At 51.1% G+C, this 57671-nt stretch carries 63 protein-coding genes and 1 other annotated feature; of the genes, 15 read left to right on the plus strand and 48 right to left on the minus strand.

Features of this window, described 5'->3' with window-relative positions; all coding sequences use genetic code 11:
• The first annotated feature begins 583 nt into the window (after window positions 1-583).
• The 5 genes from NWF35_RS08125 (at window position 584) to NWF35_RS08145 (ending at window position 4350) form a co-directional block, all read left to right on the plus strand.
• Window positions 584-1819, plus strand: coding sequence for an ABC transporter substrate-binding protein (locus NWF35_RS08125; protein ID WP_301238625.1), 1236 nt, complete (start codon window positions 584-586; stop codon window positions 1817-1819).
• Between the two features lie 65 nt (window positions 1820-1884).
• Window positions 1885-2856 carry a carbohydrate ABC transporter permease gene (locus tag NWF35_RS08130; RefSeq protein WP_301238556.1) on the plus strand — a complete coding sequence of 324 codons (972 nt, stop codon included), beginning with the start codon at window positions 1885-1887 and terminating at the stop codon, window positions 2854-2856.
• The gene (locus NWF35_RS08135; protein WP_301238557.1) at window positions 2853-3674 is read left to right on the plus strand and encodes a carbohydrate ABC transporter permease; all 822 of its coding nucleotides are present in this window, start codon (window positions 2853-2855) and stop codon (window positions 3672-3674) included. The genes NWF35_RS08130 and NWF35_RS08135 overlap by 4 nt, the downstream gene beginning before the upstream one ends.
• A gap of 152 nt (window positions 3675-3826) precedes the next feature.
• Entirely contained in the window at window positions 3827-4057 is a 231-nt protein-coding gene (locus NWF35_RS08140; RefSeq protein ID WP_301238558.1) for a hypothetical protein, read from the plus strand.
• A 95-nt stretch (window positions 4058-4152) separates the two neighbouring features.
• A complete protein-coding gene (locus tag NWF35_RS08145) occupies window positions 4153-4350 on the plus strand; it encodes a hypothetical protein (RefSeq protein WP_301238559.1) in 198 nt (65 codons plus the stop codon).
• 1295 nt (window positions 4351-5645) lie between these two features.
• On the opposite strand, the gene NWF35_RS08150 is transcribed toward NWF35_RS08145, so the two are convergent.
• Window positions 5646-6353, minus strand: a complete 708-nt coding sequence (locus NWF35_RS08150; RefSeq protein ID WP_301238560.1) for a DUF975 family protein — start codon at window positions 6351-6353, stop codon at window positions 5646-5648.
• A 285-nt stretch (window positions 6354-6638) separates the two neighbouring features.
• Between NWF35_RS08150 and NWF35_RS08155 the strand changes: the two genes are divergently transcribed.
• Entirely contained in the window at window positions 6639-7427 is a 789-nt protein-coding gene (locus NWF35_RS08155) for a right-handed parallel beta-helix repeat-containing protein (protein ID WP_301238561.1), read from the plus strand.
• A gap of 212 nt (window positions 7428-7639) precedes the next feature.
• Here the strand turns inward: NWF35_RS08155 and NWF35_RS08160 are convergent, their stop codons facing one another.
• The 15 genes from NWF35_RS08160 to ruvC form a co-directional block, all read right to left on the minus strand.
• Window positions 7640-8251, minus strand: coding sequence for a histidine phosphatase family protein (locus NWF35_RS08160; protein WP_301238562.1), 612 nt, complete (start codon window positions 8249-8251; stop codon window positions 7640-7642).
• Window positions 8244-9713, minus strand: a complete 1470-nt coding sequence (locus tag NWF35_RS08165) for an FGGY-family carbohydrate kinase (RefSeq protein ID WP_301238563.1) — start codon at window positions 9711-9713, stop codon at window positions 8244-8246. The genes NWF35_RS08160 and NWF35_RS08165 overlap by 8 nt, the downstream gene beginning before the upstream one ends.
• Before the next feature lie 335 nt (window positions 9714-10048).
• Window positions 10049-10699, minus strand: a complete 651-nt coding sequence (locus NWF35_RS08170; protein ID WP_301238564.1) for a class II aldolase/adducin family protein — start codon at window positions 10697-10699, stop codon at window positions 10049-10051.
• Entirely contained in the window at window positions 10651-11640 is a 990-nt protein-coding gene (locus NWF35_RS08175) for a 1-phosphofructokinase family hexose kinase (RefSeq protein WP_301238565.1), read from the minus strand. The genes NWF35_RS08170 and NWF35_RS08175 overlap by 49 nt, the downstream gene beginning before the upstream one ends.
• Window positions 11641-11683: 43 nt before the next feature.
• Window positions 11684-13066, minus strand: coding sequence for a PTS galactitol transporter subunit IIC (locus NWF35_RS08180; RefSeq protein WP_301238566.1), 1383 nt, complete (start codon window positions 13064-13066; stop codon window positions 11684-11686).
• Window positions 13067-13093: 27 nt separating this feature from the next.
• Window positions 13094-13369 (minus strand): PTS sugar transporter subunit IIB, encoded by a 276-nt coding sequence (locus tag NWF35_RS08185; RefSeq protein WP_212774580.1) that lies wholly within the window; start codon window positions 13367-13369, stop codon window positions 13094-13096.
• Window positions 13366-13854, minus strand: a complete 489-nt coding sequence (locus NWF35_RS08190; RefSeq protein WP_301238567.1) for a PTS sugar transporter subunit IIA — start codon at window positions 13852-13854, stop codon at window positions 13366-13368. The genes NWF35_RS08185 and NWF35_RS08190 overlap by 4 nt, the downstream gene beginning before the upstream one ends.
• 50 nt (window positions 13855-13904) lie before the next feature.
• Window positions 13905-15971 (minus strand): BglG family transcription antiterminator, encoded by a 2067-nt coding sequence (locus NWF35_RS08195; RefSeq protein WP_301238568.1) that lies wholly within the window; start codon window positions 15969-15971, stop codon window positions 13905-13907.
• 231 nt (window positions 15972-16202) lie between these two features.
• Window positions 16203-16565, minus strand: coding sequence for a preprotein translocase subunit YajC (gene yajC / locus NWF35_RS08200; protein ID WP_435873864.1), 363 nt, complete (start codon window positions 16563-16565; stop codon window positions 16203-16205).
• Between the two features lie 42 nt (window positions 16566-16607).
• A complete protein-coding gene (gene tgt, locus NWF35_RS08205; RefSeq protein WP_301238570.1) occupies window positions 16608-17741 on the minus strand; it encodes a tRNA guanosine(34) transglycosylase Tgt in 1134 nt (377 codons plus the stop codon).
• A 130-nt stretch (window positions 17742-17871) separates the two neighbouring features.
• Window positions 17872-18903, minus strand: coding sequence for a tRNA preQ1(34) S-adenosylmethionine ribosyltransferase-isomerase QueA (gene queA / locus NWF35_RS08210; protein ID WP_301238571.1), 1032 nt, complete (start codon window positions 18901-18903; stop codon window positions 17872-17874).
• Between the two features lie 61 nt (window positions 18904-18964).
• Complete coding sequence (locus NWF35_RS08215; RefSeq protein WP_301238572.1) at window positions 18965-19183, minus strand: DUF2905 domain-containing protein; 219 nt, start codon at window positions 19181-19183, stop codon at window positions 18965-18967.
• Window positions 19180-20178: a Holliday junction branch migration DNA helicase RuvB gene (gene ruvB / locus NWF35_RS08220; RefSeq protein ID WP_301238573.1), complete on the minus strand. Its 999-nt coding sequence runs from the start codon at window positions 20176-20178 to the stop codon at window positions 19180-19182. The genes NWF35_RS08215 and ruvB overlap by 4 nt, the downstream gene beginning before the upstream one ends.
• Before the next feature lie 12 nt (window positions 20179-20190).
• The gene (gene ruvA, locus NWF35_RS08225) at window positions 20191-20817 is read right to left on the minus strand and encodes a Holliday junction branch migration protein RuvA (protein ID WP_301238574.1); all 627 of its coding nucleotides are present in this window, start codon (window positions 20815-20817) and stop codon (window positions 20191-20193) included.
• Window positions 20814-21320, minus strand: a complete 507-nt coding sequence (ruvC, locus tag NWF35_RS08230; protein ID WP_301238575.1) for a crossover junction endodeoxyribonuclease RuvC — start codon at window positions 21318-21320, stop codon at window positions 20814-20816. Before ruvC ends, ruvA begins: the two co-directional genes overlap by 4 nt.
• A gap of 415 nt (window positions 21321-21735) precedes the next feature.
• On the opposite strand from ruvC, the gene NWF35_RS08235 reads away from it, so the two are divergent.
• Entirely contained in the window at window positions 21736-23145 is a 1410-nt protein-coding gene (locus NWF35_RS08235; RefSeq protein WP_301238626.1) for an MATE family efflux transporter, read from the plus strand.
• Window positions 23146-23305: 160 nt separating this feature from the next.
• Here the strand turns inward: NWF35_RS08235 and NWF35_RS08240 are convergent, their stop codons facing one another.
• Window positions 23306-24040, minus strand: coding sequence for an MBL fold metallo-hydrolase (locus tag NWF35_RS08240; RefSeq protein ID WP_301238576.1), 735 nt, complete (start codon window positions 24038-24040; stop codon window positions 23306-23308).
• A gap of 175 nt (window positions 24041-24215) precedes the next feature.
• Window positions 24216-25253, minus strand: a complete 1038-nt coding sequence (locus tag NWF35_RS08245; RefSeq protein WP_301238577.1) for a threonine ammonia-lyase — start codon at window positions 25251-25253, stop codon at window positions 24216-24218.
• 163 nt (window positions 25254-25416) lie between these two features.
• Here NWF35_RS08245 and NWF35_RS08250 point away from each other — a divergent pair, with 163 nt between their 5' ends.
• Window positions 25417-26199 (plus strand): class I SAM-dependent methyltransferase, encoded by a 783-nt coding sequence (locus tag NWF35_RS08250; RefSeq protein WP_301238578.1) that lies wholly within the window; start codon window positions 25417-25419, stop codon window positions 26197-26199.
• A 170-nt stretch (window positions 26200-26369) separates the two neighbouring features.
• Here NWF35_RS08250 and qoxD read toward each other — a convergent pair whose 3' ends face one another.
• The 12 genes from qoxD to NWF35_RS08310 all read right to left on the minus strand — a co-directional run bounded on the left by qoxD (window position 26370) and on the right by NWF35_RS08310 (window position 37342).
• Window positions 26370-26693 carry a cytochrome aa3 quinol oxidase subunit IV gene (qoxD, locus tag NWF35_RS08255; protein WP_301238579.1) on the minus strand — a complete coding sequence of 108 codons (324 nt, stop codon included), beginning with the start codon at window positions 26691-26693 and terminating at the stop codon, window positions 26370-26372.
• On the minus strand, window positions 26693-27325 hold the full coding sequence (gene qoxC / locus NWF35_RS08260; RefSeq protein ID WP_301238580.1) for a cytochrome aa3 quinol oxidase subunit III: 633 nt from the start codon (window positions 27323-27325) through the stop codon (window positions 26693-26695). Before qoxC ends, qoxD begins: the two co-directional genes overlap by 1 nt.
• 2 nt (window positions 27326-27327) lie before the next feature.
• The gene (gene qoxB / locus NWF35_RS08265; protein WP_301238581.1) at window positions 27328-29280 is read right to left on the minus strand and encodes a cytochrome aa3 quinol oxidase subunit I; all 1953 of its coding nucleotides are present in this window, start codon (window positions 29278-29280) and stop codon (window positions 27328-27330) included.
• Between the two features lie 22 nt (window positions 29281-29302).
• Window positions 29303-30220 carry a cytochrome aa3 quinol oxidase subunit II gene (gene qoxA / locus NWF35_RS08270; protein WP_301238582.1) on the minus strand — a complete coding sequence of 306 codons (918 nt, stop codon included), beginning with the start codon at window positions 30218-30220 and terminating at the stop codon, window positions 29303-29305.
• 421 nt (window positions 30221-30641) lie between these two features.
• Complete coding sequence (locus NWF35_RS08275) at window positions 30642-31244, minus strand: nitroreductase family protein (RefSeq protein ID WP_301238583.1); 603 nt, start codon at window positions 31242-31244, stop codon at window positions 30642-30644.
• A gap of 225 nt (window positions 31245-31469) precedes the next feature.
• Window positions 31470-32402: a polysaccharide deacetylase family protein gene (locus NWF35_RS08280; protein ID WP_301238584.1), complete on the minus strand. Its 933-nt coding sequence runs from the start codon at window positions 32400-32402 to the stop codon at window positions 31470-31472.
• 286 nt (window positions 32403-32688) lie between these two features.
• On the minus strand, window positions 32689-33243 hold the full coding sequence (locus NWF35_RS08285; protein WP_301238585.1) for a GNAT family N-acetyltransferase: 555 nt from the start codon (window positions 33241-33243) through the stop codon (window positions 32689-32691).
• Window positions 33236-33991 carry a YebC/PmpR family DNA-binding transcriptional regulator gene (locus tag NWF35_RS08290; protein ID WP_301238586.1) on the minus strand — a complete coding sequence of 252 codons (756 nt, stop codon included), beginning with the start codon at window positions 33989-33991 and terminating at the stop codon, window positions 33236-33238. The genes NWF35_RS08285 and NWF35_RS08290 overlap by 8 nt, the downstream gene beginning before the upstream one ends.
• Window positions 33992-34028: 37 nt before the next feature.
• A complete protein-coding gene (locus tag NWF35_RS08295) occupies window positions 34029-34880 on the minus strand; it encodes an NAD+ synthase (RefSeq protein WP_301238587.1) in 852 nt (283 codons plus the stop codon).
• Window positions 34877-35734: a nitrilase-related carbon-nitrogen hydrolase gene (locus tag NWF35_RS08300; RefSeq protein ID WP_301238588.1), complete on the minus strand. Its 858-nt coding sequence runs from the start codon at window positions 35732-35734 to the stop codon at window positions 34877-34879. Before NWF35_RS08300 ends, NWF35_RS08295 begins: the two co-directional genes overlap by 4 nt.
• A gap of 71 nt (window positions 35735-35805) precedes the next feature.
• Complete coding sequence (locus NWF35_RS08305) at window positions 35806-36753, minus strand: protein kinase family protein (protein WP_301238589.1); 948 nt, start codon at window positions 36751-36753, stop codon at window positions 35806-35808.
• A gap of 13 nt (window positions 36754-36766) precedes the next feature.
• Window positions 36767-37342, minus strand: a complete 576-nt coding sequence (locus NWF35_RS08310; RefSeq protein ID WP_301238590.1) for a LysM peptidoglycan-binding domain-containing protein — start codon at window positions 37340-37342, stop codon at window positions 36767-36769.
• A gap of 221 nt (window positions 37343-37563) precedes the next feature.
• On the opposite strand from NWF35_RS08310, the gene NWF35_RS08315 reads away from it, so the two are divergent.
• From NWF35_RS08315 to NWF35_RS08325, 3 genes are read left to right on the plus strand one after another with little or no spacing between them, the layout of a single operon-like run.
• Entirely contained in the window at window positions 37564-38382 is an 819-nt protein-coding gene (locus NWF35_RS08315) for an SGNH/GDSL hydrolase family protein (protein WP_301238591.1), read from the plus strand.
• Entirely contained in the window at window positions 38372-39301 is a 930-nt protein-coding gene (locus NWF35_RS08320) for an ABC transporter ATP-binding protein (RefSeq protein WP_301238592.1), read from the plus strand. The genes NWF35_RS08315 and NWF35_RS08320 overlap by 11 nt, the downstream gene beginning before the upstream one ends.
• Complete coding sequence (locus tag NWF35_RS08325; protein WP_301238593.1) at window positions 39294-40286, plus strand: ABC transporter permease; 993 nt, start codon at window positions 39294-39296, stop codon at window positions 40284-40286. Before NWF35_RS08320 ends, NWF35_RS08325 begins: the two co-directional genes overlap by 8 nt.
• Window positions 40287-40347: 61 nt before the next feature.
• Here the strand turns inward: NWF35_RS08325 and NWF35_RS08330 are convergent, their stop codons facing one another.
• Entirely contained in the window at window positions 40348-41211 is an 864-nt protein-coding gene (locus NWF35_RS08330) for a polysaccharide deacetylase family protein (protein ID WP_301238594.1), read from the minus strand.
• 149 nt (window positions 41212-41360) lie between these two features.
• Here NWF35_RS08330 and map point away from each other — a divergent pair, with 149 nt between their 5' ends.
• Window positions 41361-42107 carry a type I methionyl aminopeptidase gene (gene map / locus NWF35_RS08335; protein ID WP_301238595.1) on the plus strand — a complete coding sequence of 249 codons (747 nt, stop codon included), beginning with the start codon at window positions 41361-41363 and terminating at the stop codon, window positions 42105-42107.
• A gap of 6 nt (window positions 42108-42113) precedes the next feature.
• On the opposite strand, the gene NWF35_RS08340 is transcribed toward map, so the two are convergent.
• Entirely contained in the window at window positions 42114-42830 is a 717-nt protein-coding gene (locus NWF35_RS08340) for a hypothetical protein (protein WP_301238596.1), read from the minus strand.
• 69 nt (window positions 42831-42899) lie between these two features.
• Here NWF35_RS08340 and NWF35_RS08345 point away from each other — a divergent pair, with 69 nt between their 5' ends.
• Window positions 42900-43184: a cytochrome C oxidase subunit IV family protein gene (locus NWF35_RS08345; RefSeq protein ID WP_301238597.1), complete on the plus strand. Its 285-nt coding sequence runs from the start codon at window positions 42900-42902 to the stop codon at window positions 43182-43184.
• 352 nt (window positions 43185-43536) lie between these two features.
• Here NWF35_RS08345 and NWF35_RS08350 read toward each other — a convergent pair whose 3' ends face one another.
• From NWF35_RS08350 to NWF35_RS08375, 6 genes are all read right to left on the minus strand, one after another.
• The gene (locus NWF35_RS08350; RefSeq protein WP_301238598.1) at window positions 43537-43836 is read right to left on the minus strand and encodes a hypothetical protein; all 300 of its coding nucleotides are present in this window, start codon (window positions 43834-43836) and stop codon (window positions 43537-43539) included.
• Window positions 43837-44306: 470 nt separating this feature from the next.
• A complete protein-coding gene (ilvE, locus tag NWF35_RS08355) occupies window positions 44307-45215 on the minus strand; it encodes a branched-chain-amino-acid transaminase (protein WP_301238599.1) in 909 nt (302 codons plus the stop codon).
• A 236-nt stretch (window positions 45216-45451) separates the two neighbouring features.
• Window positions 45452-46330, minus strand: coding sequence for a prephenate dehydratase (pheA, locus tag NWF35_RS08360; RefSeq protein WP_301238600.1), 879 nt, complete (start codon window positions 46328-46330; stop codon window positions 45452-45454).
• A gap of 13 nt (window positions 46331-46343) precedes the next feature.
• The gene (gene thrB, locus NWF35_RS08365) at window positions 46344-47285 is read right to left on the minus strand and encodes a homoserine kinase (RefSeq protein ID WP_301238627.1); all 942 of its coding nucleotides are present in this window, start codon (window positions 47283-47285) and stop codon (window positions 46344-46346) included.
• A complete protein-coding gene (gene thrC / locus NWF35_RS08370; protein ID WP_301238601.1) occupies window positions 47278-48348 on the minus strand; it encodes a threonine synthase in 1071 nt (356 codons plus the stop codon). The genes thrB and thrC overlap by 8 nt, the downstream gene beginning before the upstream one ends.
• A gap of 45 nt (window positions 48349-48393) precedes the next feature.
• Window positions 48394-48843, minus strand: a complete 450-nt coding sequence (locus tag NWF35_RS08375) for an ACT domain-containing protein (RefSeq protein WP_301238602.1) — start codon at window positions 48841-48843, stop codon at window positions 48394-48396.
• 162 nt (window positions 48844-49005) lie between these two features.
• On the opposite strand from NWF35_RS08375, the gene NWF35_RS08380 reads away from it, so the two are divergent.
• Together NWF35_RS08380 and NWF35_RS08385 are read left to right on the plus strand one after the other, a co-directional pair.
• A complete protein-coding gene (locus NWF35_RS08380) occupies window positions 49006-49476 on the plus strand; it encodes a low molecular weight protein-tyrosine-phosphatase (RefSeq protein ID WP_301238603.1) in 471 nt (156 codons plus the stop codon).
• Window positions 49467-49811 (plus strand): hypothetical protein, encoded by a 345-nt coding sequence (locus tag NWF35_RS08385; RefSeq protein ID WP_301238604.1) that lies wholly within the window; start codon window positions 49467-49469, stop codon window positions 49809-49811. Before NWF35_RS08380 ends, NWF35_RS08385 begins: the two co-directional genes overlap by 10 nt.
• A gap of 50 nt (window positions 49812-49861) precedes the next feature.
• On the opposite strand, the gene NWF35_RS08390 is transcribed toward NWF35_RS08385, so the two are convergent.
• The 10 genes from NWF35_RS08390 to NWF35_RS08435 form a co-directional block, all read right to left on the minus strand.
• Window positions 49862-51073: a NupC/NupG family nucleoside CNT transporter gene (locus NWF35_RS08390; RefSeq protein WP_301238605.1), complete on the minus strand. Its 1212-nt coding sequence runs from the start codon at window positions 51071-51073 to the stop codon at window positions 49862-49864.
• 23 nt (window positions 51074-51096) lie between these two features.
• Complete coding sequence (gene obgE, locus NWF35_RS08395) at window positions 51097-52377, minus strand: GTPase ObgE (protein WP_301238606.1); 1281 nt, start codon at window positions 52375-52377, stop codon at window positions 51097-51099.
• Window positions 52378-52393: 16 nt separating this feature from the next.
• Window positions 52394-53128 carry a Spo0B domain-containing protein gene (locus NWF35_RS08400; RefSeq protein ID WP_301238607.1) on the minus strand — a complete coding sequence of 245 codons (735 nt, stop codon included), beginning with the start codon at window positions 53126-53128 and terminating at the stop codon, window positions 52394-52396.
• A gap of 110 nt (window positions 53129-53238) precedes the next feature.
• Entirely contained in the window at window positions 53239-53535 is a 297-nt protein-coding gene (rpmA, locus tag NWF35_RS08405; protein ID WP_301238608.1) for a 50S ribosomal protein L27, read from the minus strand.
• Window positions 53536-53558: 23 nt separating this feature from the next.
• Window positions 53559-53891, minus strand: a complete 333-nt coding sequence (locus NWF35_RS08410) for a ribosomal-processing cysteine protease Prp (protein WP_301238609.1) — start codon at window positions 53889-53891, stop codon at window positions 53559-53561.
• Between the two features lie 11 nt (window positions 53892-53902).
• Window positions 53903-54214, minus strand: a complete 312-nt coding sequence (rplU, locus tag NWF35_RS08415) for a 50S ribosomal protein L21 (RefSeq protein ID WP_301238610.1) — start codon at window positions 54212-54214, stop codon at window positions 53903-53905.
• A 9-nt stretch (window positions 54215-54223) separates the two neighbouring features.
• Window positions 54224-54296 (minus strand) — a sequence feature (ribosomal protein L21 leader region).
• 75 nt (window positions 54297-54371) lie between these two features.
• A complete protein-coding gene (locus NWF35_RS08420) occupies window positions 54372-55217 on the minus strand; it encodes a M50 family metallopeptidase (RefSeq protein WP_301238611.1) in 846 nt (281 codons plus the stop codon).
• Window positions 55210-55986 (minus strand): M23 family metallopeptidase, encoded by a 777-nt coding sequence (locus NWF35_RS08425; RefSeq protein ID WP_301238612.1) that lies wholly within the window; start codon window positions 55984-55986, stop codon window positions 55210-55212. Before NWF35_RS08425 ends, NWF35_RS08420 begins: the two co-directional genes overlap by 8 nt.
• A gap of 165 nt (window positions 55987-56151) precedes the next feature.
• On the minus strand, window positions 56152-56946 hold the full coding sequence (minD, locus tag NWF35_RS08430; RefSeq protein WP_301238613.1) for a septum site-determining protein MinD: 795 nt from the start codon (window positions 56944-56946) through the stop codon (window positions 56152-56154).
• Window positions 56947-56976: 30 nt separating this feature from the next.
• Window positions 56977-57651: a septum site-determining protein MinC gene (locus NWF35_RS08435; protein WP_435873865.1), complete on the minus strand. Its 675-nt coding sequence runs from the start codon at window positions 57649-57651 to the stop codon at window positions 56977-56979.
• Window positions 57652-57671 lie beyond the last annotated feature (20 nt).

A 57671-nucleotide genomic window follows, 5' to 3' on the forward strand; every position in this document is an offset into this window, starting at 1 on the left:
AAACCCACTACCAGTGGGATGAGCACCGCTCGTACGTTCGATTATAAAGCAAATTGGTTGCCCTTACCATCCCCAAAAGGGGATGCCGAGCAACGCCGCCTTTCATCCCACGATTGAAACCGTGGGCTTTCAGGCGGCTTTTTCTGTAATCCAAAATATGAACAACCTGAATGGCCGTTCCGGTCACTCTAAGAACAATTTCACCCAATGCACATAACCAAAACAAGTACTAAAACAGGCTGTCTAAGATTCTTAGAAACTTCTTCATTTGTCACAGACACCTCACAGGTCAAGATTCAATGAGGGGGATTACAGCCCCTCGTGCTCCCCCTTTTTCTCTAGGTCTCCTTTGGAAAAACTTCTATTCACCAACTTGAATGTTTATGTATTTTGAAATCAATTCTAATTATAATTAGATCTTTTCAATAATACAATCTATAATATATACTACTAATATAAGCTTATTTCCCAATTTTCTAACCTTTATTTCCTGAAAATGCTAATTAAAAAAGGGGGAGTTTTATTGAAACGCTTTGGTTGGCTTCGTTCGTTTCTGTTTCTAGCGCCCTTGGTCTTCGTCATGATGGCTTGCAATCAACAAACAGCAACCGCTCCCAAGTCGGATGCCCAAAAGGCAAACCAGGTCGAAATCTTCAGTTGGTGGACGGGTGCCGGAGAAGAAGACGGACTTAAAGCACTGATCAAGCTTTTTAAAGAAAAAAATCCCGACATTGAAGTCATTAACGCTGCCGTGGCCGGCGGCGCCGGTACCAACGCCAAAACGGTGTTGGCCACGAGAATGCAAGGAAACGATCCTCCGGATACCTTCCAAGTGCACGGGGGAGCCGAACTGAATGACAGTTGGGTCGCGGCCGGAAAAATGGAACCCTTAAACGATTTTTACAAACAACAAGGCTGGACAGACAAATTTCCCCCTGCCCTGATCGACCTTGTCAGCAAAGGCGGCAACATCTATTCCGTCCCAGTGGACATCCATCGCGGCAATGTGTTGTGGTACAACAAAAAAATCTTTGACCAATATGGTTTAAAACCCCCCACCACATTTGATGAATTTTTCAAAGTGGCGGATACCTTGAAAGCGAAAGGGATCACTCCTTTGGCGCTGGGAGACAAGGAACCTTGGACCGCTACCCAACTCTTTGAAAATATTCTCCTTGGTACCTTGGGTCCCAACGACTACGACAAATTATGGAAAGGCCAACTTTCCTTTGAAGACCCACGCATCAAACAAGCGCTTGCCACCTTCAAAAAAATGTTGACTTATGTGAACCAGGACCATGCCGCGCGTAACTGGCAAGATGGCGTTCAATTGGTCGGAAAAGGAGAGGCCGCCATGAACGTCATGGGGGATTGGGCAAAAGGATATTTGACCAATGATCTGAAACTGAAGCCAAACCAAGATTTTGGTTGGGCTCCCTTCCCTGGCACGAACGGCACCTTTGTCATCATCACTGACACCTTCGGCTTACCCAAAGGGATCAAACACCCCGAGGCAACCAAAAAGTTCTTGGCCGTACTCGGCTCGGTGGAAGGGCAAGATGCATTCAACCCGCTCAAAGGCTCCATCCCGGCCCGGTTGGATGCCGATCCGAAAAAATATGATGTCTATGGTCAACAAACCATGAAGGATTTCAAAAACTCCAAATTGGTTCCAAGCTTGGCACATGGCTCTGCCGCTCCGGAAGGATTTGTCACTCAATTCAACCAATTGATCAACACCTTTGTCACGCAAGGGAACATCGATCTCGCCATTCAAATGATGAAGCAAGATGCCACAGCCAACCTGGGAGTGAAATAACCATGAATTCCGATTCAGGTGGCAGGTTTCCTGCTGCCTGATTTTTCTTGAAGGAGGAACTTGTCATGGCTCAAGCATCTCCATTCACGACACCCCAAACCCACCCGAAAAAAAGAAGCGGACGAAATCGCGAAAAGTGGATCGCCTTCCTGTTTCTTTTGCCCTCGATCCTAGCCATCGCCATTTTTGTCTACGGTTTTATCGGTTGGACCGGCTACATTTCTCTGAGCAAATGGAACACCTTTGTCCAAGATCTCACCTTTAGTGGCCTGGACAACTACCGGTTCCTGTTCAACGACTTCCGTTTTCAGTCAGACCTGCGAAACACGATCATCTTTACCGTTTTGTTCACTCTCCTTTGTATTGGATTGGGGTTGTTTCTCGCTGTTTTGTTGGATCAAAAAATCAAATGGGAAGGTCTGTTTCGCAACATTTTCATTTTCCCGATGGCTTTATCGTTCATCGTGACCGGCGTTGTTTGGCAGTGGATCTTTAATCCGAGCACCGGCATCAACTTGATTTTGAAAAAAATCGGAATCACTGATCCGCCACTTTGGTATGTCCAGACCAGAGTGGTCCTCCCTCTGCATATTGGACAAATCCAGTTCGGGGTCCCAATGGCATTGATCGCCGTTGTGATCGCAGCGGTTTGGCAGTTATCCGGCTTCACCATGGCCATGTATCTGTCCGGCCTCCGCTCCATCCCAGATGAATTGAAAGAAGCGGCGCGGGTGGACGGGGCCACTGAATGGCAAACCTTCCGCTATATCCTATTGCCGCAACTCAAACCGATTACGTTTAGCGCCGTCATCATCTTGGGCCACATTTCACTCAAAATTTTTGACCTGATTTACGCGATGACCGGACCCGGTGCCGCTTTCGTCACCGACATGCCGGGCCTTTACATGGTGGAAACGACGTTTAAAGGGAGCCATTATGCACAAGGGGCCAGCATTGCCATCATCATGTTGCTGCTTGTTTCTCTCCTGATCGTTCCCTATCTGATCTTTACCTTCAGAAAGGAGGAAACCCCATGACCCTCTCCCGCACAGGTCAAATCATCCTTTATGCAATCCTCATCATTCTGGCCCTGCTTTTCCTCACGCCCATCTATATTATGGTCATTACCAGTATCAAGCCGATCAATGAAGCCACTTTATCCGGGATGTGGAAGCTCCCCAGCCACGTGGATTTGGAAAGTTACCAGATCGCCTTTGAGAAACTGTCTCCCAACATCTTAAACAGTTTTTATCTGGTCATTCCGGCCACCATCCTCTCCGCGGTTTTGGGTTCACTGAACGGCTATATCCTTTCCAAATGGCGTTTTCCCGGCTCCAATATCCTTTTCACCTTGATTTTGTTTGGTATGTTCATTCCATACCAGAGCATCTTGATACCACTTATCCAGTTTTTGCAAAAAATCCAGCTTTACAATACCATTCCCGGACTGATTCTCGTACACGTCGTTTACGGAATTCCGATCACCACCCTAATTTTCCGCAATTTCTACGCCAACATTCCGACGGAAATGATCGAAGCAGCCAAAATCGACGGTAATAGCATTTGGGGCATCTATCAGCGGATCATCCTGCCCCTGTCGATTCCGGGGTTTGTCGTCGTAGGCATCTGGCAATTCACCCAGATTTGGAATGAATTTTTGTTTGCTGTCACCATCACCAACACCTCGCAACAACCGATCATGGTCGCCTTGCAGAACTTGTCGGGCAGCCAGATCGTCCAGTGGAATATCCAGATGGCCGGTGCTTTGCTGGCAGCACTCCCGACTTTAATCGTCTATATTTTTCTGGGAAAATATTTCATCCGGGGATTATTGGCCGGATCGCTCAAAGGCTAGAAAGATCACGACAATTAAGAAAGAAAAATAGCTGAACAGGAGAATTCATCCATGAAACAAATTGAAGTCGTCGTCGCCGTGAAAGCTTAACTATTTGGAAGAAAAGAGAGAAAGTTAAAATATTGTGAGATCTATTTGGGGACATGCCCGGAATGCTGATGGCCGCCACCACCCGCAGTCGAAATGAGTGGACGTTTTCTCTCTTGGAGATCCGGTCAGAGAACCGGATCCTGGAAGTCGGCTACGGTCCCGGGGTGGGAATCTTTCAATCAAGCGAAGGGATTCAAGAGGGAAAGATTGTGGGAATCGATCCTTTGAAACGATGCGAAAGCAGGCGGAACGGCGCAACCGCCGGGCCGGCCGACAGGGGAAGGTGCGTCTAGTAACCGGAAACATCGAGGAGTGGTCCGCCTTTGAGCATTCCTTTACCAAGGTCTACTCCGTCAATTCCGCGATGTTTTGAACCGATCGGGTTCGCGTGTTTCAAAAGCTCCACGGATGGCTTGAACCGGAAGGACGGATCGCCATCACTTATCAGCCGTTGGGAAAGCACACTCCTGGGTTAGATGAATTTGCCGATCGGCTGATCGATGAATTGAAACAAGCCGACTTTGTTCAGATCCGGCGGGAAACGAAACTGTTAAGACACCGCGCCAGCGGTTTGCATCATCGCTGAAAAGGCGAAGTCGTGAGTTCTTATTCAGGTACGGGAGGGACTCATTTTCCGCCGAGCGACCTGCCGCTGCATGGAGCAGAGGCGGAAAATCGCGTCCCGACCCCCTGGGCAGGTTTGTCAGCAGCCTGCAAAGGCCGGTTAATCCGGCCTTTTCTTCTTATAAGGAGGTGAGGATATGGCCCAAACTATAGCGAGTCTCACCGTTAAGATCGGGGTGGATCTCGCCTAAAAAAACAAGCCACAGTACCTACAACAATCATGTAAAGGTTTTTAAAAAAGGCAGCCACTCACCGCTTTTTCTATTTTTAACCTGGCGACAGCTCTTGCAGACCGTTTCCGATGTATTCTGGGCTTCTACTTGGAGTACACTCTATAGTCAGAGGTTGAGAAAATTTGCTTTGCGGTGAGAACAAAAGCCGTATCTCATCTTATCCCTTTCCCCAGCTACCAGTGATTCCTATCGGCTTTGGACTCGGCCCTAGCTTCGTCAATTTTTTTGTTCATTTTGTTACGTTCTATCTCATGACGAATTCCCTCCAACTCTATACGAATAATTTCAATGATCTTGTCCAATTTCTCTTTATACTCCTCGAGCTTTTTGTAACGATCTTTCATAAAGACCCCTTTCTATGGTAAGTTGCTTAGCTAACTCCCTTACGGTCTGTTTAAAACAATGTCATTAATCGTCTCTCATCAACAGTTTCATTTTCTGATTATTAAAAATAATTATACCAGTTAAAAACCAATTATTCAAAGGAGTCTAGTGAGATTTGTTGGTACAAACATTTGGAACAGATGATCCAATAAAAAGAGCATGCAAGCCACTACGCTCCACACCTACCGACCATTCACAGCCTGATCCCGGCGGGACTCGATGTCTCAGCGTCTCGGCTTCATGCTCTTTACTATGTGATTGTTTCCTCAAAAGTAGTGGTTCATACTTGGGAGCCACCAGTATCCGTGTCAGTGCCCTTTAATCTTGGCGGGTAAAAAAATTCCCTTAAAAGAAATATCGGGCACCATACAGGCCAAAATTTTAGGTATGAGAGGGTGATAGAGGACAGAAAGAACACCACCTATCAAGGGAAAAGTCAAGGAAAATATGGAGAAGAAGCAAAGCGTATTTAAAATAATAACTGCTTCCTGGAGGAACAAAGGTGAAAGTGATACCCGGGAAGCAAGCGAAAGATAACTGGATGCCAAAAAAGCTGGATATAAGAAAAGATGAGAAGAAAACCATCCAGGGATCGCAAACTGGGCGGTTTTCTTAGTGTAGTATGCTAAAAAATGTCAAGCTACTCTTTTTGATCAGTATTCATCTCACCTTTAATCTTGCGGTAAAATTGGGCCTCTGTTGCAGAGTAGTATGGAATTAACCAAATAAATCCGACTCCTATAGTTAATAGACTTAAAAGTAACCAACCGATAAAGCTAAGTTGCAGTGCAAACAACTCCATCTTATGTCCGTTCATTATTTCACGACTTTTAGTTATGGCTTCATTGATAGATAATTCAGGGTGATCAATCAAAATATAGGGAGTCATGGAATAGGAAAACCATTTAATAATCCCTGGAATAATGAATAATAGACTCCACAACATCAAGTAGATGGACTGGATTACGTGCCACATTATTCCTCTGAGTAATAACTTTCCACTGGTAAAATAATAAAACAATTGTCTGATGTGAGCAGGTTGATTACGACAGATATTCAAGAAGATAAGAGATGTTCCAAGTATTAGACCTCCAGTTGTGAGTACATTCCAAATGAGTGAGACCCAATCAATAGCAGAGTGTTTAGGAAAGAAAACAATAGATGACTCTGTTTTTGGAGCAGAGTCTAAGAAAAGAGAGATGTCTAGATCCAAAGGAGCATCGGCAAAAAAGTCAAACAATGAATTGAAAAGAATATACAAAATAGTGCAACCAATCGCTAGCCCCCATTTCCCTGTTAATGATTCTCTTCCCAGTCTTCTAAGTTCTTTAAAATCCATGTTTTCCATAGAAAGTTCCCCTCCAGATATAAGCAGACGAGTTTTAGTAGGAACGGCATTACCAACTAGAGAAAGAAGAAGACGGAGCATGCCTAACTATAGGAGACCAACAGGTGTAGTTTCTTCAAAGATGCTCTCTCCTTTCTGAAAAATGGGCTTGCATAAATATCATTCGAATGTGAGTTTGATTTTGTGAAATAAATTTTCTTATATAAATTCCGAAGAGACAATCAAAAAAATCGTTCGCTTTGCTAGAGATAAAAAGCAAGCCGGTTACGAGAACATCTGGCATTATTGAATAGTAGACCCGCTTTGGGATATGCCACCGTCTTCAGTGTGCAACAGACGCTCAATGATGTCATTAACAACCTTGTAGATCCCAACAATATATATGTTCGTGCCGGTGCAGTAGGAGGAAATGGAAGTTTAGCGAAGCCTTTTGGTACAATTCCACAGGGTATTGCAGCCGTAAACCTCGGGGGGGCTGTTAATATTTTAAGTGGGACGTACCCTATAACTTCTCAAATTGCCGTTAACAAGTCCGGCATTACATTAAAGGGTGAATCAGGGACCGTTCTTTTATTGCAGGCGAACCCGAACCTGATTCCGCTAATGATCTTAGCAAACAATACGACCATTGATGGTTTAACCATCACAAGTGATATCCCTTATCCGAGGGAATTTATCCAAGTCGGCGGAGCAAATACCACCCTGATAAATAACACGATCTACGGTCTACCCCAAGCACCGCCCATGATAAACTGGGTAGTCAATCGAGCAGTGGTACCTCAGGAAAGTAATACGAATTTAACCGTCGAAAACAATACCTTCTATTCGCTACGTACTGGGATATATATCAATCCGAATGTAACCGGGGCCATCAATAATAATGTGGTTTACAATACTAAAGGTGGTTTCTTAGTGGATCGTGCGTTCACTACGTTCGTTGGTAATTCATGGGGAACTCCTGCCTATGAGTTTGATATCGTGTTACTAGCTGGCACCACTATGGGAACTCCATACAATGACCTGCCTGCATTAAGTGCTGCAATTAATGATGCAAGCATTTCAGATCAAAGGTGAAGCCTATCCACTCTGCTTTTCCCCTGTGCACCGCTTCGGCGGTGCTTTTCAGTTGATTTGGTCTGACTGGTCGAATTTTTTTTCTGTATCTTCCATTCGGTGTACTCACGATCGAGTACCGATTTCAGATCCGTAGATAAAAACGGGCACCAGAAGTCCTTTGATAATCCCCTATAAATTGTTTAGTCTTTTTCTATCTTCCCCTCACTGGATCATTCCAAATGCGTATTCAGATTGATGTTGAAGAATTTGATGGATTCCCGATCCTTCTCAAACACAGTGATTCCGGTATTATCTTGATGGATCCTTCTGTAATTCCTAAAAGGCATTCCGAGCGATCCAGCAATAAAGATACGGTTAACCGTATTATGAGCGACGACAAGAATTGTTTGCCCCTTATGTTTATCCGCGATTTCGTCAAAGAAAGCTTTCGTTCTGTTATAGATTTGTTCAGCTGTTTCTCCGATCCTCCCTGCCTGAGTAGTTCCCGGATCGTTCAGCCATTCCTCCCATGCTTCTGGATCTTCCTCCATAAACTGCTTTTTTGTTTTACCTTCCCATAGGCCGAAATCTGCTTCGATAATCCGCTCATCTTTTTCAACCGACAGCTGGTGCTTAGCTGCAATGATTCTTGCTGTTTCATAGGCTCGAGACAAGGGAGAAGCATACGCAGCAGCAAACGGCACTTTTTCTAAATACACAGCAACTAATTCTGCTTGTTTTCTTCCCTTATTTGAAAGTTCAATATCAGATCGACCACAATATCGGTTGTCTGATGCATTCCATGCAGTTTCGCCATGACGCAATAAATAAATCCTAGCCAACAACATTCCCCTCTTTCGATAAATAGCCTTTGTCTTGAAGTATCTCGATAAAACGATGGTAGTTTTCGTCGTATTGAGAAATGAGCTGTTTCGAAGGTTCAACTTGTTTTTCACAAACTGTTAACGCTTTTCCGGCCTCGCTTATACTTGAAAAGTAATTTTGCGAAGCTGCGAGAATTGCCGCGCCAACAGCACCCATCGTATGTCTCATTTTATAGATTGGCTTATTCAGAACACTGCTTCGGATGGTTAACCAGATATCACTGTTACTGGCGCCGCCTGCCGTGAAAACGGCACGAACCTGTTCACCCGAAAGACCCTCCATAATTTCATAAGCATAGCGTTCGAGATACGCGACTCCTTCCATCTTAGCGGCAAAAGCCTCTTCTTTTGAAAGCCCCTGCGGTTCAAAACCTCTTGCTTGAGGCGCGATGAAGGGGAAGCGTTCCCCTTCTTGATGCAACGGATAGGCCATAAAAGAAGTTGGAATGATGCCATCTGCCTGTTTATTTAGCGCTTCCAGATCGGCGTTTCCAAATTCCTTAGTGACCCAATCGGCTCCAGTATTACTCGCACCACCTGGCATCCAAAATCCTTCCGGATGGCGATGATTATAAATCCGGCCGAGCGGATCAACAACTTTATTCTTGGTCACGCCTTTTATTACAAGGGTTGTACCGATCGTCGTGTTCCAGTCGCCGAGATGTATCGCCCCTGAAGCGATTTGAGAAGCACAACCGTCTGTCATGCCGGCAACAATCATAATCGTTTTTGGCAGGCCTGTTATCTCGGCTACTTCTGGTAAAATCCGGCCTATCGGTGTTCCAGACGGATAAACGTTAGGAAACCAGCTCCTCGGTAGGGACAGTTTTTGAAACAAATAATCAGGCCAGCACAAGTTTGTAAGATCATAGCCGGTTTTAAGCGCATTGGTATAGTCCGTTACACCCCATACGCCACTTAACTTTCCCGTTATAAAATCGGTGGCATGAGCCCACCTATCAATTTTTTCATATTTTTCAGGATAATTATTTATAAACCATAGAATCTTCGGCAACCCGCTCGAAGAGTTAAAATCTTTGTATCCTTCCCCGTTGTCTTGGGAAGCTGCCTCTCGACAAACCTCGGCTTCCGTGCTGGAACGTTTGTCACTGTACATTATCGCGCCATGAAGTGGTTGATTATTACTGTCTAATGGAATCATCGTACCAGACGTTGACGTTACGGAAAGAGCTTGGATGGCATCAAGTTTCCCGACTGATCGGAGCTGGTGTGCCAGATCTCCCATCACACGCAATAGGACGTCCCACCATTTTTCAGGAGACTGTTCCTGTCTCGCTCGCTCATCCAGTTCGAATGTCTCTTCTCGTGAGCCCACAAGATTTCCGGACTGGTCAATTGCTACAACCCGAATTCCCTGTGTTCCGATATCTGCTCCCAAAAAAATTGGCGAGCTGTTCACTGGATCTAACCTCCCCTTAGATGAGGCGTTTTCAGCCTGGAAGGGATCGAAACAAACCAACCCCTAACGGGCTTTTTCATGCCGCAGAAGCCAAAGGCGTTCTGACGTGACAACTGTGTTTGTTCGGCAAAACAAAAAAGAATGGCTAGCCATTCTGGAGCACTCCATTACTTCAAGCTTTATCTACCGGTTTTGGTCTGCGAAAGTCGAGTTTTTAAGTACAGCGTGATGATGAGTGACCCAAGACTGATTAATAAATGATCAAAGTACATTCCTAAGATTAATGTCACAAGTGCTGTCATAACCAAGGCAATTTGTAACCGCTTGTCCATGCCTTACTCCTCCATGTTATAACTGAAGGAGTGAGCATGATTGGTGCGCTTAACAGTACCTGTCAATTCAAACAACTTTGCTTGAATATTCACGTATGCGTTGTATTCAATTCTCTCTAACATGTCGTACGCCTTGCGAAGGGTCTTATCGATGACTAGGATCCCATGCTCACGTAGTAAGGTGGCTACAGGGATGTCACCTGCTCGACTTTTTAGATAGGCATATACACGATCTGCTAACTCTTTACTGGTAGCCGGAGCAAACTCAAGCGTTCGTATCTCTCCAAGCTTCCGGGTGGCTTCGCACATATGAGGCATCTCGATCCCTAAAGAGGCGAACACCATGGATTCCTTTGGATGAGCGTGTATGACTGCACCTGCGTCTGGCATGGCATCATAGGCTGCCATATGCATATTAAATTCACGGGTCAGTTGTCCGTCTCCCTCTAAAATGTTCCCATTCGAATCCACAACCAGGATTTCTTCCGGTTTCAAACGGCAAAATTTTTGTTGCGACATGAGGGAAGGCGTCATGATAAATCTTGAATCGCTCATCTTTACACTTATGTTGCCCCCGGCCGCATTGGTCAACAATCGATCGAACATCATCCTTGCGACTTCGCACACGTCTTTACGCTCTTCAAAGTACAACACACGCTCTCCCTCCTCATAATCCGAACTTGTTTTTCAAGTTGTCTCGTCTGTTCCAACGAAAAAGATGAGCTGGATGTATGAGTGGCTTTAGAGGCACTCAATGCTGTCGCAAAACAAAGGGCCTCTTCGAGATCCGCTTTCCTGCTCAACATCGCAACGATGCCCCCTACAAAGACATCTCCACAACCGGTATCATTTCTTGCTTCGATGGATGGAGCGATTACTTGAAAAACTTCCCCGTTGTGACCCACCAGACTGCCTCTTTCTCCAAGAGAAACGATGACATACTTGATTCCCTCAGCCATCAATTGTTCTATTTCACCCGTGTATTCCTCCACGGTGCTCAGCGTTCTACCTACCATTTGCTGAAATTCGTATTCATTTGGCTTGATCAGATACGGCCGCAACTGAATGGCTGTTTCCAGATACGGTCCACTCGTATCTACCACCAATCGACCACCGTTTTCCTTCACACACTGAAGTAATTCACGATAATCATCCGGAGAAAAACCTTCAGGGGGACTTCCAGCAAACACTACCCAGTCCCCCGGCTGAACTTGCTGGCTCAGTTTTTGATGCAGCCGTTGGATCGATTCTATAGTAGGTTGAAACCCCGGTTCCGTAATCATCAAGCTTCCTTCACCCGTACTGTCCAACAGCACCAAGGTTTCACGGACGGTTGCGTTGTTCTGAACCACAAAGTCGCAATTGACTCCTTTTCGTTCGAGCAGTTGAATGAATTGATCCTTCTTGTTTTTCCCTACGAATCCCGTAGCGATATTGGGGATCTTCAATGCTGACAAAACAAGGGACACATGGGTCCCCTTGCCGCCAATATCATATTGGATGCCACACACTCGATTGTTCTTTTTGCGTTCGATCTTGCCCTTGATGTGAAGGATCCGATCGAGCGCAGTATTCAGAGTAACCGTATAGATCATCTATCCAACACCTTCCTGAAGCGGGGAAGAAAAACCAGAGATGTCATAAAGACATGTGATGACTCGTTCCCTCGAGCTCCGTCGAAAGCTGATCCGCGCGCTTTTGCATACCCTTGTAATACCAGTAGAACAGCCCCAACCATCCAATGGCCAAAGCCAAACCCAGGAACTCCCCGTGAACGATGTTGGATGCTTGAGCGAATATATAACGAAAGTCGGGCAATTCAATAGAACTCCACGATAAAAACTGGCCATCTTTCACATTGATCACATGGGTATCCTTCGCCAGGTTGGTGATTGCGGGAGCAAAGAAAGTTGCTACATACAGGAAAACCGGTGTCGTCAGTACGCCAAGCACGATCATACGCAGTAGATTTCCACCGGTCACAATGAGGGCTGGTACAGCCAGCGAGAGGTTGATGATCCCTCCAAAGGGTAGAATGTTGTTTCCGGGAAGGATGACTGCCCATAACAAAGTAATGGGTACCCAAATGATCATAGCCACCCATAATTCATTGCAACCTGCCATAAACGGCCAATCCAACCCGATGTAGAGTTGACGATCGGAGTACTTTTGCTTCATAAATTCAGAGATGGAATCTGACAGTGGAGCAAGTGCTTCCATGAACAAGCGGGCAACCATGGGAAACAGGGTCAAGGCAGCTGCCCCTTGCACCCCCAGGATGAGAATTTTTTGCGGCGGATACTGGGCAAAAGTCCCGATCAGGACTCCAATGATGAACCCCATCACATGATTTTCTGCGAATATTCCGATCTTTTGTTTGAGCCAGTTGGCGTCGATGTGTTTATTTAAGAACGGAATATAATCCAGCAGGCGGTTAATGGGATACAGAAATACATTGAAAAGGGTCATCCCATGGGTACAAGTGACGCCAGGGATTTGTGTCAATTTTTGGATTTGCTTCTGGTTGACATCTCCCATTTTCAGTTCAAGCACCACCTGAATGGCTGCGATCAAAAAAGCCAGCGGAATATTACCGGACACCCCGATCACGAGAACCGCGGTAAAAATCTTCCCCCACACGTTCCACAAATCCACGTTGAGTGTATTTGTTTGTTTCAACGCCAACATGATGAGATTGATTATAATCTGAATAGGAAACATCAGGAAAGCCAGCGGCCATGCCCATGCGAGAGTGGACATGGGGGTCCAGCCCCCATCAATCGCATTCAAGTTGATGCCGCTGTTCTTGACAAACTCTTGTGCCGCCGGACTGATGGAATCCATCATGAAACCGACGACCATGTTCATTCCGATGAAAGCCAATCCCAGGGTCAGCGCAGATGAAAAGGCATCTCTAAATTTCATGCGGACGATCAAACCCACGATGATCATAATCAATGGAACGAAGACAGGGGCACCAAGGTCCAATACAAAATGAATCGCGTTTTTGAGTACTTCCATATTGGAACCTCCTTTTAATAAGGCCAATTATTTCAATGCCTGGATGATCTTTTCAAGCTCTGCATCCATACCAACACCCGTTAGAAAAGGAATTCCGCTGCAGACGGTAACGGGATAATCCTTGTCTGGCTTCGTAATCGATACATACACGTCACAGTTTTTGATGTGTCGATCCAGGGATTTGATATCTACGGCATCTACCTGCGCCGGTATCCCTCGTTTCTGTAACAGATTTTTGAGTTTGGATGCGACCATTTGACTCGTCGCCACGCCAGAGCCACACGCTACAATCACTCTTTTCATACACTCAACCCCTTTGCAGAGAGATTTTTTTCCAACAAACTCATGATGATCTCGACATCATGTTCCTTTAGCAATTGATCCATCACCTGTTGTTTCATGAACAGGTCAACCAGGCTTTGCAGCAGATCCACTTGCTCTGCAGATTGTTTCAAACCGAGTACAAAGACGAGTCGGGCATCTACCACTTGATCGTGAGTGGCCATTTCAACAAACTCAATCGATTGTTTGGGGCGAACCATCGCGATAAAGGGTGTTTTGATGTGTTCCGGGTCTGTATGCGGAATCGCCACATGGTATGGAAGGATACGCAACCCGGTAGGATATTTTCTTTCCCTTTCCAGAATGGCTTCTCGAAAAGTCTCTTTGACAAACCCTTTTTCGCACAAATAGCGGGAAAGCTTCTCCAGCAGATCCTCTCGGTCAGCATAAACCACATCGGTGAAAATCAATTCTCTATGAAAAAAGTGACTAAAAATCGTACCCACCCTCTTTTTCTCAAAATTGATAGCTTCACTTCCCCGCATCATTTGATATATTAGCTGACTTCGCTTAGTTTCGAATATTTTTCAACCAAATGTAGGATGCTCTCTTTATTTCCAGCTTGTATGATTTGAGTTACATTCACCGGATCCGACACGAGTTGATTCAACTGCATGAGCGCTTTGAGATGCTGTTTCCGATCAACTGCTGCAATCACGATCACTACATTTACTGTCAACCCTTTGGCAAATTCCACCCCTTCTTCCATGCACAACATGCTCATCGTTAATCGGGAAACCCCGTCTTCCGGTCTGGCATGGGGAAGGGCAACCCTGGGCGCAATTACGATATAGGGTTGGGATGGGTCGTACATGCGAATCATGGCGTCAACGTAACCGGGATCGATCGAGCCCATGTTGATCAAGGGTGTCGAAGCCAGATGAATGGCATCTTGCCAAGTAGAAACCCCTTTGTGTATCAAGATGGTCTCGCTGGTCAACAGATCAGCCAAATCGGGTTTTTTCCTGTTTCGATCCTCAATGATATAGGGGGATGATTTTACCTGAAAGTAGCGTTTGAGCGAAGTTTTCAACGCTGATTTGTTCTCAATCGCAGCATGTTGTTGAATCACCCCGATCAATTGTTCCAGATCGATTTGCATCGGGTTGAATCCCAACAATTCTTGCGAGACACGCAATCTCAAACGGCGTTTTTCCTCAGCCGAGAGCAGCGGTTTGACTAGAAACCATTTCTTGTCCGTATTTAGAAACACCGTGGAAAATACCAGGTCGTAATGCAGTTCGTAGTCGGCAAATTCCCGAACAGAAATGGCATCCAGGAATATAAACTCGGGAAACAATTCACGCAGTGTTTCCAGCAATAACTCGGAAACGGATATCCCATTTGGACACACCACAAGTGCTTTCCATCTTTCCGATAGTGCATCCCCCTGTTTCTGTAACCAACCTCCGATCAGCATGGTAATGTAAGCGCATTCACTTTCCGGTATATCTTTTTTCAGCAGCGCTTTGAATGAATGGAGCGATTTCTTGACCAAATGATGCAACTCGCCATGTTCTTTCACAACGACATCCAACAGCGGATTGTCGAAGAGGAAGCCGTATTTGATTCGATAGTAGGCCGGCCGCAAGTGAAATAACAGCCGCCGCATCAAATGTTTCTTTTCGTGAAAAGTGATACAGGCCAATTTCTCAAACGTTTGCAGCATCTGATCAATCGCTTCCATCAAACGAGCCGTTTGTTCATCCTCGGTGGGAGCGGCCGACAGTAGATTGGAAGACAACAGTTGCAACGCGATAAAAAGGAGGTCGGGTTCGCTCCAATCATCCTGACCGAACAGCTCTTTGGCAATCTGATATTCCCGTGTCACTTGAATCTCCTGATGATCGAGCTCATGGCGTTGAAGAATCTGACCTCGTTTGATCCTTCTGATTAGAAGGGCAAAGATATAAGGCAATTCCTCCAGCATTTCATCGGTGAACCGTACTTGCAGATGTTTTTCCGTTTGTTCAATTCTTTGTTGAATGAGCGTTACTTCATCTGATGCCAGCTCCATCACGGAGATTAACCACGCTTTCCCGTTGGGCATCTGCAAAACTTCCCGTACCAGTTTGATCAGCCATTTTCGTTTTTCCATTTCCCGGCCATGAAGATCATACCCGTCACGCCGGGTATATACCAAATGTAAATCTCCCCCCTTCAATATTTCCTTGATATTTTTCAGATCAAGCAATACCGTGTTGCGACTCACCTTGAGGGCGCTGGATAAGTGGAAAAGGGAGATTTCGCTCCGTCGACCGAGCAGCATCAGCAAAATGAGTTTGCACCGCTCCTTTTCAGAGGGAACATAATCGATCATACTTGATGCAGCCATAAGCTCCGGAAACGATTGGCTGACGATGGGATCGACCATCACCCCCGATTGACCGTTTTTTTGAATCACGGGGAGATGATTTGCCGAGAGCCAATCATTGATCTTTTTGAGACTGTAATTCGTCTGCTGCCGAGTCAAAGAAAATTTTCTCTGCAATTCAGAAATTTTGATTCCTGGTGACATCAGGATTTCTTTGAGGAGCTTAGTGCTGCGGTCATCAAGTATCATCCAATCCCTCCTTTCTTATCTCTATCTTATCGAATGGGACTCGGATTTTGTATGCGCTTTCATCCCGATTTTTGATCATGGGTTTATTCATGATTGTGATGAGACTCCATCCCGCCAACCGGACACCCGTGGTGACATCGCAGACATTGAATAAGCAACCGCTCGGGAAAGCGAATCCCGCGGGCTTTGTCACAAACCAACACCCCCGGCAATGTGCACCGGGGGTGTTCCTCAATCCTTCTTCTCTTCTTCTTTCTCTTCCTTTTTCTCTTCCTTCTTTTCTTCCGTTTTGTTCAAGACCGCATTGATCGCGGATCGTTCAAACACCAGCCGGGTGTTGTCGCTCACTTTCAGAGTGACGCGGTCATCGGTTAGATCAGTGATCGTTCCGTGCAATCCGCCGATGGTGACGACCTTGTCACCCCGTTTCAACGCAGCCAGCATGGCGTTGCGCTCCCGTTGCCGCTTTTGCTGCGGGCGGATCAACAGGAAATAGAAGATAGCAAACATCAGGATCAGCGGTGCGATTTGTACCAAAAACGCGTTGTTCACTGTTGTTCCTCCTTGATTTGTTTTGAAAAGCCAGCCGCCCATGTTTGACATTGGCGGCGAAAACACACCATCAAGCAATCGCCGTCAAAAACCGCGCCCTTGATTGGCACCATAATATTTCTCAAAGAATGCGTCGCGGAAATCCAACAACCGATCTTCTGCAATCGCCTGACGCACCTGATTCATCAGGTTGAGCAAGAAGTACAGGTTGTGATACGTCGTCAAGCGCAACCCGAAGATTTCATCCGCCTTGATCAAATGACGCAGATACGCCCGTGTGTAGTTGCGACACGTATAGCAATCGCATTCGGGATCAAGGGGAGTAAAATCGCGGGCATATTTGGCATTGCGTATCACGATCCGTCCCTGGCTCGTCATCGTCGTGCCGTTGCGGGCGATTCTCGTCGGCAAGACACAATCGAACATGTCGATCCCTCGGATGACTCCTTCGATGAGGGCATCAGGTGAACCCACCCCCATCAGATACCGCGGCTTGTTTGCCGGCAACAGGGGAGTGGTGTACTCCAACACTTCGTACATCAGTTCTTTGGGTTCACCGACGCTCAATCCCCCCACCGCATATCCCGGAAAATCGAGAGCGGTCAACTGGCGTGCGCTCTCTTCCCGGAGATCCCGGTACATTCCGCCTTGCACAATGCCGAATAACGCTTGCTCATCCGGACGCTGATGCGCTTCGAGACACCGTTCAGCCCAACGGGCCGTTCGTTCGGTCGACGCCCGGACATATTCCCTGTCAGCCGGATAGGGTGGGCATTCGTCAAACGCCATGATGATATCCGCACCGAGCGCATTTTGGATTTCGATGGATTTCTCGGGACTGATGAACAATTTTTCCCCGCTCAGATGTGATCGGAAAGAGACGCCCTCATCGGTGATTTCCCTCAGATCGCTCAAGCTGAACACCTGAAACCCACCGCTATCGGTGAGGATGGCGCGGTCCCAGTTCATAAATCCGTGCAGGCCGCCCGCTTCCCGGACGATGGCATGACCCGGGCGGAGAAAAAGATGGTAGGTGTTGCCGAGAATGATACCAGCGCCCATCTCTTTCAATTCCTCCGGGCTCATCGCCTTGACGGTGGCCTGGGTACCGACAGGCATGAATACGGGTGTGTCGATGGTGCCATGCGGGGTATGTAAACGGCCCAATCGGGCTCCCGATTGCTTACATACTTTGATCAGTTCATATTTGACGGCCAATAGCCCCACCTACTTATTACCATTATAACTTGTTTCCATCACCTTCAACCGATTGAAAGCGAAACTGTTCTTGAATTTCGTTGCCTTTCTCATTATAGATGTCCGGGAAAGGAATCACAAGCGAAAATGGTCACACAATCAACATCGCATCACCAAAACTGAAAAATCGGTAACGTTCCCGAACTGCCTCGCGGTAGGCTGCAAGCACCTGCTCCCGAGATGCGAACGCACTGACCAGCATGATCAGTGTCGATTTGGGCAGATGAAAATTGGTGACCATCGCATCCACTGCGCGAAAACGAAATCCGGGGTAGATAAAGATGTCGGTCCACCCGCTTGCCGCCCGGATTTCGCCGAACCGGGAAGCAACCGTCTCCAATGTGCGTACGGTGGTGGTGCCCACGGCAAAAACGCGCCCACCCTCGGCCTTGGCCTGACGGATGATTTTTGCGGTTTCCTCACTCACCTCGTAATATTCGGCATGCATCTGATGGTCTTCCACCTTTTCCGCCGTGACCGGCCGAAACGTACCCAAACCGACGTGCAGGGTGATATAAACAATGCGAACGCCTTTTTCCTCGATGCGCTCCAACAACGCGGGCGTGAAGTGTAATCCCGCCGTCGGCGCGGCCGCTGAGCCCACCACTCGCGAAAAGACGGTCTGATACCGCTCGGGGTCGTCCAATTGCTCGCGAATGTAAGGCGGCAACGGCATCTGTCCCAGCTCTTCCAACAGCGCTTCCACATCATCCGACTCATATTGGAGACGAAAGAGACGACCACCGGCTACCTCGGACTCCCCTTCGCAGACTGCGGTCAGTCGACCATCGCCAAAAGTGATCACGGTTCCCTGCTTAACCCGCTTCGCCGGTTTCACCAGCGCTTCCCAACGGTCATTCCCCAATGGTTTCAACAACAGCAATTCAATTTTCGCACCCGTTTCCTCCTTGACACCAATCAAACGGGAAGGGCGAACGCGGGTGTCGTTCAGCACCAGCACGTCACTGGACTGCAAGTAGTCCAACAGATCGGGAAAACGTTTGTGTTCCACTTTCCCCGTCTCACGATGCAACACCATCAGCCGGGACGCGGATCGCTCCGGGATGGGTTTCTGTGCGATCAGCTCCTCCGGCAAATCAAAATCAAACATCGATACATCCATGTCACTTACGTCCTTTCCATGATGAAACTGGGTCCGTACTGAAACGAAAACGCCCGCCCCGTCAACGGAACAGGCGCACCAAGTAGAGAATCAGGGACAATAATACAGAGAGTACGATACTGGAGACGATCGGAAAATAGAACCGTACATTCTCTTTCTCGACGACGATGTCCCCGGGTAGTCGGCCGAACGGGAAAAAACGCCCACCGAGCTGCCACAGCAGGCCGATCACCACCAACACAATCCCCAAAACGATTAGAGTTTTGGCAAATGGGTTCATGTCGGCACCTCCAATCCGAAGTGCTCGTAACATTTGGGGGTGACCACACGTCCACGGGGGGTACGCTGGAGAAAACCGATCTGCATCAGATACGGTTCGTAGACGTCTTCCACCGTGTGCGCCTCCTCACCGATCGTGGCCGCGATCGTCTCCAGACCAACAGGCCCCCCGCGAAAGTTTTCGATGATAGACAACAACAATTTGTGGTCTATCTGGTCCAATCCCATTTTGTCCACCTGAATCCGGTCCAATGCATCCCGGGCTGCTTCCCCCGTGATCACACCGTCCCCCTGTACTTGAACGAAGTCCCGTACCCGTTTCAGTAAACGGTTGGCCACCCGCGGCGTGCCTCTGGCCCGTCGGGCGATTTCCACCGCGCCTTCCTCCCGAATGGCAACCCCGAGCAAATCAGCCGCCCGCTGCACGATCAGGGTGAGTTCATCCTCTGTATAATACTCCAACCGGCTGACCACTCCGAAACGATCCCGCAAAGGGGAGGAAAGCGAACCTGCTCGCGTCGTGGCGCCCACCAGCGTAAACGGTGGCAGGTCCAACCTGACCGACCGGGCACTGGGGCCCTTACCGATCACGATATCAAGTGCGAAGTCCTCCATCGCAGGATACAGGACTTCCTCCACGGATCGGTTCAAACGATGAATCTCGTCGATAAACAACAAATCGCCCGGTTGGAGGTTGGTCAGGATGGCCGCCAAGTCCCCCGGCCGCTCGATGGCCGGTCCGGACGTGGCCCGGATTTGCACCCCCAACTCATTGGCGATGATGTGAGACAGTGTCGTTTTCCCCAATCCGGGGGGGCCGTACAGCAAAACGTGATCCAGGGCCTCCCCCCGCATTTTGGCCGCTTCTATGTATACTTTCAGATTTTCCTTCACGCGCGTCTGACCGATATATTCGCTCAGATAACGGGGGCGCAGGCTGAACTCCACCGTCGCATCCTCTTCCGCTAGATGAGCGGAAATGATCCGTTCCTCCACGCTTACATCCCCCTATCGCTTCATCGACAGTTGCAACGCCCGCCGGATCCACTCGTCCAGCTCCGGCTCATCCTCCCACTGTTTACGCGCCTCTTCGACGGCCCAAGCCGCTTCTTCCTCATTATATCCGAGGGCCATCAGGGCTTCAATCGCCTCACCCGCACGCTCCATGGATAAAACGGGCTTTTCGGCTGGTCCTTCTGCCGGATCTCCTGGCTGTTGCATCAACGCGTGGACCCAACCCGCTTTTTTCAATTTGTCTTTCAGATCCAGGATCAATCGTTGGGCCGTCTTTTTTCCGATCCCGGGGAGTTTGGTCAAAAAAACGACGTTCTCCTGCTGGATCGCCTGCACAACTTGACGCGGCGTTCCTGAAGCCAATATGGAAAGTCCCGCTTTGGGACCGATCCCAGACACATCGAGCAACATGCGGAACAAATCCCGCTCTTCCCGGGTCGGGAAACCGTAGAGAGTGACAGCATCCTCCCGCACTACCTGATGCGTGTAGACTCGTGTCTGCACATTGGGTTCCCAGCGGTAGGGATTGCCGCACAACACGCGATAACCCACGCCCGACACGTTGATGGCGATGTAATCTGCTCCAGCGTAGGTGACGGTTCCTTCTAAAAACTCGATCAACGTTTCCAGCCTCCCTGTCTCAACCGGTTCACGAACATAGACGAGTGTCCCTCACAGATGGCGATGGCCAGCGCATCTGCCACATCATCCGGCTTGGGTATCTCAGGCAGGGATAAAAGCATGCGCACCATTTCCTGCACCTGCCGTTTCTCCGCCTGTCCGTAACCCACCACTGCCATTTTTACCTGTAACGGCGTATACTCTGTAATCGGTACCCCTGCCTCCTCCGCAGCCAACATAATTACGCCGCGTGCCTGACCGACAGTGAAGGCAGTCGTCACGTTGCGGTTGAAAAAGAGCTTCTCGATCGCCACCACGTCCGGACGATGCTTTTGAAATAACTCTCCACAGGCGTCGTAGATCTGCTTTAACCGGGTCGCTGTCGCCAAGCCGGCTTCTGTTTGGATACTGCCGTACTCCACAGCCTTGAGACGGTTGCCTTGGCGGTGCAATACCCCGTAGCCGACAATGGCGATGCCCGGGTCGATGCCCATGATCTTCACGCCGTTCCTCCTCTGCTGCGAACATGTTTTCGTTTGCCGTGTGTCGATTATATCACAACATTCCCCTCTTCTTTTCCCTCCAACAAAGATTATAATGGAGATAGCCGATTGTCATATACTGACAATAGACACGGGAATGCCAGTCCACATCAAAAAGAGGTGCATCCGATTGAAACCGATCGACGAACAAAACCAAACAAACGGAAGAACGAATTCACTCCGATCCACTACCTCTGGGGATCAAAAAGAACCCGACAGAGATGTGTCGACAGTAGGACGTGATTCGGCATCTCTCACAACCCATTCGCCACCCGATTTACGCACTTCCAGCTATTCCGCTGCCCAGATGCCCGGATCTCCCCAATCGTCCCCAACCGATGTGCCGGCCGGTCAACCAACCGGACCTACTCAAAGCATGCCGTCCGGTGCCCACAAATGGGGACAGGGTGCGATGGACTCGCGCCCGATGTGGCTGTCCCTGTTGTTCTTCCTCATCCCGCTCATGTTGAGCAACACCTTGCAATCGATCGGCGGGACGGTCAGCTCTATCTTGTTGGGACGCGGTCTTGGTGAATATGCGCTTGCGGCGGCCAGTGCTGTCTTTCCGGTTACGTTTTTCCTGATCTCGTTTATCATCGGACTGGGAAGCGCCAGCTCCGTTTTGATCGGTCAAGCCTACGGAAGTAGCAATACGGAGCGGATGAAAGCAACAGTCGGGACCTCCTTAACTTTCGCCTTTATCCTGGGTCTGCTCGCGGCCGTTATCGGCAATCTGTTCGCCCGCGAATTGCTGGAGCTAATTGGAACACCGGCGTCCATCATTCCGTATTCCATCGGCTACGCCCATGTGTTGTTCACGGGACTCCCGTTTTTCTTCCTGTATATCAACTACACCACATTTTTGCGCGGAACCGGTGATGCCAAAACCCCGTTTTATTTTCTGCTTTTCAGCACCATACTGACCGTCGGTTTAACCCCCGTTTTCCTTTTCGGATGGGGTGGCCTGCCCCGGTTGGGTGTGAAAGGTCCCGCACTGGCCATGGTGGTATCATCCATTATTACACTGATCGTCACCATCGCCTATCTGGGATGGAAACGTCACCCGCTGGCGCTGGATCGGGAGACGATTAAAAAACTGCGACTGGATCCGCAAATCGTCAAACTGCTGATCAAAATCGGCTTGCCAACCGGAATCCAGATGATTTTCGTCTCGTTGTCCGAAGTGGCCGTCGTTACATTTGTCAACCGGTTCGGCGCCCATGCCACCGCCGCTTATGGCGCAGTCATCCAAGTGATCAATTACGTGCAAATGCCCGCGCTGAGCTTGGGGATCGCCTCCGGGATCTTCGGCGCACAACTGATCGGTGCTGGAAAACAGGCCCGACTGCGGCTCCTGGTGAAAAGCGCCGTCATGTTGAATTACGTGATTGGCATTCTGCTGACCGGGATCGTCTATCTGTTCAGCCGCAGCATTTTGTCCTGGTTTTTGACCGATCCCGCAACGCTGTCGGTCGCGGAAGAACTGCTGTATATCACACTGTGGTCGTTCATGATCTTCGGCAACATGATGATCCTCTCGGGTGTGATGCGCTCGAGCGGCACCGTTTTCTGGCCGACACTGATCGGCATTATCACCATCTGGGGAGTCGAGGTGCCGGTTGCTTTTCTGTTGTCTCACACTATCGGTCTGCGTGGGATCTGGATGGCGTACCCCATTGCGTTCGCGTTTGGATTGGCAGCCCAATATACCTACTACCGCCTGTTCTGGATCAACCGCCAACATCAGCGCTTTTTTGACGGGCCGGAACCGGCGGAAGGAACGTGAAAGTGATTAAAACCCATACGTAAGTGATATCAATCCATAACGAGATCAATTTTCCAGACGGATGACCGGTTAGATTACACTCTTCAATAATCGGCAATCGGCGCTGATCTTCCATTTATCATGGCGGAAGATCAGCGCCGGTCCATTTCTCATCGACTTCTTAACGACCGTCGGCCAATTCTGCAATACGGCGATTGACATTCTCCCGATACAGGCCGCCGTGATAGCAGATGACCGCTTCAATATCATATTGCGCCAGTTTTTTTAACGATTGAATGGCGACATCCATATCCAGCGTATATTGCGGTACCGGTCCAACCAACTGACCATCCACGACGGCCAGAGCATCTCCGGCGATCAGGGTCTTGCTTGGTTGATGATACAGACTGATATGTCCAGGGGTATGACCCGGCGTGTGAATGACAGTGATTCCACCACAGAACGGCAACTCCTCTCCATCCGACACCGTCCTGTCCACCGGAGCTTTGGGCGGATTTTCAAATACCCGTTTTAATCCTTCGCGATGTTCCTGTGGCAAATCATTCAATCGAGCGATGGCCTTCTCGATTTTGATCAAAGGCTTCTCACCCTGAATATACGGTTTTTCCCATTCACTCGCCAGTACTTCGACCTTTTGGGGGGACGCATGGAGCAGATCGGGCAAACATCCAATATGATCAATATCTTGATGCGTGAGAAACACTTTGTTGAGCTTCTCAAAAGGGACACCGGCCGCCTCCATTGCCTCACGAAACTGTGGGAGTTGACCAGGAAAGCCTGCATCCACCAAGATGACAGTATCCTCATCCCAGATTAGGGCCGGATGAATCGTCATCTGCGCTCCCACCACATTCGCCGTAATTCCCAACATTTCCAACCCTTTGGCTACTTGCATCAGGACTCCTCCATCCTCAGGTTTGGTTTTGTGTGGCCACACTAATATGATATCAAACGAAATAATTAATTTCAAATAAATCTTAATAATATCATATTTAATTTATTTTGTCAAGTATTTAAGGAAACAGCAATGAACTTCCACAAAAAAAGATCATCACGTAGTGGTGAAAAATTCAACATGATGACCGGAGTCCTTTCTCATATCTGCTGGGTTTCCTTTCTTCTTGAGCCTCCAACAACTCTGCCAACCGTTCGTCATCCACGTTGCCCCCGCTGATGAGACAGACAACGTTTTTACCGGCGATGTCCGGAATGCGCCCATTACGCAATGCAGCCACTCCGACCGCACCAGAACCCTCAACTTTCTGGTGATGCTGACGAGCCATCCAGCACATGGCATCGGCAATCTCCTCTTCCTCCACCAATATGAAATCATCAACATAACGCAGCACCAACGGAAAGATCTTTTGACCGATGCCACCGTGCAAACCTTCGGCCAGCGACTCTCGGTACGTCACATCCACTATTCGTCCTGCACGGAACGAATAGTACCAAGGTGGGGAGGCATGGCTCTGTACGCCGATGATCCGAATATCGGGGTGCACCGACTTAGCCAAGATCGCGATGCCCAGGATTAATCCGCCACCACCGGCTGGGACTACGATCACATCTGCCTCCGGCCAATCAAGTAAGATTTCCAGACCGATCGTACCGTGCCCAGCGATGGCATGCTGGTCTTCATAGGCATGAATAAATGTCCGGCCATTTTCCGCCGCCAATCGATATGCACATTCTTCCGCTTCATCATAGTTGGTCCCGTGAAACACCAATTCCGCTCCTAACCGCTGAATACCCGCCACCTTGGTTTTGGGTGTGTTTTCGGGTACCACTACCTGTGCGGATGCACCGATCAATCCCGCCGCATACGCTACCGCTAACCCGTGATTCCCGGCGGATGCGGCGATCACACCCCTTTTTCTTTCTTCCTCGGACAACATTCTCATCTTGTTGATCGCCCCTCTGGGCTTGAACGAACCAGTTCGTTGGTAGTTTTCAAACTTGAACCGCACCTGTGCCCCGATCAAATTACTGAGTGGAACCGATGGGGCCAAAGGGGTCCGATCGACGAAATGTTCGATGTGGTGACGCGCCCGGAAGATATCGTGAACGGAGATTTCCACACGCTTCATCCTTTCGTTGTAGGTTGACATCTCATATCTTCCCAACTAGAATGAAAGTTCAAACTACTAAACATCGGAACATCATGGGTGAAGGGATTTGGGGCCACGGTTCCTAACTGTGACATGGGGGTGTCTTATTTTGCTTCCCTAATTAAACGGTGAACGGCAGGGAACGAGTGAGGAGGAGAGTCTCATGCCGATTGACTTTCATTCTAAGGACAACCGTTTCACCTATGCTACACGTCGGGCTGATTCATCTTGGATGTCTGCGATCCAAAAAATCGTTGATGTGAAAGGCAAACACGTTTTAGATGTCGGCTGCGGTGGGGGTATTTATTGTAAGGCATTTGCTGAGATGGGTGCAGAACATGTTACCGGAGTCGATTTTTCTAAGGAGATGATCAAAGGCGCTGTAGAAAACTGCAAGGGCTATCCCCAAATCACGTTTGTTGAAGGGGATGCACTTGATACGAACTTACCAAGTTCTCAGTATGATGTGATTCTGGAAAGGGCACTTATTCACCATCTGACGGACTTGGAAGCGTGTTTCAGTGAGGCCTATAGGTTATTGAAACCGAGCGGCATGTTGATTGTGCAGAGTCGCACCATTGAGGATGCCTTGCAACCGCCGAATGAGCATCATATTCGAGGGTATTTCTTCGAAGTATACCCAAGACTGATTCAAATAGAAGCCGAACGAAGACACGATGGCAAAACCGTGAAGAAAGCCTTGCTGAAGGCGGGCTTCCGATCCATTGACGAACACAAATTAAGTGAGACAAGAAAAACTTACACTGGTCCTGAGGAGTTCAAGGATGAACTTTTGGCGAGAACAGGTCGGTCCATTTTGCACGAACTATCGGATCTGGAACTGGAATATCTCGTTCAATATATATGCGAACGCTTGCGTAATCGCAGTACGCAAGAAATTGTCGAGCAAGATTATTGGACGATTTGGTTGGCTAAAAAGGAATAGTTGCCCATCAATGGATTCCCGATCGCCCATCCGGCAAATCCGTCAACCGGTCAGCGCTTCCGACGGCAGTTATCGCATCCCTCTCTTAAAGAGTTTCCATCCATAGCATAACGGATTGCGAAGTACCACGAAAAAAGCCGCCCTTTCTCTCGAAAGGACGGCCAATTTTTTTACATCGCGTACATGCCGAAAAAGATCCAGACGGAACCGACGACGGTCACCACCGCGACGAACACGCCGTACAGAGTGGTCACCACTTGGTACGTTCCGCTGCCCTCCGTCCAGTGCATGAACATCAACAGTTGGACGAAGAACTGCATCACAGCCAGCACGAGAATGGCGGTCAACATGACCGGCTTGGACACTGGTGTATACAACGCTACCCACAGCGCCGCGAACGTCAAGACCAGGGAGAGAATAAACCCGAAAATATGCTTGATCGGCGTTTCACGATGACCGTGGCCGGTTTGTGCGTTTCCTTTATCGCTTGCCATCAGTACGCCACCCCCATCAGGTAGACGAGCGTGAAAATGAAGATCCAGACCACGTCCAGGAAGTGCCAGTACAGGCCGACGATAAACACTCTCCTGGCCGTGGCGGCGGTGACGCCGCGTTGAATCAATTGAATCAAGATCAGCGTCATCCAAAGAATACCCAGGCTGACGTGTGCGCCGTGAGTACCCACGAGTATGAAAAACCCGGAGAGAAACGCGCTCCGCTGGATGGTCGCCCCTTCACCCACATAGTGGATGAACTCCGTCACTTCCAGCCCGATGAAGGACAGACCCAAGAGCAACGTCACGATATACCAGAACAGGATGCCTCCCTTGCTCCGGTTGCGCAAGGCCAAGGTGCCGAGACCGCAGGTAAAACTGCTGGTCAACAGGATGATCGTTTCCATCATGAAATCCTTGACCTCGAACAGTTCTTTCGCTGTCGGTCCGCCGGCAGTGCGCCCCGCCAAAACGAGATACGTAGCAAACAAGCTGGCGAACAAGACGATTTCCGCACCCAGGAACACCCAGAAACCGAAGATTTTCAGACGACTTTCCTCTGTTGAGTACTCCAAGGGCAAGGCGGACTTTTCCGTGGATTTACCGTGCGTTTGCAATGCGTGTTCTGCCATCGTCACGCCCTCCCTGCCGCAGATTCCGTACGTTCGATCTCATCCACTTGAATGTAGTGGTGATCGTCGTATTCAAACGAGCGTTTCAGCATGCAATACAGCACGCCGAGCAATCCGATGATACCCATCCAGTACCATTCAAACACCAACCCGAACCCGGCGATGAAGAACCAGATCGACATGATAAACGGCCGGCCCGAATTGTTGGGCATGTGAATCGGTTTGAGCGGTCGCAGTTCCCACGGTTGTTTCCGTTTCCGCTGCTTCATGTGCCACCACGCGTCAAGGTCATCCACTTCCGGGATGCGAGCGAAGTTGTAGTGCGGTGCCGGCGAGGAAATCGACCACTCCAGCGTCCGTCCGTTCCAGATGTCGCCCGTGAGATCGCGTTCGCCGTGGCGTACGCTGTACAAGATGTTGTACACCATGATGAGGAACCCGACACCCATCATATAGGCACCCACCGTGGAGATAAAGTTGTACGGAGTCCATCCAAGCCCTTCCGGATAGGTGTACATCCGCCGGGTCATCCCCATCAAGCCCACGAAATACTGAGGGAAGAAGCAGACGTTAAACCCGATGTTAAACAGCCAAAATGCCCATTTCCCTTGCCGTTCGTCCAGCTTAAAGCCGAACATTTTGGGCCACCAATAGTACAGCCCCGCCAAACATCCGAAAACTGTTCCCCCGACCAATACATAGTGGAAGTGGGAGATCAGGAAATAACTGTTGTGATATTGGTAATCCGCCGGTGCCACAGCGAGCATCACCCCGGTCAAGCCCCCGATCAGGAACGTGGGGATGAAACCGACCGCCCACAGCATCGGCGTCGTAAATTCAATCCGTCCTTTGTACAGCGTAAACAGCCAGTTGAACACCTTCACCCCGGTCGGAATGGCGATCGCCATCGTCGATATCGAGAAGAAGGAGTTAACGGCCGGTCCTGCACCCATCGTGAAGAAGTGGTGCACCCATGTAAGGAAGCTGACCGCCGAGATCACGACCATCGAGTACACCATCGCACCGTATCCGAACAGCCGCTTGCGGGCGAATGTGCTGATCACTTCGGAGAAAATACCGAATGCCGGCAAAACCACGATATACACTTCCGGGTGACCCCAGATCCAGAAAAGGTTGGCCCACATCATCGGCTCTCCACCACCGGCAATGGTGAAGAAGTGCGACCCGAACAACCGGTCAATCGTCAACAGGGCCAACGCTACGGTCAGCACCGGGAACGCGAAGATGATAATGATTGACGTGATCAACACGGACCACGTAAACATCGGCATCCGCATCAGCGTCATGCCCGGCGCGCGCATTTTCAGGATGGTGACCAGGAAGTTGATCCCGGTCATCAGCGACCCGATCCCGGAAATCTGCAAACTGAGCAAATAGTAGTTGATACCAGGTCCGGGAGCAAGATCACTGCCGGCCAGCGGTGTGTAGTTGGTCCAACCCGCATCCGGCGCGCCACCGATCATGAACGCAATGTTGAACAGCATGCAACCGGCAAAAAACAGCCAGAAGCTGACGGCGTTCAGGTAAGGGAACGCCACGTCGCGTGCCCCGATTTGCAGCGGTACGGCCACGTTCATCAATCCGAAGATGAACGGCATGGCCATGAAAAAGATCATGATCGTCCCGTGCGCGGTGAATATCTGGTTATAGTGTTCCGCGTCGAGAATATGCAGATTTGGCAAAGCCAACTGCGTCCGCATTAACAAGCCGTCAATCCCGCCGCGGAACAACATCAACAGCGACGAGATGAGGTACATGATCCCGATCTTTTTGTGGTCGACGGTCGTCAGCCATTCGTCCCACAGCCATTTCCATTTTTTATAGTAGGTCAGAACGAACACGATCCCGGCGATGGTGAGCACGCTCAACACGTCGGCCACATAAATCATTGGCTCGCCGGTCACAAAAAAGTTCTTGGGAAGATGAAATCCCATACTTGCCAATCCTCCTTTTCCCTCAATGGGCGTGATGGTGCATCGTTCCGGTGACAGGCTCTTTCGGCCGGTTCATCTGATTTTTGATGCCTTTGACGTCCCCGATCAATCCCGCTTGATCGGCAATTTTGGGGTAGGAAGAGAAGGTCATTTTCTTCGCCAAACCGCGCTCCAACAGTTTGAGATACTGTGCTTCCGTCTGTTTCGGTGCGGTTTTCTTCACCTGCTGAACCCATTTGTCATAATCCGCAGGCGACTTGGCGACTACGTCAAAGGTCATGTGAGTGAAATACTTACCGGAGAAGTTGGCGCTTCTCCCTTGGTACACACCGGGATGATCCGCCTGCAACCACAGATGCATCACCATGCCGGGCATGGTATATTCCTGTCCGCCCAGTGAAGGAACCCAAAACGAGTTCATTGGTCCCACCGCGTCCATCTCAAACTGAACCGGTGTATCGGCAGGAATCGTCACGTAGTTGACTGTCTCAATTCCTTCCTTGGGATAACGGAAAATCCATTTCCAATCCGCCGACGTCACCTTGATCGTCATCGGCGGTCTGTCACTGGATGGTTGTTTTTCCAAGCCGTATGTCGCCTTCACCGTAGGAATCGCCAATGCGATGACGACTGCGACGGGAATCAATGTCCAGATCATCTCCAGGAGTTTGCTACCCTCCTGATCCGGCGGTTCGTATCCTTTGTTTTCCGGTTTGGCCCGATATTTGATGATCACGTACGCAAAAATCCCAAACACCGCCAAAACGATGATCAACATTAATCCGAACGACCAAACGATGAGATCATATTGTTGTTTCGCGACAGGGCCTTTCGGATCCAGTACCACATATTGTTCACGACTGCAGCCCGCCAGCAGCAACACTGCCGACAAGCCGATTAGTGTCAGCCATTGACGTAAACGTTTGCGAAATGGCTCCATCGTCTTTATCCCCTTTCCCGCACCAGCGAAGAATTGTTCAACATTTCACATAAATCGATTTCATGGCTTCGCCGATGCTTGATCACTTTCGGTATTATCCCGGTAATAACCGGTAAATTCAGGGTGTTTCAGGATATGTTAGGGCTTTGGATATAAAGGATTTTGATTCCATCCAATCATATCAAATCCTTTCTCATGCAGTCCTCGGTTTCCGCTCGATTTCAAACGAATTTCATCAAGCTGAAACAAATCAGCCACCATTTGTCGAAAAAAACGTCACATATATGGGAAAAATTACCTCCATCCTTCAAAAGCCCTTGATACGAAGGATGAAAAAGAGAAGCTGGATTTATCGGGATTGGATAAAAAAAAAAAAAGTCGATCCCGTAGAGGATCGACCTTGGAAAATCGAATCAGGGCATTAACGGTACGTCACGATGCGGTCCAGTGAATGGCGGTGATGGGGATAGCCGGGTTCGACACCTTTGCCAATCGCCACCAAAGCAGGGATTTGTACGTGATCCGCCAGGTTGAGAAGCCGCCGCACCTTGACGGGGTCAAACCCGAGCATGGGAGAAGTGTCGTATCCCATTCCTTTGGCCGCAATGAGCAGGAACCCCAAAAAGATGTATGTTTGAGCAGCTCCCCACGCTCCGCGTTGTTCTACACTTTGCGGTCCGAACGTATCCAAAATGGTCTTCTCCAACCGGTCCACCGCTTCAGGCGGCATATTAGGGTGTGCGAATTCCCGGGGATGTTGGAGTACATCCTCCATATCGCTGGTCACCACAATGACAGCGGGAGCCGAGCCGACCTGCTTTTGTCCGTAAGCTGCCTCTTGCAATTGTGATTTCAATTCCGGGTCGGTCACGACGATCACGCGCCACGGTTGCACGTTCCACGCACTGGGTGCCAAATGGGCCAACCGGAGGATCTCCTGCAAATCTTCACGCGGAATGGGCTTTTGTTCATACTCTCGAATACTGCGCCGGCTTTCAATGGCTTCTTTCACGCTGAGGGTCATGCAACATGTTCCTCCTCACGCATTTTTCTCATTTTTTGAAATCATTAATTTTACGATCATTATATCGCAACAAGCTGTATAACTGCACCTGACTATGTCGGGGTTTGACGACAGGGAAACGGAGCAACTGATCCGATGGCTGAAAAAAATGGGGCTTAAAGCGGAAAAACGATTGAAGGGGCAGAGGTGTTAACACCCCATGCATGTTGCATGGGGTGTTGGTGTTCATCTGATGCCGGCATAAGCCGGTTTGTCCAGCAACTCGGGTACCGTCACAATTTCGTAGCCGTGTGATTTGAGGTATTGAATGATTCGCGGCAATGCTTTGATCGTGTTGTCCAAATGTCCGCGTGCTCCCGCCGAGTGTTGCAGGATGATGCCGCCCGGCCCCGTTTGGTTCCGCACATAGCGCATGATTTTGGCGGCCGGCGTCCCCGCCCAGTCGCGGGTATCCACACTCCAGTCGACGATGGTGTAACCCAGCTGATGAAACCGCTGTTCGAGCTGATCATTCAGCTTTCCGTACGGCGGACGGAACAACAGCATTCGCAAGCCTGTCAATTTGAAAATGACCGTATTGGTCCGTTCAATCTGCTCAACTGCCTGACTGGGCGTTAAACGGGTCAAGTCGGGGTGATTCCAAGAATGGTTGCCCAACACATGTCCTTCCTGAAGAATCCGCCGGATCATCTCCGGGTGTGCTTGAGCATTTTTCCCGGTGACAAAAAAGGTGGCGTGGACACCTTCTTTTTTCAGGATATTTAACACCTGATTCGTGTAGTATGTATCCGGTCCGTCATCAAAGGTAAGCGCCACGGCTTTTTTTCCGCCCGATCCCTTAAAAAAGATCAACGGCTCGGATTCGGCGGACGATTTTTGCTCAGACAGTTGGGTGGAGCTTTTCTTGGAATCGGTCTGGGCTTGATCAGTCAACGGCTCTTCATCCGGCAGTTCCCCAGTCGGTTTCTCTGTTATCGAAGATGAGGGTTGTTTGGATTGCGGGTTTGTGTCTGAGACAGATGCTTGATGTTGCGCCGTGTTTGGTTGTTGATGGTTAGTGTTTGAGTGCGGGGCGGGTTTCGCCGTCACTTGACCCGAACAGCCCGCACTCAGCATGACCATCAACCCCACAAGCACGAAACGGGTCCACAGTCGCAAATGCGCTCCCTCCCATTTCTCCCCAAAATCTCTCTCTACTCATTTGTCAAGGTGATTGAAAAACAATAACACAAAAAGAGAAGGTGCAGTTCCCGTCACCGCACCTTTTTGGTTATGCCTGCCGTCCCAAACCGATCGAACGAACGGACGATTTCATTGTACCATGATCGTCACGATTCGACATTTTGCAAACAGGCCTGATTTTCTATTGAAATAGTAGAAAATAATCGTTTTTGACTACTTTCCTTCCTCTCCCATCTTTTTTTTGTGAAATCACATATGGAAATCAGTGGATATTATTTTTGCCGTTTTCCCACTCTCTCCGCAACAACCCGTAAAGCCACATATCATGACGACGACCATCACGATGCAGGAATTCGCGGTAACATCCTTCCCGTTGAAATCCAAGTTTCTCGTACAATGCGACAGCAGGGCGATTGTAGGCGAAAACGGTCAGTTGGACGCGGTGAAGGTTGCATTCGTCAAACGCAAAATCTAAGATTAACCGCAAGGCATCCACGCCGTATCCGTTACCCCGGTGTTCCGGCCCTATCGAGATCGACAACCATCCCGTTCCGTGATTCCACAATATGTCCTCAAGTGTGACCATGCCTACCAACCGATCATCATCCTGTGTACGGATACCGAACAAAAAACTTTTCTCATGATTCTGATAACGATCACGCCACTGTTCCAACCTCTCCCGTGTCATAGGCACATCAAAAGCGGACAGCATACGTATCCATTGCCCATCCGCATACCATTGTGCAATCACATCCAAATCGGAATCGGTGAGCGGGCTCAACCGAACTCGCTCACCGACGAACAACGGTTTAACCATTGTATTTCTCCATTTCCTCTTCGCTGATGTCGAAGTTAGCGTAGACGTTTTGCACGTCGTCATGGTCTTCCAACGCTTCCATCAAGGCCAGCATTTTGGGAACGTCTTCTCCTGACAGCTGGACCGTATTTTGCGGCACCATCGTCACTTCGGCGGTGGTGAAGGACAGTCCCTCGGCTTCCAGCGCATTTTTTACTTCTTCAAAGCTTTCCGGATCAGTCGTGATTTCATAGGTTTGATCCGTCGTTTGGAAATCCTCCGCTCCGGCTTCCAACGCCACAGCCAAAATGTCTTCCTCGTCCTTGTCTGTTTGGCTCCGGTCGATTACCAGCAACCCTTTGCGGTCGAACATCCAGGCCACACAGCCGGATTCACCCAGGTTGCCGCCCCGTTTGGAAAAAATGTGACGCATGTCGGCGGCAGTCCTGTTGCGGTTGTCCGACAAGGCCTCCACCATCACCGCAACGCCGCCGGGACCGTACCCTTCGTAAACGATATGTTCGTAGTTGTTGCCCCCGTTTTCGCCCGTCGCCTTTTTGATTGCCCGTTCGATATTGTCGTTGGGCATGTTTTGCGAGCGTGCCTTGGCGATGGCCAGGCGCAACCGTTGGTTGTTATTGGGATCCGGGCCGCCTTCCCGTGCGGCGACGAAGATTTCGCGAGCCAGTTTGGCGAATAGTTTGCCCCTCAGTGCGTCTTGCCGTCCTTTACGATGTTGAATGTTTTTCCATTTGGAATGACCAGCCATGTTCCACACCTCTTCCCACAGCGTCATCCGTATTATATTATAAGCCCCAGTCGCGAAGATAACGGAAGTCGACGCCGATCGTGCGGTCTCCCAGCTTCAGAATCACCGGCAGTCGGCGTTTGTACTGATTTCGCACGATCCGGCGGGTCACCCCTTCCACAAAATCGGAAGGGAACCCCAGCTCCGACAGCTGTTCCCGTGTATAGCGACAGTCGATCAAGTAGTACAGGAGACGGTCGACGTCGAAGTAACTGAAACCCAATTCTCCCTCGTCCGTCTGATCCTGCCACAGATCAGCGCTCGGCGGTTTGTTGATGATTTGTTGCGGGACGCCCAGGTAGGCAGATAGTTGGCGTACCTGCGTCTTGTACAGATCCCCGAGCGGATTGACCGCCGACGCCATGTCACCGTATTGGGTTCCGTAACCCAACAACAGCTCCGTCTTGTTGCTGGTACCGATCACCAATGCGTTGTATTGGGCGGACAGGTCATACAAAATCGTCATCCGTTCGCGCGCCATTTTGTTTCCTCGTCTGAGCGGGGTGGCATCGGGAAACCGCTCAAAATAGGCGTCGATCTGCGGAGTGATGTCGATGGTGAGCGACTCCACACCCGTGTCGTCGATCGCCGCCTGCGCATCGGCCAAACTGGACGGACTGCTCGTTTTGTACGGCATCCGCACGGCCGTAACACGATCTTTGCCGAACGCTTCGACGCACAGATACAACGACAGGGCGGAATCGATACCGCCGGATAATCCGAGGATGACCCGGTCAAATCCAGCTTTTTCCACCTCTTCCCGCAGTGCCCGCGTCAAGATAGCGACGGTCAGTTTTTCATTTACCCGTAAATACGGTGCTCGCGCCAACATCTCTTCGATCTTGTTCATGACCGGGTCCCCTCCTCCGTCCGCCGGGCAATGATCCGGTTCAGTTCGCGCGCCGTCAACTCCACATCCTCATCGCGTAACATCGGCATTTGGAAACGGGCCCGGCGAATCTGATCCGGCTTCACGTCAACCAACACCAATTCCGGCTCGAACAAGGCGCCTTGCTTGATCAGACGGCCGAACGGATCGTAGGCCATCGACCCGCCGAAAAAGGTGACGCCGTCCTCAACACCAACACGATGGGCGAAAAAGACGTAAGACCCTTGCAGCATCGCATGATTGGAAAGCAGACGGTGCCACACCTGCTCGGACCCCAGCCCTTCACTTCCCACGCGTCGAGCCGGGGAATTGGACAGAACGATCAGCCATTCCGCCCCGTCCTGGGCCAACAGATACGGCGCCGAAACATGCCACATGTCCTCGCAAATCAACATGCCCATCCGTCCAAATCGGGTCTCGAAGCTGCGGATATTCCGACCACGCCCGAAATACCGGGCTTCGTCAAACATGCCGTACGTGGGCAGATAGACTTTGCGATGGACGTGCACGATCCGGCCGCCGCTCGCATAGACACCGGCATTATACAAAATATGATCCGGACTTTCTTCCACCATCCCGAACACGAGATCCACCTCTTTGGACAGCGATACCATTTCCTGGATCTCGGGATGGTCCATCGTCCGGGCCACTTCATACGTCAAATCTTGCAGTTGATATCCCGTCAAGCTGAGTTCCGGGAAAATAACGAGATCCACTTGCTTCTCCTTCGCTTGCTGGATCATCTCCCGGTGCAATGCGAGATTGCGATCCAACCGTCCCAGTGCGGGACGGATCTGCGCCAACCCTATTCTCATCGATCGGCCTCCTCAAAACAACAAAAAAAGGCTTATGAAATCATTCTTCATGATACCATAAGCCTTCCATGCTACCAAGATCTTATTGTTTCAAGAAATCGCTGCCAATGTTCCCGGTCCCGGACGAGCTGTTTGAGATAGGGCAGGGATTTGACAAGTGCGTATCCTCTCTTCTCTTGGACAAGACCAACCGCTTCCCGGAAAAATTCATTGGGAAACGAAAGCAGAGCGACGAGCAATGTCTTTTCCCCGGCGGAAAGAGGACGAATCGCTTCGTATTCGGCCAGGAGCATCCGATAAATATCCGGTGCCCAGTGATGTTCGGACAGTGTGCGGGACATCAACTGCCATACATCACCCAGCTGGCTGTCATAATCAGCAGTCTCAAAATCGATCAGCCACAACTGTCCTTTTGTGTCCATCACCCAATTGTGACTGGCCAAATCCCGGTGCGCCAAACGGTGAAGACGACGATCCCGCTTCACCCATTTTCGCAGACCCAGCGCGTTCAAACGCGACATTGCCGCCACCCCGGCTTGATAAAAAAATGAACCATATGTTTTCATCAAACTTGCTAACTCGTGGTCCGTATCTCCGAGTGTCGTTATCGTCCGGTAAAACTCGCGCAACCGGGTGTCCAAGCGCTCTTCCAGCAAATATTCCCCCTGATGATATGGACGGGTCTGCAAACCGTCTCCCAACCGATGAAACAAGGCCAGTTGACGCGCCGCTTTCCGTGCATCGGACAACTTTTTGTACGAAGCCGGTTGTCCTGGAATGAGCGGAGTCAACACCCATCGTTTCCCGTCCGTCCGAATCTGCGGCATCAAATGGAAGCCCCGCATTCGCATCTCCCGGTCCACCCATAGCCACCAGTACAGGTGAGCAACGTGCTGCACCCGTTTGGCTACCCAATCACCTCTGGAGGTGCGTACCCGCCATAAGCGCCGAAACGGTTCCGCTCCCCAGACCGGTGTGCCCAGCACATCGGCCACTCGCAGAAGGTCTTTTTCTTTCATACTCCCTTCCCCGTCAATATTCCGCTGATGAACTTTCCGCCGTCTCCACCGCGCTTTCCCATTCAAAAGCGGGTGGTGTCGGAGATTCCTCAACGGCTTTCGTCCGCGAAAGATCAGATTGTTGTCTTGAAGCACGTGGAATCCCCGGTGATTGTGACGGCCAGGCGTGCCAATGAGGCGAGTACATCGGCGGATAATACGTCTGATAATCGGGTGTGTAGGGAAACACTGGCGGATAGAACTCGTACGGGGGATAGGGTATGGGCGGTATGCCGGGATGAAAGGGCCTCGGATAACCTGGGGGCTGAACCGGTGTCGGGATGCGCGGGACTATGGGACGACGGGGGTGAGGGGGGTGAGGGGGAGGATCATTATGGTAGGAAGACTCCTTCTCACCTTGGGTCGATTTTGAGAAGGATGTGTTTTTTACCTTTACCCGACCCGTGGGTATTTTCACTTTGGTTCCCGGTGTCAATCCGTTTCCGTCGCTCAATTGTGGGTTGAGCTCATTCAATTTGTCGATGGAAACACCGTAACGCGCCGACAGGTCATTCAGTGTTTCCCCCGATTGCACAATATGAATTTTCATCCGTTCTTCCCTCCCAAAAAAACTCCGTTGAAAAAGGAACACGCTCCGACGATCCGGAAGCGTCCAGTATCACGGTCGAACGTCTACTTACATCATATGCACCCATGGGCGATTTGCTTACTTTAACAAAAATGTTGCCATTTCGTTGGAGCGTATAGTTGACGAGATCATGCGCAAATCGATATCGTAGGCTTGGAACCCTTTGACAGGAGCGATTCGAGATGAAAATCAAACCGAATCCCGTATGGTTTTTGGTCAGCATGATCTCCTGTGCAACCTTGCTCCTTTTTGCAGTTGGATTTGTTCTCGGTGTCGAAGAGGTCTTGTCGCCACCGGATGAACCGGCCTTCCCTGCTTCTGCCGGTAAACAGGAGCCGACGAGCGTTACTGCCGGCAACGGGCTCCTTGTCGGTATGGGTGATTCACTGACCCGGGGAACGGGCGATCTCTCCGGTAAAGGTTATATCGGTTACGTCCGGGATGCCTTGGAGAAGCAAACTCGGCATCCCATCGGTCTGGTCAATCTGGCGGTCAAAGGTCAGACTTCTACCCAATTGGCTCAACAAACCGATGAACCCCGTGTTCGTCAACTATTGCGTTCTGCCCGCTGGATCACCTTCACCATCGGTGGAAACGACCTGTTCAGGGAAAGCGGTGGTCCGGACCGCATCAATACGGTCGCATCGGAACAAGGCCTCCGGCTCTATGAGCGAAATTTGCAGCACATTCTGGACAATATTCGTAAGTACAATCCGAACGCTCCCGTTTTCGTGTTCGGTTTGTACAACCCGTTCGGAAACTTGACGGGAAAGACCCAAACTTCCCATCTCATCTTGGAGTGGAACGATACACTGCAACGCGTGGCCAATCAGTATCCCCGCGTGGTGGTGGTACCCACGTTCGACCTGTTTCAACTCAATCCCGATCGATACCTGTATACCGACCATTTCCACCCCAATTCGGACGGTTATCGCTTGATGGCACAACGATTGATCCAGGTGATGAATCCGTCAAGCGGAGGTGACACTCATGCCCAATGAATCTACACCCGTCTTGTCAGTCGAGGGCCTCACAAAAACAATCGGTTCGCGTACCATCGTGGATCGCATCTCCTTTGAAGTGAATCCAGGCGAAATCTTTGGCTTTCTCGGACCCAACGGCGCGGGGAAAACGACCACGATCCGTATGCTGGTCGGGTTGATCCGGCCCACTGCAGGATCGATCCACATCGCCGGACATGATTTGCAAAACGACTTTTTGCGTGCGATCCGCCATGTGGGTTGCATCGTGGAAAATCCGGAGATGTACCCCTACCTTACCGGGAGAGAAAACTTGGAGATTTTCGCCCGTATGCAGGGAGACGTCAGCGCGGAGCGAATCGAGGAAGTCGTCCGGTTGGTGGAGCTGGAGCACCGCATCGACGATCGCGTCAACACCTATTCACTCGGTATGCGGCAACGTCTCGGCATTGCCCAAGCCTTGCTGGGGCGTCCCTCGTTGCTTATTTTGGATGAACCGACCAACGGACTGGACCCCGCCGGAATCCGGGAGCTGCGGGCATTTGTCCGGCAATTGGCCAAAACGGAAGGCATCAGCGTGTTCATCTCCAGCCACATTCTGCACGAGGTGCAATTGATGTGCGATCGGGTCGCCATCATCCACCAGGGCCGCTTAGTCAAAACCGGTACCGTCCAGCAATTGTTGGATGGATATCCCCGTGTGGAGTGGCACCTGCGATCCGTTCCGAAAGGCGAACAAGTACTAAGCTCCCTACCCGATGTCGTAATCCTGGACACATCGGAAGACGGTAGCGTGTTGACACAGATGCCAGAAGAGCGAATTGCTCAAGCCAACCGTGCCTTGTTGGAAGCGGGAGTGGACGTGGTCGGCATTGAGCAGAAACGACCCACATTGGAAGACCTATTCCTGGAGACGACGGAGGGGAGCCACATTGCGTAATTTCGCGGGTTTGGTATACAACGAACTGCTGAAAATATTGCGCAAACGGCGAATCCTGGTCGTCCTGCTGATCTTGGCCGTACTGATTCCGGTTTTTACCTACGCTCAGTACCGCACCGTGCAAAATACAGTGAAACAGTTGGGCACCTCCGATTGGCGTGCCGTCGTGCAACAGCAAATCATCGACATGCAAAACCGCTTGTCTTCCAGCCGCGTGCCGGAGGAGTGGAAAAATTGGATTCGTCTCAACATACAGCAACAACAATATTACCTGGATCACAACATCAACCCGACCAGCCCCGGAGCACCCACATTCGTTCGAAAATTTGCGGAAGAATCGTTATCCCTGTTTCTCCCTCTGCTGGTGGTGGTGATCGCATCGGACATGGTTTCGTCCGAGTACGGGGCAGGCACCATCAAATTGCTCCTGACCCGACCGGTTCGCCGCAGTCGTGTGTTGTGGAGCAAGTTCGTCGCCCTGCAGTTGGCCGTGGCGCTGATGTTGCTGTTGAGTGCCATTTTGTCTTATGTGATCTCCGGCGTGTTATTCGGATACTCCGGATGGACGATGCCTGTGTTGACCGGGTTTCAGGAGCGAGGTGGAGAACTGATCTCCGCTCATGTCCATCTGGTGCCGCAATGGCGATATATTCTGATGAGCTATGGACTGGCATGGTTCGCCTGTGCCGCCGTGGCTACCATCTCGCTGATGGTGTCAGTATTGGTGCGCAGCACGGCCGCCAGTATGGGCATCATGATGGCTGCCCTGATTTCGGGTACCCTGCTTTCCCAGCTGGCCCCTTCCTGGTCTGCGCTCAAATATCTCGCTTTCACCAATCTTGAGCTGACCAATTTTCTTTCCGGCTCACCGACGATGGTGGAAGGGTTGACGCTTCCCTTCTCTATCGTCGTGCTGTCCGTCTGGTCCCTGGTCAGTCTCATCGTCGCATTTGCTGTTTTCACCCGACGCGATGTGTTGGCATGAACAACAAACGGGAACCGCATCCTTCCCGATCCGAAGGCCACCGGGTGCGTGTTCCCGTTTATTATCGATATGCCGGCAAATCGAGCAGTTCGGATACCTTGACAAAACGGTATCCCTCGCGGCGCAGTCGCTGGATGATCCTCGGCAGAGCCTGGACCGTGTTTTGCAAATTGCCCCCTCTTCCCGTGGCCGAATGCATCAAAATGATCGATCCGGGGCGAATGTGCGACAACACATTGGTCGCGAGGACCGTCCCCGGAATGCCTGACCAGTCGAGACTGTCCACGTTCCACAAAATGATTTTGTACCCTTCCCCCACTGCCTCCCGGATCACGGTTTCACTCAAAGCACCGTACGGCGGTCGGAAAAAACGGGGCCGCACGTTCCCAACCCGATTCATCTCGTCACTCGCTCTACGCAGTTCCCTTCGGACTTGCCCCGCCGATTGCCGCGACATCTTGGGGTGACTCCATGAGTGATTGCCCACTTCGTGCCCTTCCCGCAACATGCGTTGAAACACTCGCGGATAACGTTGAACCCGTCTGCCGACGACGAAAAAGGTACCTTTGACACTAGTTCGACGCAAGACATTCAGAATCCGCGGAGTGAATACCACATCCGGTCCGTCGTCAAACGTCAGGGCCACTTCCCGTATGTTCATTGGCCCGCGCAAAAAAATATCCCGGGGATAAAGTGAGGCCCAATCAATCGTCCGTGAATAGGGTGGACGTTGTCCGGGCCGCTCCGGCCCACCGGATAGCGGGGGCAACTGACTGATTTCCACCGGCACGGTGGGAATGGGTGGCGGAGCGGAGAACGGAGTGAGCATATAGGGGAAATCCATTTCCGGCCTGGGAACCGGAGAAACTACAGATGGCCATGCGGATGTCATCCAAGGATAATAAGGATTGTCATGACCGAACAAGCCACATCCCCCCGATAATTTGACACGCTTTATCTTATGGGCGGATGGGCGAATCGGTGACAGATCCACTGGAGCGATAATCCCATTATTGTCAATCTCCCGTTTGGTTTCATACGCTGTAAAATCACAAAACAAGGAACGGAGGACCCATGATCACGATTAAAACAGCGGAACAATTGGAAAACATGCGGAAAGCGGGACATTTGCTCGCGTTGTGTCACAAGCAAATCGCCCATCGTATCCGGCCGGGCGTCACAACACGGGAGATCGATTCGTTTGCAGAGCAGTTTTTGGAAAAACATGGTGCCAAACCGGAACAAAAGGGGTACATGGGATACCCGTACGCCACATGCGCATCCGTCAATGACGTGATTTGCCACGGACTTCCCAATAACGAGCCGCTGAAAAACGGTGACATCGTCACGATCGACATGGTGGTCAACTTAAACGGTTGGCTGGCCGATTCTGCCTGGTCCTATCCCGTGGGGACCGTTTCCCCACGCGTACGCCAATTGCTGCAGACCACACTCCGAGCGCTGGAAGCAGGTATCCGCCAAGCAGTGGTTGGAAATCGGATCGGTGACATCGGTCACGCCATCCAATCCTTGGCAGAAAAAGAGGGCTTTTCGGTGGTTCGACAATTTGTGGGTCACGGGATCGGGCAACGGATCCATGAAGAACCTGTCGTACCCCACTTCGGTCGCCCCGGCACCGGCCAGCGTTTGCAAGAAGGCATGGTCATCACCATCGAGCCCATGATCAATATGGGCGATTGGAAAGCCAAAATTGATACCGACGGCTGGACCGCTCGAACAGTGGATGGGCAATGGTCCGCCCAATATGAACACACTGTCGCCATCACATCGAACGGACCACAAATATTGACCAAGTTGTAGCAGCGGTCACCGGTTTTCCACTCGAAGCGGACCAATCCGCATCGGCTGAAAGGACAGCGCCTGGTTCGGTTCCGCTTTGGCATCAATCAATTGATATTGAGGACGGATCGCCCGTTTTTGCAGGTTAATCGGTGCTACGATCAGCGCATCTTTATAAGTATCCACCACAACAACGGGTTGTGGTTTTTTCGCCACCAAATACCACTGTTGATTTTCAGCTACCAATTCACCACTGATCCGTGCAGTGATCACCACCAACACGACAAGCACCAGTGCACTCGCCAGCAATCTCCTTCTGTGCAGACACTCGAAAAGCACCCCGATTGCCACGACGTTGAATATGCAAAGCCCCCACCATTTGTAGGGGTGTTTCCAGTAAAAAAATCCCATCTTGATACTCGTTACAAACCACAACGACAACGGGATCAACAGGGGGAACACAAACCGACCGTACTGATGAATCCATGGAACTTGCAAGGACAAAATACCCAGCAGGCAGATCAACACGATAATACTGACGGATAAGATCAAAGTATTGACGCTGATGTCCGCATACATGGACGGCAGATGGAAATACGCCTTGTACCCGACCTCCGACAGGTACGCGGAAAAGTATCCTAAACCGGTAATTACTCCCAACAACAGTCCTTCCGGCAGAGAAACCCGCAGCGGGCTCACTCGTTCTTTAAACTCATACAGCCATGTTTCCTTTTTCGCTTCCACGTCGGTATCGCACTTCTTCTATTGCGCCATACTGTAAAAAAACGTCTTAGACGCAAGGTGAACAAAATGATGAAATCAACTAACACTAACCACACCGAAATGCGCACCATGCTGCTGTCCTTTGTGGCCATGATGGTGCTGAGTGCTGTCGCGTTTGCTCTCGTTTGGCTACGGATGCCGCCCAATATGGTCGTCCCGGTGCTCTTCGTTTTGGCATTTGTCCAAGTGATTTTGCAACTGTATTCCTTCATGCATCTCAAGGAAAAGAAAAACAATGCTTTTCCCATACTGTTCATCAGTAGCGGCATCTTTTTCGGTTTGGTCTTCGCTTGGTACATGTGGTATACGAAATGATCACGAAGCTTCTGGATAGCTTGGGTGATCCTTTTCTGCTCTTTCCTGTTTCGCTACTACGCTAGCGACGAACGTAAGCCGAGGTGGCGTTCGGTCTGATCACGGCTCAATGGACCTGGACCTTTTGACCCATATAGGCCCGCATCACTTTCCCACTCCCTCCATCTGCGCTCTGGATACAGATAAGGCAGCTTGAAACAAGGGCGCAGGATGGACCAAGCTTCGTTCAGGAAAAAATCACCTGCGATTCCATTCCTGCCGGAACGATGCCTCAGTCGGGCTTCGGAACTCGCTCCACCCGGAATTTCCAGATAGGCACTGGGACGATCCCCTCTCTTGGCACATCGGCTAATCATGCCGGTTGTTGGGGATTGATAGCCTGCAATTCGCGCCACTTTCGATCCAGCAGCGTTTTCGCTTCCCGGACCGCCCGGCTTTTCCAGTGCTCATGCTTTTTCAATACCCACCCGACAACGGGACGGTCTCCCATCCAGATCCGTTCTTCCATGTAAATCTCCCAATGAAAACAGCCGCTTTTTTTCACTTTGGCACGTAACGTGGCACCCGATGAATCTGCTAATTCCAAATAGACCCAGTTCCCCAAAGCGCCCCTGATCTCTACAGTGGTGATTCGGCAGTCGTTGTTGTGCATGGATGTGATGTTCTCCCCTTCATCAGATCACGATGCGTTTCTCTTTTTGTTTTAACGCATGATATAACCGGGTGCAACCGGTCTTTTCCCGTCCCGCTGGTTGAACATGACACCACACAATGATCGGCAAACAATTTTCACTACAATTTTCTAGCAATAAGTTATAAAGATCGAACGGGAAACCCAGGCCTTCAGGGATGCGAGCGAAAACCCGTGAAACTACATCCACCCCGGGCTTGGACGAAGCCGTGGGTGGATGTGGGTTGCCACGCCAGATGAAGCGAGAAACCCCACGGCGACCAATGGGAGTGACTCTGGTGCTTCAGCCGTGGGGGCAAGTCACAATCGCAATGGGATTGGATACACGCATGGTGGATTTAGCCCGGACCATTTAGACCGGGTATTTTATTCAGACAAAAAAGCAAGGGCATAATGCATCCCTTGCTTCTGATGATCCCTTTAAACTTTTGTCATCCGGCGTGTACGCTGACGGTGGATTCGGGGTATACCTTCACACCGTCCACCCGAACCAATCTACGGAACTCTTCCAGCAGTTGGCGCGTGATGGGGCCCGGTTTACCGTCGCCGATCTCCCGACCGTCTACGTTGACGACCGCGATCACTTCGGCGGCGGTTCCGGTCAAAAACGCCTCGTCCGCTACATAGACGTCGTGCCGCGTAAACGGCTCTTCTTTGACCTGGTATTGCAGTTGATGTGCCAGGTCGATAATGGCTTGGCGGGTGATGCCTTCCAGCGCTCCCAAATACCCCGGCGGGGTGTACAGCACACCGCGTTTGACGATGAAGATGTTGTCACCCGAACCTTCCGCCACATATCCGTCGGAATTCAACATCAGGGCTTCACCCACACCCGCGCGGTTCGCTTCGATTTTCACCAAGATATTGTTGAGGTAGTTGAGCGATTTGATCTTCGGATTCAAGGCGTCCGGCACGTTCCGACGGGTCGGAACAGTTACAATATGCAGACCCTTTTCATAGGTCTCCTGCGGGAACAGACTGACTTGATCGGCAATGATGATCACCTCGGGCCGGGCACATTTTTCCGGATCCAAACACAATCCCCCCACGCCGCGCGAGACGATCAGCCGGATGTAGGCATCACGCAATTGGTTTTTCCGCACCGTTTCCACCACGGCTTGTTCCATTTCTTCCAACGTGTAAGGAATGTGGAGCAGGATGGACTTGGCCGATTCATACAGCCGCACGAGATGCTCCCTCAACCGGAACACGTTGCCGTCATATACGCGAATGCCCTCAAACACGCCGTCCCCGTATAGAAAGCCGTGGTCGAACACGGATACTTTGGCATCTTCTTTTCTAACATACTCCCCATTCATGTAAACCCATCGTTCTGTCACTCCAAGACACCTCCAAGAATGGTAAAAATAAAAAAGCCTTTTCCGTGCAGGTCAAACGAAACGTCAGAACCTGCCGCTCGAGGCTTTTATCCCCACGGTGTACACCGGTATCCGGTGTTGATACCGCTCGGTCGCAGACCTTCACCGGTTCGGCGAAGCGGAACCCTAGGTATCCTCCTGACTAAAACAATGATTTCGAATATTGAGGATTATTATAAACCCCCTCCCGCTTGATGTCAACGGGAGAGTGATTGAACAGATTGTGAACGATAGCAAGGATACGATCCCAATACACGCACCTGGCAACCAAACGCCTCGATTTCGGCAATGGCCCCTTTCAGCAGCACATGCTCTCTTTCCATTTCCGCATCGATAATAAAGTAATAGTTCCCCAGACCCGTTTTGGTCGGACGTGATTCGATTTTCGTCAAGTTGATCTTGCGCCAGGCGAATGTAGCCAGCACTTGATGCAGCGCGCCGGGAAAATCACTGGCCAAGGTCACGCACAAACTCGTTTTCCACTGACCGGGCGGTGTGCGGCGTGCTGGCAAAGGGGCGCCCACCGCGATAAAGCGGGTGTAATTGTTTTGGAAGTCTTGTACATCAGCTGCCAGTATGTGCAGGTTATAGCGCTTTGCGGCCTGTCGTGTGCCGATCGCGATCCACGCCTCCACCGGATGCCGGCTCACTTTTTCCGCCGCTTCTGCCGTGCTGTTGGCAAATTCCACCTGTGCCTGCGGATAATGATGGCGCAGATGCAACTGACATTGTGCGACCGCCTGCGGATGGGAGATGATCCTACTCCACGCCTCCTTCGGACGGTTGGCTTGCGCGGGATGAACGAGCAGGCACTGGGTGATCGGATGAACCAATTCACCAACGATGGGGACGTCCACTTGGTGAATCAACCAATCCAGGGTCAGGTTGACCGCCCCTTCAATGGCGTTCTCTACCGGGATCACACCATGCGTGCATTCCCCCCGATCGACAGCCGACAGCACATCCGGGATGGTGGGATACGGCATCATGTGGACGGTCTGATCAGAAAATAGCTGACATGCCGCTTCATGTGTGAATGTGCCTTCCGGTCCCAAATACCCTATCGTCGGTTTCATCGTTCATCTCCTTTTAGATGTTTCTCATGAATGTACCCCATTTTTCGAATGTTGTCAATCGGACAGTTGCCCCATCGGGCCAAGGCTTCAACACTTCGATGTTGACGGGGATGCCCGCCTGACCAAATGCCTTGCGCATAAAGTCCACGAGAGGCTCGGTCTCGCGTGCAAATGCGATCACTGTTGGACCGGCTCCACTCAATGCCGCCCCCCATGCACCGTTTTGCGGTGCCTCTCGCAACACCCGCTCCATTCCAGGGATCAGCGAGGCGCGATAAGGTTGGTGAAAACGATCCCGCATCGCCGTCTGCAACAGTTCCCATTTGCCGGTGAAAAAGGCGGCTGTCAGCAAGTTGGCCCGACTGCTGGCCAACACTGCTTCATTGTGCGGCAACTGAGGCGGCAGCGCCTGCCTCGCCTGGGAAGTTGGCAACGGATATGCGGGGATGGCCGCCACCACATCCCAATCCGGGCAGGGGGCTTGCACAACATCCACCCGCTCTCCGTCCCATGAGCCAATCACCACACCGCCCAGTAGTGATGCGCTCACATTGTCCGGATGACCTTCATGCCTTGTGGCCTTTAGTAGAATTTCCTCCTGATCCCACGGTTCACCCAAAAGATGATTGGCCAACAAAAGGCCCGCGATAATCGCTGATGCACTGCTGCCCAACCCTCTCATCAACGGGATGTCGCTCTCCACTTGAATGTGGAGGGGTGGAGCCGTCTGACCGACAGAGCGGCACGCGCCTTCCACCACCTGTAACAGGAAGTTTCGACCGTCTTGTGGCAATCCTTCAAGATGCGGGCCGATCAATTCCAGCTCCATCCGTTCCGCGGGATACGCCCGGATGCGAAGGAAACGGTTCAAGGCCATCCCAATCGAATCAAACCCCGGGCCCAGGTTGGCGGTGCTGGCCGGCACCGCGATTTCAATGCCCTTGTGCTCACACATGGGAAACACCTTTTTCCTCCAGAATTTCTTCCAGCACCGCATCCATCGTGCAGGGGATCACGCGTGGCTTTACCGCTGCCGCCTCCAATGCGGTGGACGGATCTTTCAACCCGTTGCCAGTCAGTACGCACACCACTTTGGAACCAGGACGCAATGCGCCTTGGGCCCGCATTTTCATCACACCGGCTAACGACGCGGCTGAAGCAGGCTCGGAGAAGATGCCTTCTGAACGGGCCAGGATCCGGTATGCGCTGAGGATCTCATCATCGGAAACACAATCGATTCGTCCGCCGGACTCTTCCGCCGCCCGTACTGCCAAATGCCAGCTGGCCGGATTTCCGATACGGATGGCGGTAGCGATCGTCTCGGGGCGTTCAATCGGTTCACCGCGGACAATCGCCGCCGCCCCTTCGGCTTCAAATCCCCACATGTGCGGCAAACGGTCAATCTTACCGGCTTTTTTGTACTCGACAAATCCCTTCCAGTATGCGGAGATGTTGCCCGCATTGCCAACCGGAATCGCCAAAATGTCGGGCACTTCTTCCAACTGGTCACACACCTCGAACGCCGCCGTTTTCTGTCCTTCCAAGCGGTAGGGATTGACCGAATTCACCAGCGTAATCGGGTGTTGGTCGGCGATTTCACGCACCAATGTAAGTGCCTGATCAAAGTTGCCTTCCACCGCCAACACCTCCGCACCGTAGACCACGGCCTGCGATAATTTTCCCAAGGCGACATGGTTATTGGGCACCAATACGATACAACGCAATCCGACCCGCGCGGCATACGCTGCAGCAGAGGCGGAGGTATTGCCTGTCGATGCACAGATCACCGCCCGGCAACCCTCTTCCAATGCTTTGGCGATGGCCATCACCATGCCCCGATCCTTAAACGATCCGGTCGGGTTGGCTCCCTCCACTTTGAAATACAGCTCCACACCCCATTCTTTGGATAACTTTTCGGCTTTGACCAACGGCGTGTTTCCTTCATGCAGAGTGATCATGGGCGTGTGATCGTTGATCGGCAGATATTGTCGAAAGTGATGCAGCAGTCCTCTCCACATGCTTTCTCTCTCCTTTGTTCCCATCACATTCCTTGTGCGGGAAGTTTATTCGCCTGACCCCACCAGCATCGCACGACTGACACCGTCCAACTCCTGCAGCCCGTCGATCAGACGAGTGACATCGGTATTCAGGTAGACGGTATCTACTGACATAGTAACGTTGGCCACGCCTTGCAACGGAATCGTCTGGTGAATCGTCAACACATTTCCGCCATGTTCCGCCAAATGGCGCAACACTTGAGACAACACACCGGAACGGTGTTCCAGCGTCAACGAGATGGTGACGATCTTGGATTTGACCATCGCATTGAACGGGAAGATCCCGTCCTTGTATTTATAAAACGAACTGCGACTCAGACCCACGCGTTCCACGGCTTCCTGAACCGTGCGAACCTCTCCCTTCGCCAGCAACTGTTTGGCTTCCACTGTTTTCTGTATCGCTTCCGGTAACAGCTCTCCCTTGACCAAATAATAGGCGTCTGCTTCAAATCCCATGCGACGTCCTCCTGTAGTAGACAAATGTTTGTTTACTTTGGACATTATAAGAGGTGGAAGCGTTGTCAGGCAAGTATTTTTTTGAACCGTGAGAAAAAATGCCGATCCATCCGGACTGTGATACCATAAAATTCGTCATCATTTCCAAAGGAGGGAGAGAGCATGATTTCCGTGTTGTTCGTCTGTTTGGGCAACATTTGCCGCTCACCAATGGCGGAAGCGGTCTTCCGACACATGGTGAAAGAAGAGGGTTTGGAAGACCGAATCCGTGTTGATTCGGCGGGCACCGGTGACTGGCATACGGGCGAACCCCCTCACCATGGTACACGCCGCATTCTCAAACAATACGGCATCGCTCACGAAGGAATTCGCGCCCGTAAGGTGAAAAAACAGGATTTGGAAGACTTTGACTACATCATCGCCATGGACGACAGCAACTTATCCCACCTGCGACGTTTGGCAGACCGGAATCACCAACACCTCTATCGGTTGACCGATTTCATTCCGGAAACAACCTATACGGAAGTACCGGACCCCTACTACACGGGAAACTTCGAAGAAGTATACGAGCTGGTGTCCGCCGGTTGCCGCGGTCTCCTGGAACGGATCAAAGAGGAACAAGGGTGGAAGTGATCTTTCACCACCCTTTAAGCCAGAGTGCATCGGTCAATTTAGATCCGAGCAAAAGGCGCACCCGGACAGAATGGATCTGCCAGATGCGCCTTTGTGGCTCAAAAAAGGGCGGCTCCATTCTTGCAATCGACCTCAATCCCCTCTTATGCCTTGGAGGGGATATCATGTTGCCGAAATGTCCCCACATTAACACAACAACCGGCGCCACGGCAGCCGGTTGTTTTCTGTTGACACATTTACTTTTTTTCCAATACCGTGACGGCAATATCGTCAGCCCCAAGTCCGTTGGTGTTGACACGTACAGACACATCCAGGTTTGCAAATCGTCAACATAAAACAAAAAACCGACAATCCCATCGGACTGCCGGTTTTCAGTCTTGATACCTCATACCAACATGCCGGCCATGGCCGCACTCAACAGCGAACCCATCATACCGGCGATCATGGCGCGCAAACCGAAACTGGCCACATCGCTCCGACGGTTGGGAGCGAGCGAACCAATCACCCCGATCTGAATCGCAATGGAGGAAAGGTTGGCAAATCCGCACAAGGCAAACGTGACGATTGCCACCGTTTTTTCCGACAGATTAGGAATTTGTGGACCAAATGCAGTATAAGCCACGAACTCGTTGAGAATCAGCTTTTGCCCGATATAACCGCCGGCCTGAATCGCTTCCGACCATGGAACGCCCACCACAAACGCAATGGGAGCAAAGAGATAGCCCAATACTTTTTGCATCGACAGTCCGGGTACCCCCACCCAATTGCCGATACCACCCAATATCCCATTGATCAATGCGATCAACCCGATAAACGCCAACAACAATGCGCCAACGTTCAGTGCCAGTTTCAATCCGTCAATCGCACCCCGGGCTGCGGCATCGATTACGTTGACCGATTCAGTGTCTTTGGCCATGCGAATATCTTCATCGGCCAGCGGGGTTTCTGTTTCCGGCATCACGATTTTGGCCATGACCAAGCCGGCGGGTGCCGCCATAATACTGGCCGCGAGCAAATAATGGAGCGGCACTCCTAACAGAGAATAACCCACCAGAACCGAACCGGCAACCGAAGTAAATCCACCAGTCATCACCGCAAACAGTTCAGAAGAGGTAAGCCGAGTCAGATAAGGGCGGATCAGGATCGGTGACTCTGATTGTCCGAGAAAAACGGTCGCCACCGCGGTCAATGACTCCACCTTACTCGTGCCCATCAACCAGGAGATGGTACCGCCCAATATTTGAATGATCCATTGCATGATGCCGAGATAATACAGCACCCCGATCAGGGAAGCGAAAAATATGATCACCGGCAGTACCTGAAGGGCAAACACCGGAGCCTGATGACCTTCCAACAATGGACCGAACAGAAATCGGATGCCTTGATCCGCATATCCGATCCCTTTCTCCACCTGTGAGCTGAACCATTGCAAGACGGCACGCCCCATCGGCCATTTCAACACGAAAAAGGCAAAAGAAAACTGTATTGCTAAACCGACAAGAATGGGGCGCAGACGGATCGCTTTCCTGTCGGTGGACATCAGGAAAGCGATCCCCAGCACCACCAGCATGCCGGCGATTCCCCACAATATATTCACACCAAAACTCCTTCCCATCATTGTCAATCCGTTAATTCGAATTCCATGTCCCCGATCCGGATCGTATCCCCTTCTTTCGCCCCTTTTTCACGCAGGGCATCTTCTACGCCCATTTCCTTCATGATTCGCGCAAAACGGCGAACGCTATCATGATACTGGAAATTGGTCCGTTTCAAGAGACGTTCCACCCGTTCGCCCTGGACGACAAACACATCGTTTTCACGGCGAATTGTGAAAGGCTCTTCCGGCGGTTTACTTTTGTATACTCTGTATGTTTCATCTTGTTCCGCCTCGATGGAGGGTTGTTTCGGAATCCGATCAAGCAAATCTGCCACACCATAAATCAATTCGCGCAACCCTTGACGCGTCGCTGCCGAGATGGGATAAACGGGAATGTCCGGTCCCACCTTTTCACGGAAAGCCTGCAAATGTTCCTCGGCATTCGGTAAATCCATCTTGTTGGCCGCCACCACTTGAGGTCGCTCAGCCAACGATTCCCGGTACAGTTTCAGTTCCTGGTTGATCTGTTTCCAGTCTTCCCACGGATCGCGTCCCTCGGAACCGGCCATATCGATCACATGGATCAATACCCGGGTGCGCTCGACATGGCGCAGGAACTGGTGTCCCAATCCGACACCCTCGTGGGCACCCTCGATCAACCCGGGCAAATCAGCTAGAACGAAGCTGCGCCCGTCACCTACATCCACCACACCCAGATTCGGGGACAGTGTGGTGAAATGGTAGGCACCGATTTTGGGCCGGGCAGCCGAAACCACGGCCAATAACGTCGATTTTCCCACACTGGGATAGCCGACCAATCCGACATCGGCCAGCAGCTTCAGCTCCAATTCCACCCACAGCTCTTCTCCCGGCTCGCCGTTTTCAGCAATTTCCGGAGCGGGGTTGACCGGTGTGGCAAACCGCATGTTGCCCCGTCCTCCCCGGCCGCCGCGGGCGATGACCGCTTCTTGACCGTGCACGGTCAAATCGGCGATGACCTCACCGGTATCGGCATTTTTCACCACGGTTCCCGGCGGCACGCGCACGATCAAAGGCTCTGCATTGGCCCCGTGCTGCCCTTTGGATCGACCGTTCTCTCCCCGTTTTGCTTTGAAATGGCGTTGGTAGCGAAAATCCATCAGTGTGCGCAGTCCTTCGTCCACGCGGAAAATGACATCGCCACCCCTGCCGCCGTCACCGCCTGCAGGTCCGCCGTGCGGGACGTATTTTTCTCGTCGAAAAGCCACCATCCCGTTACCGCCGTCGCCGCCCCGGACAAACACCTTGACTTGATCCACAAACATTCCTCGCCACCTGCCCTTACTTCAACCGTGCCTTCCCTATTACTGACCGATTCAAAAACCGAATGATCCATTCGTTTTCCCCGTTGCGCTTCGTCTCCGTACAATCCTGAAGACCACTTTGCACCCGCGCTACTTCAACCGCATCCGTCAATGGTACCTGTGATGTCAATGTAATCAACAGGGTGTCCCTGTCCGAATCGAACACCATCCGCACAGAGGCATCTTCAGGAGCGACAGCCGAAACAGTCATCAAGCATTTCGCCAGATTCTCCAAATAGACGGCGGCGTCATCACCCTGTTGGGCAGACAAGTCGGAGGTTTCCATGCGGAATTCGATCTGCCAGCGCCAGCCGGGGGCTTGATGACGCAATTGGATCAGCGCCACCGCCAAGAGAGGATGGGAAACTTGGGATAGGGATCGCTCCTGCTCCAGCTCCTTTGCCAGACGAAGCAGATACGGACGAACGCGGTCGGTTTTGTTCATCGAACAATAACCCAGGAGCACTTGAATCTCATTGAGCCAATCATGGCGCAACCGACTCAACCATCGAAGTGCGGTTTCCGCTTCACGGACGAGGATGGTCCGTTCCGTGATGCGTTCGGCCCTTCGTTGCGCCCAAACGATGCTGGCCCACACCACCGCTCCGAGGATCATTCTTCCCCACCAAGGCCAAGGGTAAGCGATCATGGCCACCAACATGATCCCCGCGGGGATCGTCGGCTTCAGCCATGCCTTCCACTTGTCCGGCACAGGCACCGACTCCCATCTCTTTTTCAGATATTTTTTTAGGCGTCCCTATTGTACTTCAATACGACCCACAAAAAAACCCCGGTAGGAACCGGGGCGATATTTCCGCAATCTCAGGCTTGAGCAACCGCTTCTTGCGGATAGACGGACACTTTTTTCCGATCGCGTCCCATCCGCTCAAAACGAACCACACCGTCCACTTTGGCGAACAGAGTGTCGTCTCCACCAATACCTACGCCAAAGCCCGGGTAAATTTTGGTACCGCGTTGACGTACCAAAATGCTGCCGGCGGTAACGAATTGACCGTCTCCACGTTTCACGCCGAGACGTTTGGCAATGCTGTCCCGACCGTTTTTCGTGGAGCCGACCCCTTTTTTCTGAGCGAAGAATTGCAGATTCATTTTCAACATGGGTGTCAACCTCCTTTTCAGCCTTATCGGGCCTCACGATTCTGTATCCGTACATGATCCGGATACGCTTCGGCGATCTCGGCGAGAGAGTGAACCATCGCCTCCATCAGCAACTGCACGCGTTCAGCCGCATTTGGTTCTAGCTCGGGAATGCGACACTCGATTCTGCCTGCGGATTCGTCCGCTGCGTACACGCGGACACCCAACAGTTTTTCCGTCGCATTGACCAGACCTATCGTGATGGACGAGACAGCGGCACAGACGATGTCCCGCCCCGGTTCGTCGAAATAGGCGTGGCCTTCTACGATTACCCGCTCGATTCGCCCGCGCTTCCGGAAAACTTCCACCTGGATCATTTTGGCTTCACTTACGCTTCGATCGCTTCGATCACCACTTTGGTGAACGGTTGGCGATGACCTTGTTTCCGTTTATAGTTTTTCTTCGGTTTGTACTTGAATACAGTGATTTTTTTGCCTTTGCCGTGTTGTTCCACTTTGCCCTTCACCACGGCACCTTCCACGACCGGTTTGCCAACGACCGTCCCGTCTTCTTTGGTCACGAGCAGGACTTTGTCAAAGGTGACGGTTTCCCCTTCGGCCACCGGTAGTTTTTCCACATAAATAACATCGCCTTGTTTGACACGATATTGCTTGCCACCTGTTTCGATGATTGCAAACATCCCGGTACCTCCTCTACTCAAGACTCGCCGGCCAAGGGTGGAGCATACCTTACAAACCCTTGCCGTGCGGTTGTACGCCTTTCCGGGAAAAGGCGTAAGTACACAACGAAGATCTTAGCATAAACGTACGTCCTTGTCAAATCTTGTTGTATATCCTTTACAAGTCCCCGATACACCGGTCGTGTTCGCGATGGTCCAACAACCGGGACAGCACCACTTCTTCCGGTATCACGCGTCGGGTGCCTCGAACCATGATCACATGATACGCTTCTTTCCGCCATATTTTAACCACCGACAGCAATGTGGCCCGCGGAGAAACACGCAAGGTGATCAAACGGGATGATGGTGGTGGCGGATGACTCTTTCGACTAACCAAAAAACGCATGAATTGGAATTCTCGATGCCGCCACGCCTGCCAATTGGCGTGCAATAAAAATGCGGCGATCAGGACGAGATTGAGATGAATTCCACCGATCCATCCCCACACCATCAGCAGCCCGGCCGCGACAGTGCTGATCTTCACCGACCATGCCACCGCCTTCCGATACGGCAACACATATCCCAAAAGCGCCTGCATCACCCGACCACCGTCCAGCGGATAGATCGGCAAAAGGTTAAATCCAACCAACATCGCATTGAGATGGATGAAATAGTGGGTCCACTCTTGATCCCACCAGCCGATCCATATAAACAGGCCGCCCGCCAATATCATCATGACATTGTGAAACGGCCCGGACAACGCGACAATCAGTTCTTCATGAATGGGTACACTTCCCCATTCATCTGTTTTTACCACCCCACCGAACGGTAATAGTTCTAACGTCTGTATCCGCCATCCCAAAGACCATGCCGCGGTGACATGGCCCATCTCGTGAATGATCACCAACACGAACAACGTCACGATTTCCAAAAAGCGTCCCATCACCACTGCCAACAGGATGACGATCCAAAACAGGAAATGAATGCGGACCTTCAATCCCTGCCACGGCAGGTGATTATTCAAACGGTATCACTTCCGCGGGATTGACAAATGTTCCGTTTCTGCGCAAAGCAAAGTACAGCAGGGGTCGTCCGCCCGATCCACCGATCTCTCCCAACAATTGTTTCCCGGTCACCCAATCCTTGGTCCGAACCCGGACCGTTTCCAACCAGCCATACCATGTTTCCCTGCCGTCGGCATGACGGATCACCACGGTTTTTCCCAATCCCGGTTTCGACCCGGCAAACACGACCCAGCCGTCCGATGCCGCCACGACCGGCGCGGTATTTGCAGCTTGAATCACCACGCCACGTCCATCCTTGGCAAAAGGTTGCGCCACTCTCCCTTTGACCGGTGTGTACCAAGATGGTGTCGGTTTGATGCGCTGATTGTCCGTCACCCCGGAAAACGCCGGAAGGAAGTCCTCCGCGCCCCCCGCATACGTGCGATACCACTCAGCCACACCCGCAAAATTGAAGTCCCGATGGAGTGCTTCACTGATCCACTCTTGGGTGCGTCTGCTCATGGTTGAATCGGATTGGAACACCAAATAGGTAAAAGAAAGGAGCAAAAAAGCTGCAAACGTTTGATAGAGTAACCGACCGGTATTGTTTTTCTTTGGCTCCTCCGTCCACCATCCCGGTCGGTTCCACGGCGCACTCTCTTCGCGCCGCCGGTCGAGCCGATCCGCCCGCGGTCGGGAAGAGCGAAACGGCAATGGAGGCTGACCCTGTTGAATCGCCCGCACTTGCCGTTCCCGTCGCTTACGGATTCCCTGGGCCCACTCCCGCATTTTTGACCCCATCCCTTCGTTCGGCATGTCCTTAGATTGTTATCAAGATATGAGACAAGCGGTTCAGTTATGCTCACATTGCCGATGGATAAAGGGATGTGGACCCCATCAAAAAACGGGGGAATATTTCCCCCGAAACTGTGCATGATTATGTACATCATCGGATCAGGCAAAGCCCAGCCACCTTTTCAATTTGGACATCATATTACGCTCTTTGTCCAATACCAAGAGCGGTACCGATTCCCCCTGAATTCGGCGCGCAATGTTGCGATATGCCTGTGCGGCCAGACAATCATGATGCAGAACGATCGGTTCCCCTTGATTGCCGGCACGGATGATGCGCTCGTCGTCGGGTACGACACCCAACAGGTCGATGGCTAAAACAGATACCACTTCATCGACGTCCATCATGCCCCCGTCTTTGACCATTTGGGTTTTGAGCCGGTTCACCACCAGTTTGGGGGCTTCCACCCGTTCCTTCTCCAGCAATCCGATCACCCGGTCGGCATCCCGAACCGAAGCGTTTTCCGGTGTCGTTACAACAATGGCCTGATCGGCACCGGCTACTGCATTTTTAAAACCGGTTTCGATCCCGGCTGGACAATCGATAATCACATAATCGAATTCTTCCTTCAACTCCCCGATCAATTTGCGCAACTGATGGGCGGACACAGCTGACTTGTCCTTGGATTGCGCTGCTGGCAACAGATACAGTTCATCACAACGCTTATCACGGATCAACGCCTGCTGCAAACGGCAATTTCCCTCGATCACGTCGACAAGGTCATAGACGATCCGATTTTCCAGTCCCATCAGGACATCCAAATTGCGCAATCCGATATCGGTGTCCACCAAGCACACTTTTTTCCCCGATAAGGCGAGGGCGGTACCGACGTTGGCGGTCGTGGTGGATTTGCCCACACCGCCTTTTCCCGAAGTTACAACGATGGACTCCCCCACAACTTCTCCTCCTCTCGGGCTTACCCCCTCTTACCATCGCCGCATTCGGTTTTCTTTCCATTCTTTATCTGGTCGAATGAGGCTGAAATGATGAATCTTGTCCACCGCAATCTGGTGATTGACCAAATAGGCGAATTTCATTTCCACATCCGATTCGTCCCACTCATCGGGCGGCCGGGAGATGGTATCCGCGATGCGCAACTGCGTCGGACGAAACTGAGCGGCAGCGATGATCGCCGTCTCGTCGCCTTCACTTCCGGCATGAGCCAGCCCGCGCAAGGCGCCCAAAACGTACAAGCTGCCCGTCGTCCGGACGCATCCACCTGGATTGACATCCCCCATCAACAACAGATCGCCCCGATGTTCCAATACTTGCCCGGACCGAACCGTACCGGTCAACATGCAAATGCCCGTATGCCCATCTGCCAGATATGGCATGCCGTCTGCCTCAATGGATGTGATGATCAGGTTTTTGCGAAGCGAAAACAGCTTGCGCATCTCCGCTTCTTCCTGCTGTGTGATCTGCCTTTGTCCCAGCTTGATCCACACACGGGTATCGGGACCGTCCCAAATCGGGCCGCCGCTGTCCAATTTATGTTTCAATTCATTCAGGATTTCGGAAAACGGGCGCGAATCGTCAAACAAAAACAGCAGCCCATCTTTGGTCCCCTTGATGGTTACGCCCGGTTTTAGCACTTTTTTCATGCTCGTGTCACCCCGTCTCA

Source organism: Polycladomyces subterraneus (assembly GCF_030433435.1).
Taxonomy (GTDB): domain Bacteria; phylum Bacillota; class Bacilli; order Thermoactinomycetales; family JIR-001; genus Polycladomyces; species Polycladomyces subterraneus.

Excerpts from the sequence above, each read along its gene's own strand:
- NWF35_RS08125 (WP_301238625.1), top strand. The coding sequence starts at position 584 with ATGGCTTGCAATCAACAAACAGCAACCGCTCCCAAGTCGGATGCCCAA.
- NWF35_RS08130 (WP_301238556.1), top strand. The coding sequence starts at position 1,885 with ATGGCTCAAGCATCTCCATTCACGACACCCCAAACCCACCCGAAAAAA.
- NWF35_RS08135 (WP_301238557.1), top strand. The coding sequence starts at position 2,853 with ATGACCCTCTCCCGCACAGGTCAAATCATCCTTTATGCAATCCTCATC.
- NWF35_RS08140 (WP_301238558.1), top strand. The coding sequence starts at position 3,827 with ATGCTGATGGCCGCCACCACCCGCAGTCGAAATGAGTGGACGTTTTCT.
- NWF35_RS08150 (WP_301238560.1), bottom strand. The coding sequence starts at position 6,353 with ATGGAAAACATGGATTTTAAAGAACTTAGAAGACTGGGAAGAGAATCA.
- NWF35_RS08175 (WP_301238565.1), bottom strand. The coding sequence starts at position 11,640 with ATGATCTATACGGTTACTCTGAATACTGCGCTCGATCGGATCCTTCAC.
- NWF35_RS08180 (WP_301238566.1), bottom strand. The coding sequence starts at position 13,066 with ATGGAAGTACTCAAAAACGCGATTCATTTTGTATTGGACCTTGGTGCC.
- NWF35_RS08185 (WP_212774580.1), bottom strand. The coding sequence starts at position 13,369 with ATGAAAAGAGTGATTGTAGCGTGTGGCTCTGGCGTGGCGACGAGTCAA.
- NWF35_RS08195 (WP_301238568.1), bottom strand. The coding sequence starts at position 15,971 with ATGATACTTGATGACCGCAGCACTAAGCTCCTCAAAGAAATCCTGATG.
- yajC (WP_435873864.1), bottom strand. The coding sequence starts at position 16,565 with ATGGGCGGCTGGCTTTTCAAAACAAATCAAGGAGGAACAACAGTGAAC.
- queA (WP_301238571.1), bottom strand. The coding sequence starts at position 18,903 with ATGGATGTATCGATGTTTGATTTTGATTTGCCGGAGGAGCTGATCGCA.
- NWF35_RS08215 (WP_301238572.1), bottom strand. The coding sequence starts at position 19,183 with ATGAACCCATTTGCCAAAACTCTAATCGTTTTGGGGATTGTGTTGGTG.
- NWF35_RS08235 (WP_301238626.1), top strand. The coding sequence starts at position 21,736 with ATGCCGTCCGGTGCCCACAAATGGGGACAGGGTGCGATGGACTCGCGC.
- NWF35_RS08240 (WP_301238576.1), bottom strand. The coding sequence starts at position 24,040 with ATGCAAGTAGCCAAAGGGTTGGAAATGTTGGGAATTACGGCGAATGTG.
- NWF35_RS08245 (WP_301238577.1), bottom strand. The coding sequence starts at position 25,253 with ATGTCAACCTACAACGAAAGGATGAAGCGTGTGGAAATCTCCGTTCAC.
- NWF35_RS08250 (WP_301238578.1), top strand. The coding sequence starts at position 25,417 with ATGCCGATTGACTTTCATTCTAAGGACAACCGTTTCACCTATGCTACA.
- qoxD (WP_301238579.1), bottom strand. The coding sequence starts at position 26,693 with ATGGCAAGCGATAAAGGAAACGCACAAACCGGCCACGGTCATCGTGAA.
- qoxC (WP_301238580.1), bottom strand. The coding sequence starts at position 27,325 with ATGGCAGAACACGCATTGCAAACGCACGGTAAATCCACGGAAAAGTCC.
- qoxB (WP_301238581.1), bottom strand. The coding sequence starts at position 29,280 with ATGGGATTTCATCTTCCCAAGAACTTTTTTGTGACCGGCGAGCCAATG.
- qoxA (WP_301238582.1), bottom strand. The coding sequence starts at position 30,220 with ATGGAGCCATTTCGCAAACGTTTACGTCAATGGCTGACACTAATCGGC.
- NWF35_RS08275 (WP_301238583.1), bottom strand. The coding sequence starts at position 31,244 with ATGACCCTCAGCGTGAAAGAAGCCATTGAAAGCCGGCGCAGTATTCGA.
- NWF35_RS08285 (WP_301238585.1), bottom strand. The coding sequence starts at position 33,243 with ATGGTTAAACCGTTGTTCGTCGGTGAGCGAGTTCGGTTGAGCCCGCTC.
- NWF35_RS08290 (WP_301238586.1), bottom strand. The coding sequence starts at position 33,991 with ATGGCTGGTCATTCCAAATGGAAAAACATTCAACATCGTAAAGGACGG.
- NWF35_RS08295 (WP_301238587.1), bottom strand. The coding sequence starts at position 34,880 with ATGAACAAGATCGAAGAGATGTTGGCGCGAGCACCGTATTTACGGGTA.
- NWF35_RS08300 (WP_301238588.1), bottom strand. The coding sequence starts at position 35,734 with ATGAGAATAGGGTTGGCGCAGATCCGTCCCGCACTGGGACGGTTGGAT.
- NWF35_RS08305 (WP_301238589.1), bottom strand. The coding sequence starts at position 36,753 with ATGAAAGAAAAAGACCTTCTGCGAGTGGCCGATGTGCTGGGCACACCG.
- NWF35_RS08310 (WP_301238590.1), bottom strand. The coding sequence starts at position 37,342 with ATGAAAATTCATATTGTGCAATCGGGGGAAACACTGAATGACCTGTCG.
- NWF35_RS08315 (WP_301238591.1), top strand. The coding sequence starts at position 37,564 with ATGAAAATCAAACCGAATCCCGTATGGTTTTTGGTCAGCATGATCTCC.
- NWF35_RS08320 (WP_301238592.1), top strand. The coding sequence starts at position 38,372 with ATGCCCAATGAATCTACACCCGTCTTGTCAGTCGAGGGCCTCACAAAA.
- map (WP_301238595.1), top strand. The coding sequence starts at position 41,361 with ATGATCACGATTAAAACAGCGGAACAATTGGAAAACATGCGGAAAGCG.
- NWF35_RS08345 (WP_301238597.1), top strand. The coding sequence starts at position 42,900 with ATGAAATCAACTAACACTAACCACACCGAAATGCGCACCATGCTGCTG.
- NWF35_RS08350 (WP_301238598.1), bottom strand. The coding sequence starts at position 43,836 with ATGCACAACAACGACTGCCGAATCACCACTGTAGAGATCAGGGGCGCT.
- pheA (WP_301238600.1), bottom strand. The coding sequence starts at position 46,330 with ATGAAACCGACGATAGGGTATTTGGGACCGGAAGGCACATTCACACAT.
- thrB (WP_301238627.1), bottom strand. The coding sequence starts at position 47,285 with ATGTGTGAGCACAAGGGCATTGAAATCGCGGTGCCGGCCAGCACCGCC.
- thrC (WP_301238601.1), bottom strand. The coding sequence starts at position 48,348 with ATGTGGAGAGGACTGCTGCATCACTTTCGACAATATCTGCCGATCAAC.
- NWF35_RS08375 (WP_301238602.1), bottom strand. The coding sequence starts at position 48,843 with ATGGGATTTGAAGCAGACGCCTATTATTTGGTCAAGGGAGAGCTGTTA.
- NWF35_RS08380 (WP_301238603.1), top strand. The coding sequence starts at position 49,006 with ATGATTTCCGTGTTGTTCGTCTGTTTGGGCAACATTTGCCGCTCACCA.
- obgE (WP_301238606.1), bottom strand. The coding sequence starts at position 52,377 with ATGTTTGTGGATCAAGTCAAGGTGTTTGTCCGGGGCGGCGACGGCGGT.
- rpmA (WP_301238608.1), bottom strand. The coding sequence starts at position 53,535 with ATGTTGAAAATGAATCTGCAATTCTTCGCTCAGAAAAAAGGGGTCGGC.
- NWF35_RS08410 (WP_301238609.1), bottom strand. The coding sequence starts at position 53,891 with ATGATCCAGGTGGAAGTTTTCCGGAAGCGCGGGCGAATCGAGCGGGTA.
- rplU (WP_301238610.1), bottom strand. The coding sequence starts at position 54,214 with ATGTTTGCAATCATCGAAACAGGTGGCAAGCAATATCGTGTCAAACAA.
- NWF35_RS08425 (WP_301238612.1), bottom strand. The coding sequence starts at position 55,986 with ATGCGGGAGTGGGCCCAGGGAATCCGTAAGCGACGGGAACGGCAAGTG.
- NWF35_RS08435 (WP_435873865.1), bottom strand. The coding sequence starts at position 57,651 with ATGAAAAAAGTGCTAAAACCGGGCGTAACCATCAAGGGGACCAAAGAT.